Source organism: Cellulomonas sp. B6 (genome assembly GCF_001462455.1).
In the GTDB taxonomy this organism is placed as follows: Bacteria; Actinomycetota; Actinomycetes; order Actinomycetales; family Cellulomonadaceae; genus Cellulomonas.
Map to the genome: position 1 here is coordinate 1 of NZ_LNTD01000125.1, position 41,853 is coordinate 41,853.

General features: G+C 74.8%; 41 protein-coding genes. 16 read left to right on the forward strand and 25 right to left on the reverse strand.

From position 1 onward, the window contains the following. Window positions 1-243: 243 nt before the first annotated feature. A complete protein-coding gene (locus ATM99_RS11590; RefSeq protein WP_223305028.1) occupies window positions 244-1,137 on the forward strand; it encodes a type IV toxin-antitoxin system AbiEi family antitoxin in 894 nt (297 codons plus the stop codon). Between the two features lie 167 nt (window positions 1,138-1,304). Further along, on the forward strand, window positions 1,305-1,664 hold the full coding sequence (locus tag ATM99_RS19350) for a hypothetical protein (RefSeq protein ID WP_062103072.1): 360 nt from the start codon (window positions 1,305-1,307) through the stop codon (window positions 1,662-1,664). A gap of 79 nt (window positions 1,665-1,743) precedes the next feature. Here ATM99_RS19350 and ATM99_RS19925 read toward each other — a convergent pair whose 3' ends face one another. The 5 genes from ATM99_RS19925 to ATM99_RS11615 form a co-directional block, all read right to left on the reverse strand. Then, on the reverse strand, window positions 1,744-2,010 hold the full coding sequence (locus ATM99_RS19925; protein ID WP_369798066.1) for a transposase: 267 nt from the start codon (window positions 2,008-2,010) through the stop codon (window positions 1,744-1,746). 96 nt (window positions 2,011-2,106) lie between these two features. Then, window positions 2,107-2,988 carry a pyruvate formate-lyase-activating protein gene (gene pflA, locus ATM99_RS11600; protein WP_062103099.1) on the reverse strand — a complete coding sequence of 294 codons (882 nt, stop codon included), beginning with the start codon at window positions 2,986-2,988 and terminating at the stop codon, window positions 2,107-2,109. A 91-nt stretch (window positions 2,989-3,079) separates the two neighbouring features. After that, window positions 3,080-5,350 carry a formate C-acetyltransferase gene (gene pflB / locus ATM99_RS11605; protein WP_062103073.1) on the reverse strand — a complete coding sequence of 757 codons (2,271 nt, stop codon included), beginning with the start codon at window positions 5,348-5,350 and terminating at the stop codon, window positions 3,080-3,082. 163 nt (window positions 5,351-5,513) lie between these two features. Beyond that, window positions 5,514-7,391: a 1-deoxy-D-xylulose-5-phosphate synthase gene (gene dxs, locus ATM99_RS11610; RefSeq protein ID WP_062103100.1), complete on the reverse strand. Its 1,878-nt coding sequence runs from the start codon at window positions 7,389-7,391 to the stop codon at window positions 5,514-5,516. 60 nt (window positions 7,392-7,451) lie between these two features. After that, window positions 7,452-8,060 (reverse strand): DUF4126 domain-containing protein, encoded by a 609-nt coding sequence (locus ATM99_RS11615; protein ID WP_062103074.1) that lies wholly within the window; start codon window positions 8,058-8,060, stop codon window positions 7,452-7,454. Window positions 8,061-8,155: 95 nt separating this feature from the next. Between ATM99_RS11615 and ATM99_RS11620 the strand changes: the two genes are divergently transcribed. The 4 genes from ATM99_RS11620 (at window position 8,156) to ATM99_RS11635 (ending at window position 11,988) form a co-directional block, all read left to right on the forward strand. Beyond that, window positions 8,156-9,610, forward strand: a complete 1,455-nt coding sequence (locus ATM99_RS11620; protein WP_062103075.1) for a GuaB1 family IMP dehydrogenase-related protein — start codon at window positions 8,156-8,158, stop codon at window positions 9,608-9,610. Window positions 9,611-9,615: 5 nt separating this feature from the next. Continuing rightward, entirely contained in the window at window positions 9,616-10,317 is a 702-nt protein-coding gene (locus tag ATM99_RS11625; protein WP_062103101.1) for a type 1 glutamine amidotransferase, read from the forward strand. Next, window positions 10,314-11,012: a CoA pyrophosphatase gene (locus ATM99_RS11630; protein WP_062103076.1), complete on the forward strand. Its 699-nt coding sequence runs from the start codon at window positions 10,314-10,316 to the stop codon at window positions 11,010-11,012. The genes ATM99_RS11625 and ATM99_RS11630 overlap by 4 nt, the downstream gene beginning before the upstream one ends. 88 nt (window positions 11,013-11,100) lie before the next feature. Continuing rightward, complete coding sequence (locus ATM99_RS11635; RefSeq protein ID WP_062103102.1) at window positions 11,101-11,988, forward strand: aminoglycoside phosphotransferase family protein; 888 nt, start codon at window positions 11,101-11,103, stop codon at window positions 11,986-11,988. A 101-nt stretch (window positions 11,989-12,089) separates the two neighbouring features. Here ATM99_RS11635 and acnA read toward each other — a convergent pair whose 3' ends face one another. The 4 genes from acnA to ATM99_RS11655 all read right to left on the reverse strand — a co-directional run bounded on the left by acnA (window position 12,090) and on the right by ATM99_RS11655 (window position 16,450). After that, window positions 12,090-14,819 carry an aconitate hydratase AcnA gene (gene acnA, locus ATM99_RS11640; protein WP_062103077.1) on the reverse strand — a complete coding sequence of 910 codons (2,730 nt, stop codon included), beginning with the start codon at window positions 14,817-14,819 and terminating at the stop codon, window positions 12,090-12,092. Between the two features lie 232 nt (window positions 14,820-15,051). Next, window positions 15,052-15,216 carry a hypothetical protein gene (locus ATM99_RS11645; RefSeq protein WP_062103078.1) on the reverse strand — a complete coding sequence of 55 codons (165 nt, stop codon included), beginning with the start codon at window positions 15,214-15,216 and terminating at the stop codon, window positions 15,052-15,054. A 110-nt stretch (window positions 15,217-15,326) separates the two neighbouring features. Next, complete coding sequence (locus ATM99_RS11650; RefSeq protein WP_223305024.1) at window positions 15,327-15,731, reverse strand: ImmA/IrrE family metallo-endopeptidase; 405 nt, start codon at window positions 15,729-15,731, stop codon at window positions 15,327-15,329. Window positions 15,732-15,844: 113 nt separating this feature from the next. Further along, window positions 15,845-16,450: a hypothetical protein gene (locus ATM99_RS11655; RefSeq protein WP_062103080.1), complete on the reverse strand. Its 606-nt coding sequence runs from the start codon at window positions 16,448-16,450 to the stop codon at window positions 15,845-15,847. Between the two features lie 201 nt (window positions 16,451-16,651). Here ATM99_RS11655 and ATM99_RS11660 point away from each other — a divergent pair, with 201 nt between their 5' ends. Further along, the gene (locus ATM99_RS11660) at window positions 16,652-16,918 is read left to right on the forward strand and encodes a helix-turn-helix domain-containing protein (RefSeq protein ID WP_062103081.1); all 267 of its coding nucleotides are present in this window, start codon (window positions 16,652-16,654) and stop codon (window positions 16,916-16,918) included. Continuing rightward, window positions 16,915-17,088: a hypothetical protein gene (locus ATM99_RS19355; protein ID WP_190278826.1), complete on the forward strand. Its 174-nt coding sequence runs from the start codon at window positions 16,915-16,917 to the stop codon at window positions 17,086-17,088. Before ATM99_RS11660 ends, ATM99_RS19355 begins: the two co-directional genes overlap by 4 nt. Window positions 17,089-17,153: 65 nt before the next feature. Here the strand turns inward: ATM99_RS19355 and ATM99_RS11665 are convergent, their stop codons facing one another. Continuing rightward, entirely contained in the window at window positions 17,154-18,416 is a 1,263-nt protein-coding gene (locus ATM99_RS11665) for a class I SAM-dependent RNA methyltransferase (protein WP_062103082.1), read from the reverse strand. Beyond that, entirely contained in the window at window positions 18,406-20,409 is a 2,004-nt protein-coding gene (locus ATM99_RS11670; RefSeq protein ID WP_062103083.1) for an APC family permease, read from the reverse strand. Before ATM99_RS11670 ends, ATM99_RS11665 begins: the two co-directional genes overlap by 11 nt. 118 nt (window positions 20,410-20,527) lie before the next feature. Between ATM99_RS11670 and ATM99_RS11675 the strand changes: the two genes are divergently transcribed. Together ATM99_RS11675 and ATM99_RS11680 are read left to right on the forward strand one after the other, a co-directional pair. Then, window positions 20,528-21,178, forward strand: a complete 651-nt coding sequence (locus tag ATM99_RS11675) for a TrkA family potassium uptake protein (RefSeq protein ID WP_062103103.1) — start codon at window positions 20,528-20,530, stop codon at window positions 21,176-21,178. Continuing rightward, window positions 21,175-21,849: a TrkA family potassium uptake protein gene (locus ATM99_RS11680; RefSeq protein ID WP_062103084.1), complete on the forward strand. Its 675-nt coding sequence runs from the start codon at window positions 21,175-21,177 to the stop codon at window positions 21,847-21,849. The genes ATM99_RS11675 and ATM99_RS11680 overlap by 4 nt, the downstream gene beginning before the upstream one ends. On the opposite strand, the gene ATM99_RS11685 is transcribed toward ATM99_RS11680, so the two are convergent. The 4 genes from ATM99_RS11685 to dut form a co-directional block, all read right to left on the reverse strand. Further along, window positions 21,782-22,546, reverse strand: a complete 765-nt coding sequence (locus ATM99_RS11685) for a DUF3159 domain-containing protein (RefSeq protein ID WP_062103085.1) — start codon at window positions 22,544-22,546, stop codon at window positions 21,782-21,784. The two genes, ATM99_RS11680 and ATM99_RS11685, sit on opposite strands and share 68 nt — an antisense overlap. A 4-nt stretch (window positions 22,547-22,550) precedes the next feature. Then, window positions 22,551-22,919 carry an OB-fold nucleic acid binding domain-containing protein gene (locus tag ATM99_RS11690; RefSeq protein WP_082659646.1) on the reverse strand — a complete coding sequence of 123 codons (369 nt, stop codon included), beginning with the start codon at window positions 22,917-22,919 and terminating at the stop codon, window positions 22,551-22,553. Then, a complete protein-coding gene (locus tag ATM99_RS11695) occupies window positions 22,916-23,632 on the reverse strand; it encodes a DUF3710 domain-containing protein (RefSeq protein WP_062103086.1) in 717 nt (238 codons plus the stop codon). The genes ATM99_RS11690 and ATM99_RS11695 overlap by 4 nt, the downstream gene beginning before the upstream one ends. Window positions 23,633-23,743: 111 nt before the next feature. Beyond that, window positions 23,744-24,250: a dUTP diphosphatase gene (dut, locus tag ATM99_RS11700; protein ID WP_062103087.1), complete on the reverse strand. Its 507-nt coding sequence runs from the start codon at window positions 24,248-24,250 to the stop codon at window positions 23,744-23,746. A 120-nt stretch (window positions 24,251-24,370) separates the two neighbouring features. Between dut and ATM99_RS11705 the strand changes: the two genes are divergently transcribed. After that, window positions 24,371-24,895 carry a DUF3093 domain-containing protein gene (locus tag ATM99_RS11705; RefSeq protein ID WP_062103105.1) on the forward strand — a complete coding sequence of 175 codons (525 nt, stop codon included), beginning with the start codon at window positions 24,371-24,373 and terminating at the stop codon, window positions 24,893-24,895. A 58-nt stretch (window positions 24,896-24,953) separates the two neighbouring features. Here ATM99_RS11705 and ATM99_RS11710 read toward each other — a convergent pair whose 3' ends face one another. The 3 genes from ATM99_RS11710 to ATM99_RS11720 all read right to left on the reverse strand — a co-directional run bounded on the left by ATM99_RS11710 (window position 24,954) and on the right by ATM99_RS11720 (window position 27,015). Next, window positions 24,954-25,253 carry a DUF4193 domain-containing protein gene (locus ATM99_RS11710; RefSeq protein ID WP_029287753.1) on the reverse strand — a complete coding sequence of 100 codons (300 nt, stop codon included), beginning with the start codon at window positions 25,251-25,253 and terminating at the stop codon, window positions 24,954-24,956. Between the two features lie 222 nt (window positions 25,254-25,475). After that, entirely contained in the window at window positions 25,476-26,336 is an 861-nt protein-coding gene (locus tag ATM99_RS11715) for an inositol monophosphatase family protein (RefSeq protein WP_150118271.1), read from the reverse strand. A 40-nt stretch (window positions 26,337-26,376) separates the two neighbouring features. Beyond that, a complete protein-coding gene (locus tag ATM99_RS11720) occupies window positions 26,377-27,015 on the reverse strand; it encodes a trimeric intracellular cation channel family protein (protein WP_062103088.1) in 639 nt (212 codons plus the stop codon). A 109-nt stretch (window positions 27,016-27,124) separates the two neighbouring features. On the opposite strand from ATM99_RS11720, the gene sepH reads away from it, so the two are divergent. Continuing rightward, a complete protein-coding gene (gene sepH / locus ATM99_RS11725) occupies window positions 27,125-28,180 on the forward strand; it encodes a septation protein SepH (RefSeq protein ID WP_062103089.1) in 1,056 nt (351 codons plus the stop codon). 57 nt (window positions 28,181-28,237) lie between these two features. Here sepH and ATM99_RS11730 read toward each other — a convergent pair whose 3' ends face one another. The 4 genes from ATM99_RS11730 to ATM99_RS11745 form a co-directional block, all read right to left on the reverse strand. After that, window positions 28,238-28,891 carry a thymidine kinase gene (locus ATM99_RS11730; protein ID WP_062103090.1) on the reverse strand — a complete coding sequence of 218 codons (654 nt, stop codon included), beginning with the start codon at window positions 28,889-28,891 and terminating at the stop codon, window positions 28,238-28,240. A gap of 16 nt (window positions 28,892-28,907) precedes the next feature. Next, window positions 28,908-30,083 carry a nucleotide pyrophosphatase/phosphodiesterase family protein gene (locus ATM99_RS11735; protein WP_082659650.1) on the reverse strand — a complete coding sequence of 392 codons (1,176 nt, stop codon included), beginning with the start codon at window positions 30,081-30,083 and terminating at the stop codon, window positions 28,908-28,910. Beyond that, the gene (locus ATM99_RS11740) at window positions 30,080-30,652 is read right to left on the reverse strand and encodes a DUF5998 family protein (protein ID WP_062103091.1); all 573 of its coding nucleotides are present in this window, start codon (window positions 30,650-30,652) and stop codon (window positions 30,080-30,082) included. The genes ATM99_RS11735 and ATM99_RS11740 overlap by 4 nt, the downstream gene beginning before the upstream one ends. Window positions 30,653-30,734: 82 nt before the next feature. Beyond that, complete coding sequence (locus ATM99_RS11745) at window positions 30,735-33,515, reverse strand: GNAT family N-acetyltransferase (RefSeq protein ID WP_062103092.1); 2,781 nt, start codon at window positions 33,513-33,515, stop codon at window positions 30,735-30,737. 165 nt (window positions 33,516-33,680) lie between these two features. Here ATM99_RS11745 and ATM99_RS11750 point away from each other — a divergent pair, with 165 nt between their 5' ends. Beyond that, entirely contained in the window at window positions 33,681-36,161 is a 2,481-nt protein-coding gene (locus tag ATM99_RS11750) for a DNA topoisomerase (ATP-hydrolyzing) subunit A (RefSeq protein WP_062103093.1), read from the forward strand. A gap of 96 nt (window positions 36,162-36,257) precedes the next feature. Next, a complete protein-coding gene (locus ATM99_RS11755) occupies window positions 36,258-37,016 on the forward strand; it encodes a hypothetical protein (protein WP_062103094.1) in 759 nt (252 codons plus the stop codon). 36 nt (window positions 37,017-37,052) lie between these two features. Here ATM99_RS11755 and glgA read toward each other — a convergent pair whose 3' ends face one another. Next, window positions 37,053-38,282: a glycogen synthase gene (glgA, locus tag ATM99_RS11760; protein ID WP_062103095.1), complete on the reverse strand. Its 1,230-nt coding sequence runs from the start codon at window positions 38,280-38,282 to the stop codon at window positions 37,053-37,055. A gap of 107 nt (window positions 38,283-38,389) precedes the next feature. Between glgA and ATM99_RS11765 the strand changes: the two genes are divergently transcribed. Together ATM99_RS11765 and serB are read left to right on the forward strand one after the other, a co-directional pair. Continuing rightward, complete coding sequence (locus ATM99_RS11765; RefSeq protein ID WP_062103096.1) at window positions 38,390-39,631, forward strand: glucose-1-phosphate adenylyltransferase; 1,242 nt, start codon at window positions 38,390-38,392, stop codon at window positions 39,629-39,631. A gap of 89 nt (window positions 39,632-39,720) precedes the next feature. Then, on the forward strand, window positions 39,721-40,392 hold the full coding sequence (serB, locus tag ATM99_RS11770) for a phosphoserine phosphatase SerB (protein ID WP_223305026.1): 672 nt from the start codon (window positions 39,721-39,723) through the stop codon (window positions 40,390-40,392). A gap of 53 nt (window positions 40,393-40,445) precedes the next feature. Here serB and ATM99_RS11775 read toward each other — a convergent pair whose 3' ends face one another. Then, window positions 40,446-40,964, reverse strand: a complete 519-nt coding sequence (locus tag ATM99_RS11775) for a histidine phosphatase family protein (RefSeq protein WP_062103097.1) — start codon at window positions 40,962-40,964, stop codon at window positions 40,446-40,448. A gap of 67 nt (window positions 40,965-41,031) precedes the next feature. Then, window positions 41,032-41,799: an enoyl-ACP reductase FabI gene (fabI, locus tag ATM99_RS11780; protein WP_062103098.1), complete on the reverse strand. Its 768-nt coding sequence runs from the start codon at window positions 41,797-41,799 to the stop codon at window positions 41,032-41,034. Between the last annotated feature and the right edge of the window lie 54 nt (window positions 41,800-41,853).

Consider the following 41,853-nt stretch of genomic DNA (forward strand, 5'->3'; position numbering starts at 1 on the left):
CACCCCCACCCCTTCCCGCGAGAGTGCGATCCAGTGACCGCACGGCCGCGGTCCGCCACGCCTTCTCACGAGAGCATGCGATCCCGCTGACCACCGTGAGCACTCCACGCCGTCGTCACCGATGCCCTGAGCCGCCCTCAGGCGCGGTGCCCGACAATGGAGTCCACGACAACGAGCTGCCCGTGCATCTCGCGCCCCGGTGACCGCGACGGTGGTCGGATGCAGGACGCCACCGTGCTCGACATGCGTCACCTCCGTGCCACCGGCACCACCTGGGCCGCCACCCACAGACTCGTCACGTCGGGGCGGTACGTCCAGCTGTTCCGCAGCGTGCTCGTCCGTCGGGACCTGATCGAGGATCCCGACACACGTGCTCGCGCGATCAGCACGGTGCTGCCCCGTGGTGCCGCGGTGTGCCGCGAGACCGCTGCGTGGCTGCACGGCGTGGACACCCGAGCCCCCGGCCTCCACCTCCGGCCACCCCGCCTGCAGTGCATCGTCCCGACGGCCGTGCCTCGCGTCCGACGGCCCGGGCAGCAGTGCTGGACCGGCGCGTTGCCTGTCGACGACGTCACCGTGCTCGGTGGCGTGCCGGCCACGACGGTCGAGCGCACGGCGCTGGACCTGGCCCGGTACGCACCCGGGTACGTCGGCCTCGCAGCGATCGACGCCTTCGCGCACGCGGGCCTCGTCGACCCCGCACGACTCATGCGGCGCGCGCACGAGCTGCCCGGCGCACGCAACATCGCGCGCGCCCGCCGGCTGATCGAGCTCTGCGAACCGCAGACCGAGTCGGCCGGCGAGTCCTGGCTCCGGCTCCGGCTGTTCGAGGCCGGTCTACCGCGGCCCGAGCCGCAGATCTCGATCCGCCACGGCGGCCGCGAGGTCTACCGCCTGGACCTCGGCTACCGCGACGCGCGAGTCGGGGTGGAGTACGACGGCGACGAGCACCACCACCGGACGATGGCGCAGCGACGGGCCGACGAACGCCGGCGGGACGACCTGCGGAGCCGGTTCGGCTGGACGGTGATCGGGGTCCACCGGGGCGACGTGCTCGGGAACCGCAACACGCTCGAGAGAGCCGTCGCCGACCTCCTCCGGCACGACGGGGTCGTGCTGGCACGTCAGCCGTGGTGACCGCCGCGTCTGACGTCACCATCGTCGTCGCCGCGACCCGGACGCGCCCTCACGGGCACGAGGACCACCATGACCGGATCGCACCCTCACGGACACGGGGGCAACGGCGACCTGGGCGGGTCTCCTGGGTCCGCGTCATGGGCCACTGCGGCGGCTAGGTTGCGGACATGGTGAGCGGGAGCGTCCAGGACCACTGCGACTGGTGCTTCGGTGCGTTGACGGACGCGTCCCGCGCGAGGTCGCGTTGGTTGGGCCTCGCGACGGAGGGCACCTGCGCCTGCGCGGGCTGTCTGGCGGCAGGCCGGTACCGAGTGCCGCCCGAGGGGTGGGCCGGGCCCGAGGAGGAGTGGCTGGCCAGAGACCAGTACGTCCTGCACGGCGATGACGTGCGAGCGATCGTCGGCGCACTGAACGAGGTGCTCCACGGCCCGGAGGCGATCGAGGAACGGGAGTTCCAGACGCGCCTGGGCGTCACGCGCCCGGAGGCTCTTGAGACGATGCGTCGCATCGGCGGCGGCCGTCCCTAGAGAACCGCGCATGCCGCTTCCCGACCGTTCTCCACGGACCAGACTGCGCCGGTAGGTCTCGCCAGGGCACGCCGGTCCGCTACCGCCAGATGATCGCCTCGACCACCCGACGATGGTCGGCCAACGGTCGTCCACCCTCGACCGAGGCCGCTGGCATCAATGGCTCGACCCGAGTCCACGCTTCATCGGTCAGCAGACCTGCACGCCACGCCCGCCGGCTGTGACACCCGGTGACCGGCACGGTGAGGAGACGCGCCCTGGATCGAACTCTCACGGAGATGCCAGGGAGAGGACTGGATCGCACTCTCACGGAGGTGCGAGGGAGAGGACTGGATCGCACTCTCACGGAGGTGGGAGGGGTGACTCGATCGCGCTCTCACGAGGGACGGAAGGGGACGCGGATCGCGGGTACGCCGTGGGTGGGTGGTGCGCGCGGGTGGCGTCAGAACGTCGTCAGGCCACGCGCGCGGAAGACGTCGCGGACGGCCTCGGCGTCCTCGCGGGACGGCGGCTCGACGTCGTCGAGCTCGTAGCGCATGCCCAGCTCGGCCCACTTGTCGCGGCCCATCTGGTGGAACGGCAGGACCTCGACGCGCTCGACGGCCTCGCCGAGCGAGGCGACGTAGTCGGCGACGGCGGCGACGTTCTCGGGAGCGTCGGTGAGGCCGGGGACCAGCACGAACCGGATCCACATGCGGGTGCCGCGCGCCGACAGGCGGCGGCCGAAGTCGAGCGTCGGCTGCAGCTCGCGACCGGTGACGCGCTTGTAGGTCTCCGGGTCGCCGGACTTCACGTCCAGCAGCACGAGCGACACGTCGTCGAGCATCTCGTCGGTCGCGTGGGCGCCGAAGAAGCCCGACGTGTCGATCGCGACGGGCACGTCCATCGCGGCCGCGCCGCGGACCAGCCGACGCACGAACGCGGGCTGCATGAGCGGTTCGCCGCCCGAGATGGTGACACCGCCGCCGGTGGCCTTGAAGACCCCGCGGTAGCGCGCGATGCGGGCCAGGAGCTCGTCCGCCGCGACGTCGGTGCCGCGGCGCATCTCCATGGTGTCGGGGTTGTGGCAGTACAGGCACCGCAGCGGGCAGCCCGACAGGAAGATCGTCAGGCGCGTGCCGGGGCCGTCGACCGCGGTCACGAGCTCCCACGAGTGGACCGAGCCGAGCCGGCCCTCGCGGACGGCCGCGAGCCGGTCGGAGCGCTCGGCCTCGGTGGTCTCCAGGCCCGCGGTGCCGTGGCCCTGGGTCCGGGTGTGCGACCCGCCGACCAGCGGGACGCCGAGCGGCACGACGGGTGCGCCGTCCTGCACGGTCGTGGTCATGATGACCTCCACGCTGTCGTCGGGGTGCTACGAGGCTACGGGGGTGGTCCCCCGGCCCGGCGCTGCGCGCGCCGGGCCGGGGGCACGCGGGTCAGACCGCGCCGTGGAACGTGCGCGACAGCACGTCGAGCTGCTGCTCGCGCGTGAGCCGCACGAAGTTCACGGCGTAGCCGGAGACCCGGATGGTGAGCTGCGGGTAGTTCTCCGGGTGCTCCATGGCGTCCAGGAGCGTCTCGCGGTTCAGCACGTTGACGTTCATGTGGTAGCCGGAGGACAGGATGTACGCGTCCAGCAGGCCGACCAGGTTCGTCACCTGCTCGTCCTTCTCGCGGCCGAGGCCCGAGGGGACGATCGACGAGGTCAGCGAGATGCCGTCCTGCGCCTCGGAGTACGGCAGCTTGCCGACCGAGAGCGCCGAGGCGAGCATGCCGTGCGTGTCGCGCCCGTTCATCGGGTTGGCACCCGGGGCGAACGGCTCGCCGGCCTTGCGCCCGTCGGGCGTGGACCCCGTGGCCTTGCCGTAGACGACGTTCGAGGTGATCGTCAGCACCGACTGCGTGTGCAGCGCGTTGCGGTACGTCGGGACGGCGCGGATCTTCTCCATGAAGCGCCGCACGATCCACACCGCGATGTCGTCGGCGCGGTCGTCGTCGTTGCCGTACGTCGGGAAGTCGCCGTCGATCGAGTACTCGGTGATGAGGCCGTCGGCCGTCCGCAGCGCGGTGACCTTGGCGTGCTTGATCGCCGACAGCGCGTCCGCGACGACGGACAGACCGGCGATGCCGCAGGCCATGGTCCGCAGGATCGTGCGGTCGTGCAGCGCCATCTCGATGCGCTCGTACGCGTACTTGTCGTGCATGTAGTGCACGCAGTTCAGCGCGTCGACGTAGGTCTCGGCGAGCCAGTCCATGGTCTTGTCGAACTTCGCCATGACGTCGTCGTAGTCGAGCACCTCGCCCTCGACGGGCGCGGTGACCGGCGCGACCTGCTTGCCGGAGATCTCGTCCCGGCCGCCGTTGATCGAGTACAGCAGCGCCTTGGCGAGGTTGACCCGAGCACCGAAGAACTGCATCTGCTTGCCGACCCGCATCGGGGACACGCAGCACGCGATGGCCGCGTCGTCGCCCCACGAGGCGCGGATGAGCTCGTCGGACTCGTACTGCACGGCCGACGTGTCGATCGACACCTGCGCGCAGTACTTCTTGAAGCCCTCGGGCAGGCGCTCGCTCCAGAACACGGTCATGTTCGGCTCGGGGGCCGGGCCCAGGTTGTACAGCGTATGGAGGTAGCGGAACGAGGTCTTGGTGACGAGCGGACGCCCGTCCTCGCCGATGCCGCCGATGGACTCGGTCACCCAGGTCGGGTCGCCCGAGAACAGGTTGTCGTACTCCGGCGTGCGCAGGAACCGCACGATCCGCAGCTTGATGACGAAGTCGTCGATGATCTCCTGCGCCTGCTCCTCGGTGAGCACGCCGGCCTCGAGGTCGCGCTGCAGGAAGACGTCGAGGAAGGTCGAGGTGCGGCCCAGCGACATCGCCGCGCCGTTCTGCTCCTTCACGGCGGCCAGGTACGCGAAGTACAGCCACTGCACGGCCTCGCGGGCGTTCGTCGCGGGCTCGGAGATGTCGTAGCCGTAGGACTTGGCCATCGCCTTGAGCTCGCCGAGCGCGCGGATCTGCTCCGCGAGCTCCTCGCGGTCGCGGATGACGTCCTCGACCGAGCGCTCCATGTCGAGCGCGGCCTTCTCGAGCTTCTTGGCGGTGATGAGCTGGTCGACGCCGTAGAGCGCGACGCGGCGGTAGTCGCCGATGATGCGGCCGCGACCGTAGGCGTCGGGCAGGCCGGTGATGATGTGCGACGAGCGCGCGGCGCGCACGTTCGGCGGGTACACGTCGAAGACGCCGTCGTTGTGCGTCTTGCGGTACTTGGTGAAGATGTCGATGATCTCCTGCGGCGCCTCGTAGCCGTAGGTCTCCAGCGACGTCTGGACCATGCGCCAGCCGCCGTTGGGCATGATCGCGCGCTTGAGCGGCGCGTCGGTCTGCAGGCCGACGATGACCTCGTTGCCCTCGTCGATGTAGCCGGGCGCGTGCGCCGTGATGGTCGACGGCGTGGTGGCGTCGATGTCGTAGACGCCCTTCTCACGCTCCGCCGGGAACATCGCCGAGAGCTTGTCCCAGATGCCCGTGGTGCGGGCGGTGGGGCCGGCGAGGAAGCTCGAGTCGCCGGTGTACGGCGTGTAGTTCCGCTGGATGAAGTCGCGGACGTCGACGTGGTCCGTCCACGGGCCGGTGACGAAGCCCGTCCAGGCCGCGGGTACGGCGGTGTCGCTGCGGTCGCTGGGTACAGCGGTGATGGACATCTGACTACTCCCTGTGTCGGGGCCGATGACACGACGCTATTCAGCAAATGATGGGATGTCTTGGGACCTCGGTCCTCGCGACGTCAGGGCCCGCCGTGACGCCCGCCACAGGACGCCCGACACCCCCGGGCCGGGGCGTCGGGACGACCTCCGTGCGCGGCGCTCAGCCCGCCGCGTGCAGCGCGGTCAGCACGTCGGCGGCGACGTCGTGCGCACCGAGCCGCAGCTCGCGCACGAGCTCGTCGCGGGTCGCGTGCTGCAGGAACGTCGCGGGGACGCCGAAGGACTGGACGGGCGTCGCGATGCCCGCCTCACGGGCCCGCTGGCCGACCAGCGCCCCGACGCCGCCGTCCACGAGCCCGTCCTCGAGCGTCACGACGTGGTCGTGCTCGTCGACGAGCTTGACGAGCGCCGCGGGCACCGGCAGGGCCCACCGCGGGTCGACGACGCTCACGGCCAGCCCGTGCCCGGCGAGCAGCTCGCCGACCGCGAGCGCGGTCGGCACCATCGCGCCGACGCCGACTACCAGCACGCGACCCGCGTCGCCGTCGTGGCGCGCGAGCACGTCGACGCCGTCGACGTCCTCGAGCACCGGGATCGGGTCCCCCATCGCGCCCTTGGGGTACCGCACGACCGTGGGCGCGTCGTCGACGTCGACGGCCTCGCGCAGCGCGGTGCGCAGCGTCGCCTCGTCGCGCGGCGCGGCGAGCCGCAGGCCCGGCACGATCGAGAGCATCGCCATGTCCCACATGCCGTTGTGGCTCGCCCCGTCGTCGCCGGTGAGGCCGGCGCGGTCGAGCACGAACGTGACGCCCGCACGGTGCATCGCGACGTCCATGAGCACCTGGTCGAACGCGCGGTTGAGGAACGTCGCGTACACCGCGACGACCGGGTGCAGGCCGCCGAACGCCATGCCGGCCGCCGACGTCGCGGCGTGCTGCTCGGCGATCCCGACGTCGAACACGCGCTCAGGGAACTCGGCCGCGAACGGTGCGAGCCCCACGGGCTGGAGCATGGCCGCGGTGATCGCGACGACGTCGCGTCGGCGCCGGCCGATCCGCACGATCTCGTCGGCGAACACGCTGGTCCAGCCGAAGCGGGACGGCGCGAGCGGCAGGCCGGTCTCGGGGTGGATGCGCCCGACCGCGTGGAAGCGGTCGGCGACGTCCTGCTCGGCCGGGGTGTACCCGCGGCCCTTCTCGGTGATGACGTGCACGATCACCGGGCCGCCGAACGCCCGCGCGCTGCGCAGCGCGCGCTCGACCGCCTGCTCGTCGTGCCCGTCGACCGGGCCCACGTACTTCAGGCCGAGGTCCTCGAACATGCCCTGCGGCGCGACGACGTCCTTGATGCCCTTCTTCAGGCCGTGCAGCGCCTCGTACGCGAGCCGCCCGGGCGGGCCCGAGCGGCGCAGCGTCGTCTTGCCCCACGACAGCACGGACTCGTAGCCCTGCGTCGTGCGCAACGAGTCGAGGTGCTGCGCGAGGCCGCCGATCGTCGGCGCGTAGGACCGTCCGTTGTCGTTGACGACGACGACCACCGGGCGGTCGGGGTCGGCCGCGATGTTGTTGAGCGCCTCCCACGCCATGCCGCCCGTGAGCGCGCCGTCGCCGATGACGGCGACCGTGTGGCGGTCGGTCTCGCCGCGGACCTGGCGGGCCTTGGCGATGCCGTCGGCCCACGACAGCGCGGTGGACGCGTGCGAGTTCTCGACGACGTCGTGCTCGGACTCGGCGCGGCTGGGGTACCCCGACAGTCCGTCGCGGCGGCGCAGCGAGGAGAAGTCCTGCCGCCCCGTCAGGAGCTTGTGCACGTACGCCTGGTGGCCCGTGTCAAAGACGATCGCGTCACGCGGCGAGTCGAAGACGCGGTGCAGCGCGATCGACAGCTCGACGACGCCGAGGTTCGGGCCGAGGTGACCGCCGGTGCGCGAGACCTGGTCGACGAGGAACGCGCGGATCTCCGAGGCCAGCTCGTCCACCTCACGCGTCGAGAGCCGACGCAGGTCCTGCGGCGACGAGATGCGCTCGAGCAACCCCACGTGGTCCTCCTCGTCATGCCCGTCGCCGGGCGTCACCCGGCGGGTGCCGGACGTCCCACTCTAGGACCCGGCGACCGGTTCGTCCTGCGCCCCTCCTGCGCGCCGTCCCGCGCGTCGACGTCGCAGGAGCAGCACGACCAGCACGGTCCCCGCCGCGAGGACGACCAGGACGAGCACCGGCAGCAGCACCGCGACGAGGCTGAGTCCGATCGCCGCCCCGTCCTCGACCGTGGACACGACGGGGGCGCCGAGGCCGCCCGTCGCGGCGTTGACGACGGGCCGCACGGTGGCCTTCGTCGCGTGCACGACGAGAGCGACGACCACGCCCGCGACGACCGGCACCCACGGGTTGTCCCGCACCCACGCGGAGCCCTCGAGGTCCTGCGCGGCCGACGTCGCGGCGAACACCACGGCGCCCGACGCGGGTCGGATCACCGTCTGGACGGCGTCGTTCACGGTGTCCACGACCGGCACCTTGTCGAGCACGACGTCGGCGAGCAGCAGCACCGCGCCCACGCCGAGCGCCCAGCCGCTCTCCATCCACGTCAGGCCCGCGGGCAGCACGACCAGGTCGGTGAACCGCGCGAGCAGCGCGACCACCAGGAACGGGATGTACGCGTTGAGGCCCGCGGCGGCCGACAGACCGACCCCGGTGAGGGCGACGAGCATGCGCGCGAGCCTATCCGCCGGGTCCCGGGAACGACCGGACGCACCCCGGCCTCGTCGCACCCGGCCGGTAGGATGCCTCGGAAAGGGGATCACCCATGCGCTTCCTGCCCGGCCACACGGCCGCGTCCGACCTCACCTACGGCGACGTCTTCCTCGTCCCGTCCCGCTCGGAGGTCACGTCCCGCTTCGACGTCGACCTCGCGTCGTCCGACGGCACCGGCACCACGATCCCGGTCGTGGTCGCGAACATGACGGCCGTCGCCGGCCGTCGCATGGCCGAGACCGTCGCGCGCCGCGGCGGCATCGCGGTGCTGCCGCAGGACACGCCCACCGAGGTGGTGCGCAAGGTCGTCGCGTCGGTCAAGCAGCGGCACCCGGTCGTCGAGACCGCGACGGTCGTCGCGCCGGACGACACCGTGCACACCGCGCTGACGCTCATCGCCAAGCGCGCGCACGGCGCGGCGGTCGTCGTCGACGACGGCCGGCCCGTCGGCGTCGTGACCGCGGCGGACTGCGGCGGCGTCGACATGTTCACGCAGGTCGACCAGGTGATGACGCCCCACCCGACCACCGTGGACCTCGCGGTCGTCGAGCAGGGCGGCACGCAGGGCCTGCGCGACGCGTTCGAGCAGCTGCACCGCGAGCGCCGTCGGTTCTCCCCCGTCGTCGACGACGGCCGGCTGGTCGGCGTGCTCACGCGCGTCGGCGCGCTGCGCTCGTCGATCTACACCCCGGCGCTCGACGCGCAGGGCCGCCTGCGCATCGCGGCCGCGGTCGGCATCAACGGCGACGTGCGCGCCAAGGCCGCCGAGCTGCTCGACGCGGGCGTCGACGTGCTCGTCGTCGACACCGCGCACGGACACCAGCGCAAGATGCTCGACGCGCTCGCCGCGGTCCGCTCGCTCGACCCGCAGGTGCCGGTCGTCGCGGGCAACGTCGTGACCGCCGAGGGCGTGCGCGACCTCGTCGCCGCGGGCGCGGACATCGTCAAGGTCGGCGTGGGCCCGGGCGCCATGTGCACGACGCGCATGATGACCGCCGTCGGCCGTCCGCAGTTCTCGGCCGTGCTCGAGTGCGCGTCCGAGGCCCGGCGCCTCGGCAAGCACGTGTGGGCCGACGGCGGCGTGCGGCACCCGCGCGACGTCGCGCTCGCGCTCGCGGCCGGGGCGTCCCAGGTCATGGTCGGGTCGTGGTTCGCGGGCACGCACGAGTCGCCCGGCGACATGCACACCGACGGCGACGGCCGACTGTACAAGGAGAGCTTCGGCATGGCCTCGGCGCGCGCCGTCGCGGCGCGCACGCAGGGCGGGTCGGCGTTCGACCGGGCCCGCAAGGCGCTGTACGAGGAGGGCATCTCGCACTCGCGCATGTACCTCGACCCGCGCCGCCCGGGCGTCGAGGACCTGCTCGACCACATCACGTCCGGTGTGCGGTCGGCCGCGACCTACGTCGGCGCGACCACGCTCGAGGAGCTGCACGAGCGCGCGGTCGTCGGCATCCAGTCCGAGGCCGGCTACGCCGAGGGCCGTCCGCTGCCCGACGGGTGGTGACCGGCGTGCGCCCGGTCCTCGTGCTCACGCACGCCCCGCACGAGGGGCCGGGCGCGGTCGCGCGCGCGCTCGACGTGCCGTACCGCGTCCGCACGGTGCTCGACGACCCCGCACCGCGGCTGCCGCGGCCCGACGAGGTCGCGGGGGTCGTGGTGATGGGCGGCCCGATGGACGCCGACGACGTCGCCGGCCACCCCGGGCTCGCCGCGGAGCGCGCGCTCCTGGCAGCCGCGGTCGACGCCGACGTCCCCGTGCTCGGCGTGTGCCTGGGGCACCAGCTGCTCGCGCTCGCGCTCGGCGCACGCCTGCACCGGCGCACCGCGCGTGAGATCGGCTTCGCGCCCGTGCGGGTCGTCGCCGACGACCCGGTGCTGCGCGGTCTCGGCGCGGCGGGTGCGACGCCGACGGTGCTGCACTGGCACGGCGACGCGGTCGACCTGCCGCCGGGCGCGACGCTGCTCGCCGAGACCGACGCGACGCCCGTGCAGGCGTTCCGCGCGGGCAGCGCGCTCGGGCTGCAGTTCCACCCCGAGCTGGACGCCGCGATGCTCGACCTGTGGCTCGCGACGCCCGACATGGCGGCCGACCTCGAGGACGGCGAGGCCGAGCGGATCCGCGCCGACGGCGCGCGCATCCTGCCGGACCTGGTGCCCGCCGCCGCCGCGACGTTCGCGGCGTTCGCCGCGCAGGTCCGGGCTCGCGCGTGACGTCCGGCGCCGCGGGGGCACGGCCCCCGCGGGACGCTCGCGCCGACCTCGAGCGGGTCGCGCGCGACGGCGTCACCTGGCCGAGCGCACCGTCGCGGCTCGCGCCGGACGGCACGACGACGCGCCGCTCGGCCGTGCTCGTGCTGTTCGGCGCGCTCGACGCCGTGCCCGCCCGCTCCCCCGGCGCGCCGCGCGTGCCGGCCGACCTCGACGTGCTGCTGCAGCGCCGCTCGGCCACGATGTCGCACCACCCCGGTCAGGTCGCGTTCCCCGGGGGCGGCATCGACCCGGGCGACGACGGCCCGGTCGGTGCGGCGCTGCGCGAGGCCGTCGAGGAGACCGGGCTCGAGCCGTCGGGCGTCGACGTGCTGGGGACGCTCGCGGACGTGCCGCTGCCCGTGAGCGACAACCTCGTGACGCCCGTGCTCGCGTGGTGGCGGACGCCGTCGCGGGTCGCCGCGGTCGACCACCGCGAGGCTGTCGACGTGTTCCGGGCTCCCGTCGCCGACCTCGTCGACCCCGCCCGTCGTGGGGTCGTCGTGCACCCCGTCGCCCGCGGTCGCGTCCGCACGCCGGCGTTCGAGCTCGACGGCGGCGTCGTGGTGTGGGGCTTCACCGCGCTCGTGCTGGCCGGTGTGCTCGACGCCGCGGGCTGGTCGGTGCCGTGGGACGCCTCGCGCACGGTCACGCCGTGACGGTCCGGGACCGGCGGACGCGCGCGGGTCACCACGCGCCGGCGCCGACGGTTCGACGGTGGCCGCCGCGGTCTCGTACCGTCGCCGCGTGACCGCCGCCCCGCACCCCAAGATCCAGGTCGACGTCACGGCCGACCTCGCGCGGGCGCTGCTGGCCGACCAGCACCCCGACCTCGTGGACCTCCCGCTGCACGGGCGCGTGTTCGGCTGGGACAACGTGACCTGGCGCCTGGGCGACGCGCTCGCGCTCCGGTTCCCGGTGCGGGACCTGTCCTCGACGCTGGTCGAGCACGAGCAGCGCTGGCTGGCCGTCCTCGCGCCACAGCTGCCCGTGCCGGTGCCCGCCCCGGTGCGCACGGGCCGCCCGGGCCGCGGGTTCCCGTGGTCGTGGAGCGTCGTGCCGTGGCTGACGGGGACGCAGGTCGCTGCGCTGCCCGTCGCGCCGCGCGCCGCGTGGGCGACCGAGCTCGCCGACGCGCTCGCGGCGCTCCACGTGCCGGCGCCCGCGGACGCGCCGCGCAACCCGTACCGGGGCGTGCCGCTCGCCGACCGCGTCGAGACGATGCGTGCGCGCACGACCGACGACCTGCCGCACGTCGCCGCGCTGCGCGCCGCGCTCGACGCGGGCGTCGCCGCCCCGGCGTGGGACCGCCCCGCGGTGTGGGTGCACGGCGACCCGCACCCCGGCAACCTCGTGGCCGACGGCGCGCACCTCACGGGGCTCATCGACTTCGGCGACCTGGGTGCGGGCGATCCGGCGAGCGACCTCGCGACGGCCTGGCTGACGTTCGACGCGGCGGGCCGCGCGGCGTTCGTCGCGCGGACGCAGGAGCTGCGCGCGTGGGACGACGCGACGTGGGCCCGAGCACGCGCCTGGGCCGCTTCCTACGTGGCGGTGCTGCTCGCGCACCCCGACGACTACCCCGTGCTGGCCGAGGTCGGACGGCACACGGCCGCGCAGGTCGCCGCGGGCTGAGCGGCACGCCGGCGCGGCGCGTCGGGACGCACGACGACCGCACGACCACGGCCCGTCGGCTCCTCGCGGAGCCGACGGGCCGTCGGTGGGTGCGGGTCGGGTCAGGCGACCAGCGAGCGCAGCACGTACTGCAGGATGCCGCCGTTGCGGTAGTAGTCCGCCTCGCCGGGGGTGTCGATGCGCACGACCGCGTCGAACGCGACGACCGTGCCGTCGGCCTTGGTCGCCGTGACACGGACCGTGCGCGGCGTGGTGCCCTCGTTGAGCGCGGTGACGCCGGAGATGTCGAACGTCTCGGTGCCGTCGAGGCCGAGCGAGTCGGCCGACTCGCCCTCGGGGAACTGCAGGGGCAGCACACCCATCCCGATGAGGTTGGAGCGGTGGATGCGCTCGAACGACTCGGTGATGACCGCGCGCACCCCCAGCAGGCGCGTGCCCTTGGCCGCCCAGTCGCGCGACGAGCCCGAGCCGTACTCCTTGCCGCCGAGCACGACGAGCGGGACGCCCGCGCCCTGGTAGGCGACCGACGCGTCGTAGATCGTCGTCTGCTCGCCCGTGAGGTGGTTGACGGTGAAGCCGCCCTCGACGCCCGGCACGAGCTGGTTGCGCAGGCGGATGTTGGCGAACGTGCCGCGGATCATGACCTCGTGGTTCCCGCGTCGCGAGCCGTAGGAGTTGAAGTCGCGACGCTCGACCCCGTGCTCGGCGAGGTACTGCCCGGCCGGCGAGTCCGCCTTGATGGACCCGGCGGGGCTGATGTGGTCGGTGGTGACCGAGTCGCCGAGCTTGGCGAGCACGCGCGCGCCGGAGATGTCGGTGACGGGCTCCGGCGTGGCGCCCATGCCCTCGAAGTACGGGGGCTTGCGCACGTACGTCGACTCGCCGTCCCACGCGAACGTGTCGCCCTCGGGCGTGGGCAGCGCGCGCCACCGGTCGTCCCCCGCGAACACGTCGGCGTAGTCCGACTCGAACATCTTGCGGTCGATCGACGCGTCGATCGTGGCCTGCACCTGCTCGGCCGAGGGCCAGATGTCCCGCAGGAACACCGGGTGCCCGTCCTCGGTGCGGCCCAGCGGGTCGGTCTCGAAGTCGAAGTCCATGGTGCCCGCGAGCGCGTACGCGATGACCAACGGCGGCGAGGCGAGGTAGTTCATCTTCACGTCGGGGTTGATGCGCCCCTCGAAGTTCCGGTTGCCCGACAGGACCGCGGCGACCGCGAGGTCGTGCTCCTGCACGGCCTCCGACACCTTCTCGTCGAGCGGGCCGGAGTTGCCGATGCACGTCGCGCAGCCGTACCCGACGAGGTGGAAGCCGAGCTTCTCGAGGTAGGGCCAGAGACCGGCCTTCTCGTAGTAGTTCGTGACGACCTGCGACCCGGGCGCCATCGACGTCTTGACCCACGGGCGGGCGCTCAGGCCCGCCTCGACGGCGTTCTTGGCGAGCAGCGCGGCCGCGAGCATGACCGACGGGTTCGACGTGTTGGTGCACGACGTGATCGACGCGATCGCGACCGCGCCGTGGAAGAGGTCGAACTCGCGCCCCTCCGAGTCGGTCACCGGGTAGCGACGCGCCGCGGTGTCGGTGATCGCCGGCGCGTCGGACGCGGGGAACGACTCGCGCTCGGCCTCGTCGACGCCGTTGAGCACCTCGGGCGCGTACGTCGGCAGGTCGCGCTGGAACTGCTCCTTGGCGCGCGAGAGCTCGATGCGGTCCTGCGGCCGCTTGGGCCCGGCGATCGACGGCACGACCGTCGACAGGTCGAGCTCGAGGTACTCGGAGAACACGGGCTCGCGCGACGGGTCGTGCCACAGGCCCTGCTCCTGCGCGTACGCCTCGACGAGCGCGAGCTGCTCCTCGCTGCGGCCGGTGAGGCGCAGGTAGTCGAGCGTGACCGAGTCGATCGGGAAGATCGCGGCCGTCGAGCCGAACTCGGGGCTCATGTTGCCGATGGTCGCGCGGTTCGCGAGCGGCACGGACGCGACGCCCTCGCCGTAGAACTCGACGAACTTGCCGACCACGCCGTGCTGGCGCAGCATCTGCGTGATCGTCAGGACGACGTCGGTCGCGGTGACGCCCGCGGGGATCTCGCCCGTGAGCTTGAAGCCGACGACGCGCGGGATGAGCATCGACACCGGCTGGCCGAGCATCGCGGCCTCGGCCTCGATGCCACCGACGCCCCAGCCGAGCACGCCCAGGCCGTTGACCATCGTGGTGTGCGAGTCGGTGCCGACGCACGTGTCGGGGTACGCCTTGCCGTCACGCACCATGACGACGCGCGCGAGGTACTCGATGTTGACCTGGTGCACGATGCCGGTGCCCGGGGGGACGACCTTGAAGTCGTCGAACGCGGTCTGGCCCCAGCGCAGGAACTGGTACCGCTCACGGTTGCGCTCGTACTCGAGCTCGACGTTCCGCTCGAACGCGTCACGCCGACCGGCGACGTCGATCTGCACCGAGTGGTCGATCACGAGCTCGGCCGGCGCCAGCGGGTTGATCCGGGACGCGTCGCCGCCGAGGTCCTCGACGGCCTCGCGCATGGTGGCGAGGTCGACCACGCAGGGCACGCCGGTGAAGTCCTGCATGATGACGCGCGCGGGCGTGAACTGGATCTCGGTGTCGGGCTGCGCGTCGGGGTCCCAGCCGGCGAGCGCGCGCACGTGGTCGGCCGTGATGTTGGCGCCGTCCTCGGTGCGCAGCAGGTTCTCGGCGAGGATCTTCAGGCTGTACGGGAGGCGCTCGACGCCGGGCACGGCGGAGAGCCGGTAGATCTCGTACGAGGCGTCACCGACCTCGAGGGTGCCCTTCGATCCGAAGCTGTCGACGCTGCTCACGGGTGCTCCTTCGCTGGCGAGGTGCCGGGCTCGTCTGGGGGTGCCCGGCGGTGGGGGCGGCCTGCGCACCAGCCTAGGCCGGTGCCGCGGCGCGGGTCCCGGCGTCCACCGGGACAACTATCTTGACGTCGAGATACATCGTAGCGCGTCGCCGTCCCGCCGGGCGCACGTCGACACGCCGCGAGGGGCGGGCGTCCACGCCCACCCCTCGCCGCGAGGTCGCCCGGGCGCCTCAGCCCTCGTGCTCGCGCAACGCCTCCTCGGCCTTGCGCTGCGCCTCGACGGCGCGCTCGTGGGCGCGCGGGTCGTAGTCGGGCGTGCCCTGCTTGTGCAGCTCCTGGGTCGCGATGCGCTTGGCCTCCGCCAGCCGGCTCGCGTGGTCCTGCGACTGCGTCATGGTGACCTCCCGGGGACGTGCGCTGGATGGACGCGCCGCACCGCGCGTGCGGCGCCGCACCGCCCACGCTAGGACGTCCGCGCGGGACCCGCGACCGCCCGACCGCGCCGTCACGCGACGCCGTCGTCGGCCGCGGCGAGCAGGGCGCGCTCGGCCGCGTCGAGGCCCGCGAGCCGGTCGAGCACCGTCGGCACGTCGACGCCGAGCTCGTCCGCGAGCTCGCGCGGGTGGCGGGTCCAGCGCCACGCGGCGAGCAGCGCGTCGTCGGGGACGAGGCGCCGCGCGACGAGCGCGCGCACCTCGCGCTCCTGGGCCGGCGTGCAGCCTCCCACGTGCCCGAGCTCGATGTGCGCGAGCTCGTGCGCGAGCGTGCACCGGCGCTGCGCCTGCGACTGGTCGGGGTGCAGCACGACGACCGACCGTCCGTCGGTGAGGCCCAGGAGACCCGGCAGCCGCCGCCACACCAGCCGCACGTGGGGCATGCCACGCAGCCGCCGCCAGGGATGCTCCTCCACGGCGCGACGCTAGCCCGCACGCCGGACGGCGCGCGCCGACCCTCCACAGGTCACCGCACCCCTCGTCGCGCCACGACCCAGGGGCGGACGGCACGGGACGGTCCCGCGGGTGCTCAGTCGACGTCCGGGGGCGTCGGCAGGTCCGGCTCCCCCGGTCGCGCCGCCCACGTCCGGGCGACCTCGTCCCACGTCGCGTCGAGGAGGGCCGCGTCCACGAGGCCCGCGACGTGCTCGGGCGCCGCGCGCAGCACGGCCTCGACCGCGTCGGCCACGGGCAGCACGAGGAACCGGGCGGGCAGCTCGCGCGCGGCGTGGCGTCGCGCGACCTCGTCACGGACGGCCTCGGACAACCGGCCACCTCCCGCGGCGCCCTCGGCGCGCACGAGCGCCCGCGCGACGTCGACGACGGCGCGCCGCGAGCGCGGGCCCAGCGCGTCGACCCCGGCAGGCAGCGCGTCGGCGAGGGGCTCGCGCGGGACGGGCAGCGCCGCGGACGCCATCGCCCGCTCCTCGTCCACGCCCGCGAGCCACGCGAGCGCGCGCACGGTCTCGGCCGAGGGCACGGAGTCGTACCTGCCGGACGCGATCGCCGCGATCGTCGTGTGCACGACCGCGAAGCCGGCCTCCTGCGCCGCGCGAGCGAGCGAGCGCAGCGACTCCCCCGGCCGCCGCTCGCGCGCGAGCGCGACGAGGTCGGCGAGCGTCGTCGGACCCTCCACGGGCGAGCCACCTCCTTCGCCGCGCCACCAGGCGTGACAAGCGACCCGCACATCGTCGCAGATGGGATCGGAGATCCGTGGCGATCCCCCGACAAGCGGCGACGTCAGCGATGCGCTCCGCGCACCTCTGGTGCACACACCACTTGTCAGTGCGCGCCGGGTGCCGCGATGATGGGCCGCTCGACGACAGGGGGAGAGTCGATGCGCGTGAAGGACCCGTCGCTGCTGCGCGAGCGGCGCGTGCGACGGCGGCTCACCCAGCGCGAGCTCGCGTTCCTGGTACGTCGCTCGCAGGCGACCGTGTGGCAGCTGGAGAGCGGACGCCTCCGCACGGTGTCGCCGCAGCTCGCGCGGGCGATCGCCGACCGCCTCGACACACCGTGCTCCGACCTGTTCGAACCGCGACCCGCCCACGACGGTCCCGACGACCCGACCACGCCCGACACCCCCGCAGGAGGCCCCGCATGACCCGACCCGCCGGCGCCCAGCTCGAGTACGACGACGAGGACGAGCCCGTCGTGCACTGGGCGGTCTGCCACGGCTGCGCCTGGGTCGGGCCCGACCGACCCGCACCCGGCGACGCACGGGCCGACGCCGCGGACCACGACGAGAGCGCGCACGGGCGTCAGGTCGGCTGAGGCCCGCCCGCTCGGGCGTGCCGGTGCCGCGCTCGGCCGGCGTCGCGCCACCTGACGGCGGCGCGTCAGCGCGTGAGGACCGCGACCGCCTCGAGGTGGTGCGTCATCGGGAACAGGTCGTGACCCGTCACCTCCAGCCCCGTCCACCCGCGCTCGGCCAGCAGCGCGACGTCGCGGGCGAGGGCCGCCGGGTCGCACGCCACGTAGACGATGCGCTCGGGCCGCAGCGCAGCGACGGCCTCGACGACGCGGCGGCCGGCACCCGTCCGGGGCGGGTCGAGCACCACGACGTCCGCGGCCGCCGCCGGCGGCACCGCGCCGCGGCGGCCCGTCAGGACGTCCGCGACGTCCCCCGCGTGCAGCTCGACCTGCGGACGGTCGTGGGCGTTGCGCCGGGCGTCGCGCACCGCGCGCTCGTCACCCTCGACCGCGACGAGGCGGCCGTCGGTGCCGACGGCGTCGGCCAGCGGGGACGAGAACAGGCCGGCACCCGCGTACAGGTCGAGCACCGTCGCCCCCGCGACGTCGCCGACCGCCTCCAGCACGCGCGACGTCAGCAGGGCCGGTGCGCCGCGGTGCACCTGCCAGAACCCGGCGGCCGCGACCCGGTACTCGTACGTCGCTCCCCCGACCTCGACGCGCTCGCGCACCGCGGCGCGCGCGTTGGGGCGCGGGTCCCGACGGTTCGAGTGCAGGTCGAACGGCGCACCGTCGAGCAGCACCAGGGGCGTGCCGCCGTCGGCCGGAGCCACGGCCTCGATGCGCGAGCCCGCCGGCCAGCGCCGGTCGAACAGGCCCAGCGCGGCGACGTGCTCGCTCGCGAGGGGCATGCCCTCCAGCGGAAGCACGGTGTGCGAGCGGTGGCCCCGCATGCCGGGACGCCCCTCGGCGTCGACGTGCAGGTCGATGCGCGTGCGCCAGCCCAGGCCGCCGCGCTCGTCGTCACCGGGCACGCCGGCCACCGCGGGCGTCAGGTCGACGCGCGCGAGGCGCCTCAGCTGCTCGGCGAGCACCGCCTCCTTCCACGCCCGCTGCGCGGGCAGCGCGACGTGCGCGAGCTCTCCCCCGCCGACGCCGCCCGGGCCGGCGGCGGGCCACGCCGAGGGCACGCGGTCGGGCGACGCGTCGAGCACCTCGACCGCGTCGGCACGCCAGAACTTCGCGTCGGGCGCGGCATCCGTCAGACGGGCACGGACCCGCTCGCCCGGCAGGGTGTGCCGCACGAACACGACGCGTCCCTCGTGCCGGGCGACGCAGTGCCCGCCGTGCGCGACGGGCCCGATCTCGAGGTCGACGGTCGAGCCGGTGCGCAGGTTCTCAGTAGCCACGCGGAACGGTACCCCGGACGGGGTCCTCCAGCCCCGTCTGCCCCTCGGTGGAGGCGAGCTGCCACGGCACCGAGGCCACGACGACACCCGGCGTGAACAGCAGGCGGCTCTTGAGACGCAGCGCGCTCTGGTTGTGCAGCAGCTGCTCCCACCAGTGCCCCACGACGTACTCGGGGATGTAGACCACGACGAGGTCGCGCGGGCTCTCGCGGCGGATCGAGCGGACGTACGTCAGCACGGGGCGCGTGATCTCGCGGAACGGTGAGTCCAGGACGCGCAGCGGCACCGGCAGGTCCGCCGCCTCCCACTGCGCGCGCAGCGCCGCCACGTCGTCCGCGTCGACGCCGACCGTGACGGCCTCGAGGACGCTCGGCCGCGACGCGCGCGCGTACGCGAGCGCACGCATCGTGGGTCGGTGCAGGTGCGAGACCAGCACGACGGCGTGCACGCGGCTCGGCAGCGCGCGCGCCCCCTGCTCGTCGTCCGCGAGCGCGAGCTCGGCGCGCACCCGGCGGTAGTGCTCGTGCACGCCCTGCATCGCGACGAAGACGAGCGCCATCGCGAGGATCGCGATCCACGCGCCGTGCGTGAACTTGGTGAGCAGCACGATCACCAGCACGGTGCCCGTCATGCCCAGGCCGATGGTGTTGATGACGCGCGAACGCCGCATGCGTCCCCGCGCACGGGGTTCGGGCTCGGTCCGCAGCTCGCGGGACCAGTGCCGGACCATGCCGAGCTGCGACAGCGTGAACGACACGAACACGCCGACGATGTACAGCTGGATGAGGCGCGTCACCTGCGCGTCGAACGCCCAGATGAGCGCGATCGCGGCCGCGGCGAGCGTGAGGATCCCGTTGGAGAAGGCGAGCCGGTCGCCGCGCGTGTGCAGCTGGCGCGGCAGGTAGCCGTCCTTGGCGAGGATCGAGCCCAGCACGGGGAACCCGTTGAAGGCCGTGTTCGCGGCGAGCACGAGGATCAGCCCCGTCACCACCGACACGACGACGAACAGCACGTCGACGCCCGAGAACACCGACGCCGCGAGCTGGCTGATGACGGGGTGCTGCTCGTAGCCGTCGCCGACGGGCACGCCGTCGCGCAGCAGCTGCGTCGCGGGGTCGTCGACGAACTTCACCCCCGTCGCCTGCGCGAGCAGCAGGATGGCCAGGATCATCGTGATCGAGATCGACCCGAGCAGCAGCAGCGTCGTCGCCGCGTTGCGGGACTTGGGCTTCTTGAAGGCCGGCACGCCGTTGCTGATGGCCTCGACGCCCGTGAGCGCGGCGCACCCCGAGGCGAACGCGCGCAGCACGAGGAAGCCGCCCGCGAGGCCCATGAGGCCCTGGTCGAACCCCGGTTCCGACGCGACGCCGAACGCCGCGCTCTCGGCCGCGGGCAGCGTGCCCGTGAAGTAGCGCACGGCGCCCACGACGGCGATCGAGCCCATGGCCGCCATGAACAGGTACACCGGGATCGCGAACGCGGAGCCGGACTCCTTGACGCCGCGCAGGTTCACCAGGGTCAGCGCCACGACCAGCCCGATCGCGAACGTCGTCTCGTGGCCGCGCAGCGCCGGGATCGCCGTCGCCGCGTACTGCGCGCCCGAGGAGATCGACACCGCGACGGTCAGCACGTAGTCGACGAGCAGCGCGCTCGCGACCGTGACGCCCGCGCGCGGTCCGAGGTTGACCGACGCGACCTCGTAGTCGCCGCCGCCCGACGGGTAGGCGTGCACGTTCTGCCGGTACGACGCGACGACCGTGAGCAGCACGAGCGCGACCGCGACGCCGACCCACGGCGAGATGGTCAGCGCCGTGAGCCCGGCGAGCGAGAGCGTCAGCAGGATCTCGTCGGGCGCGTACGCCACGGACGAGAGCGCGTCGGACGCGAAGACGGGCAGCGCGATGCGCTTGGGCAGGAGGGTGTGGCCCAACCGGTCGCTGCGGACCGGTCGGCCGAGCACGAGCCGTTTGGCGGCGTCTGCGAGGTCCGACACGAGCAGCGATCGTATGCCCGCGACGCCCCTGCCTCACAGGCCCCGCGTGGGACCTGGCACGACGTGCGCGCGAGCGGCCCCCAGGGGTATAGCGTGACCGGCTGTGCACTTCGTCATCATGGGATGCGGGCGCGTGGGGGCCACCCTCGCGCAGTCGCTGGAGGCCCGCGGCCACTCGGTCGCGGTGATCGACCAGAACCCCGACGCCTTCCGCCGGCTCGACGCGGACTTCCAGGGCAACAAGGTCACGGGCCTCGGCTTCGACCGCGACACCCTGCGCACGGCCGGCATCGAGGACACGTACGCGTTCGCGGCCGTCTCCGACGGCGACAACTCGAACATCCTCGCGGCCCGCGTGGTGCGCGAGACGTTCGGCGTGGAGAACGTCGTGGCCCGCATCTACGACCCGCACCGCGCCGAGATCTACCAGCGGCTGGGCATCCCCACGGTCGCGACCGTGCGGTGGACCTCCGACCAGGTGCTGCGGCGCATGCTTCCCATGGGCACGACCGACGAGTACCGCGACGCCTCGGGGCAGATCCAGCTCGCGCAGGTCGACGTGCACGCCGGCTGGGTCGGGCGCCCGCTGCGCGCCCTGGAGGAGGCCAGCGGCGCGCGCGTCGCGTACGTCACGCGTTACGGCGACGGCGTGCTGCCGACCGCCGGGTCCGTCCTGCAGGAGAGCGACACCGTGCACCTGCTGCTGCGCGTCGACGACGCACCGGCGGTCGAGCGCGTGCTCACCTCGCCCCCGAAGGTGGAGTCATGAGGGTCGTCATCGCCGGCGCCGGGTCCGTCGGCCGGTCCATCGCGCGCGAGCTGCTCGCGCACGACCACGAGGTCACGCTCATCGACCGGCAGCCGTCGGCGATGCGCGTCGCCCAGGTCGCCGAGGCCGACTGGCTGCTGGCCGACGCGTGCGAGCTGCCGACGCTGCGCGAGGTCCGCGCGCACGAGTGCGACGTGATGGTCGCCGCGACCGGCGACGACAAGGCGAACCTCGTCGTGTCGCTGCTCGCCAAGACCGAGTTCGGCGTGCCCCGGACGGTCGCGCGCGTGAACAACCCGAAGAACGAGTGGATGTTCGACGACGCGTGGGGCGTCGACGTCGCGGTGTCGACGCCGCGCATCATGACCGCGATGGTCGAGGAGGCCGTCGCGGTGGGCGACCTCGTGCGGATCTTCACGTTCCACCAGTCGAAGGCGGACATCCTCGAGCTGACGCTGCCCGAGGGCTCGCCGCTCGCCGGCGTGCGCGTCGGTCAGGTCGCGTGGCCCGCGGACACCGTGCTGGCGTGCATCGTGCGCGACGCGCGGCCGATCGCGCCGAGCCCCGACGACACCCTGGAGGGCCGCGACGAGCTGTTGTTCGTCACGGGGCACGAGGCGGACGAGCAGGCTCTCGAGGAGCTCCTGACCCGCGGACCAGCATCCAGCTGAGCCACAGCGTCAGGGCCGTCAGCGGCAGGCCCATCGCGAGCTTCGCGGTGCCCAGCCACACGACCTGGTCCGCCAGGAACAGCGGGAGCTGCACGAGCAGCCGCAGCCCGAACATCGCGACCCACGGCCACGTCGCGAGCGCGTACCGGCGGCGCAACGCGCGGTCGGCACGCCACTCGACGGCTCCCGCCCACGACCCGCCCGCGAGCGGCCCGCGGTTGCTGAGCATCCCGACGACGAGCCCCACGAGCGGCCACCCGACGAGGATCGTCACGAGCGTGCCCACGAGGGACGCGGCGTTGACGATGAGCCCGTAGGCGAAGTAGTCGCCCGCGTCGCCCGTGTTCCAGGCCCACAGCACGCCGACGCCGACGCCGAGGACGCCCGAGAACGCCTGCGTCACGGGCGTGCGCTGCACGAGGCGCGCGACGACCGCGATCGCGGCCGTGGCCGCCGCCGAGATCAGCGCGGGCTGCAGCTGCTGCCCGGACGCGATGTACACGACGACGAACAGCAGGCCGGGCGCCACGGCCTCGACCATGCCGCGCACGCCGCCGAGCGCGTCGACCGCCGAGAACTCGTCGGCCGTGATGGCCCGCAGCCCGCGCGCGCCGCCCTCGTCGGGCGGGACGACGTCGTCGACCGCGTCGAGGACGACCGGCTCGTCGTCGCGGGCGTCGTCGCGCGGTGCGGTCATCGGGTCACTCCCCCGGTCGGGCGCGCAGCTCGTAGCGCGGGTTGAAGATCGTGCGGCGCCCGTCGACCAGGCACACCATGCCGTCGACCTTGAGGCGTCGCCCCGGCTCGATGCCGGCGATGCTGCGCCGGCCGAGCCAGACGAGGTCGAGCGTGCCCGACCCGTCGTACAGCTGCGCCTCGAGCGCCGGCACGCCCTCGCGGGGCCGCAGCGTCACCGAGCGCAGCACGCCGGACACCGAGGCGCGCGCGCGGTGCGGCAGCGCGTCGACCGGGCAGCACCCGGGCACGCTCACCGCGTCCGCACGCTCCTCGTCGGCCTCGATCTCGGCCTGCGAGGCGAGGACCTTGTGCACCCGCTCGCGCAGCGTCATCCGATCTCCGTGATCTCGGGCCCGCGCTCGGGCGGGGCGAAGCGGGGCGCGTCGGGCGCGGGCGGCGGCGTCGCACCACCGGGCAGCTGCAGCGGCAGCAGGTCGCGCGGCGGACGCGCGTCGGTGCCGCGCACCACGACGACCTGACCGAAGAGCTCCTCGAGACGCCCGGCCGCGTCGGGCTCGACCGCGGCCCGTCCGGTCAGCACGCCGCGCAGGAACCAGCGCGGCCCGTCGGTCCCGATGAAGCGCGCGGGTCGGTGGCCCGTGCGCCCCTCCGGCGTGCGGACGGGCAGCCGCGCGAGCAGCTCACGCCCGTAGGGTCCGGGCAGGTCGTCGACCGTCCCGCCCTGCTGCGTGATCGACGCGGCGATCTCCTCGCGGATCTCGTCCCAGATGCCGTCGGTGCGCGGCGCCGCGAACGCCTGCAGCTGCAGCGACGACCCGTCGAGCAGCACCGCGACGGCCGACACGACGTTGGTGGCCTTGTCGACCTCGAGCCGGATCTCCATGCCGTCGACCTGCGGCAGCCGGATCGCTCCGAGGTCGACGCGGGGCAGGTCGGGGTGCGAGGTGTCGACGTCCCACGGGCCGCGCGTCCCCGCGGGCCCGGTGGCAGCGTCGTCGACCTCGTCGACCGTGTCGTCCTGCGGGACGTCGGCGGCGGTGTCGACCGCGGCGTCCTCCTTGGGGCCACGACGGAACAGACCCACGTTCGCTTCCTCCGACCGGCGCCGAGCGCCCTCGTCCTGCAGTCCTTCGACGTCACAACGACCGCGACGTCGACAGTAGTTCCGATCCCGGGCCGGTGGCCCGGCGACACGTCAGGTGCCGGCGCCTGCGCCCGCCCCGGCCCCGGCTCCCGCTCCGGCCCAGCCGCCGCTCGAGCCGAACCCGCCGGCACCGCGCACCGAGCCGGGAAGCTCGCCGACCTCGACGAAGCGCGCTTGCTCGACGCGCTGGACCACCAGCTGCGCGATCCGGTCGCCGCGTCGCAGCTCGAGCGCGTGCTCGCGGTCGGTGTTCAGCAGCGTCACGGCGATCTCGCCGCGGTAGCCGGCGTCGACCGTGCCCGGGGCGTTGACGACGGTCAGACCGTGCCGGGCCGCGAGCCCGGACCGCGGGTGCACGAACGCCGCGTACCCCTCCGGCAGCGCGATCGCGACACCCGTCGGCACCGTCGAGCGCTCGCCCGGGGCGAGGGTCACGTCGATGCGGCTCACGAGGTCGGCGCCCGCGTCACCGGGGTGCGCGTAGGCGGGGGCGGGGAGCTCGGGGTCCAGCAGCTGCAGGAGCACCTGGACGGCGTCGGCGCGGTGGGTCGCGGTCACGGGGGCCGACCTTACCGCGCGCGGACGGGCATCGGTCACGCGCGCCCGGGGCCGACGCAGCACCCGGCCCCGCACGCACCGCGGGCGCCGCGGGCGCGGCGACGATGACATCCTGTGAGCATGCCCTCGACGACGCCCGACCCGGCCACGACCGCCGTCCCGCACGCCCCGTCGCCGCGCACCACGACGGCGCCCACCGGCCCCGGCTTCCGCGAGCGCCTGTGGCTCGGTCCGGTGGGCTGGGGCGGGGTCGTCGCGTTCGCCGTCGTCCTGGGCGTCGCTTTCGTCCCGGTGGACGGGCGTCTCGCGCTCGGCGTCGGGGTCGTGGCGCTGCTGCTCGGGCTCGCGGGCGCCGTGCTCACGGCGCCGCGCGTCGAGGTCGTCGACGGCACGCTGCACGCCGGGGCCGCCCGCATCCCCGTCGCGCTGCTGGCCGAGCCGCGCGCGCTCGACCGGGCGGCGCTGCGCACCGAGCTCGGCCCGGCGCTCGACGCACGCGCGCACGCGTGCCTGCGCGCCTTCATCGGCACGGCGGTCCGGGTCGAGGTGCGCGACCCGCAGGACCCGACGCCCTACTGGATCGTCTCGACCCGACGGCCCGACGCGCTCGTGGCGGCGCTCGGCGGTACGCCGGCGACGTCGTGAACGGCGACGGCCGGCCACCCCCGTGGGGTGACCGGCCGTCGGTGTCGTCAGGGCGGCGTCAGGCCGCGCACTCCGAGCACACGGGCTGACCGTTGCGCTCGTAGGCGAGCTGGCTGCGGTGGTGCACCAGGAAGCACGACGAGCACGTGAACTCGTCGGCCTGTCGGGGCAGGACGCGGACGGAGAGCTCCTCGCCGGACAGGTCGGCGCCGGGGAGCTCGAACCCCTCGGCCGCCTCCGTCTCGTCCTCGTCCACCACGCCCGAGTTCTTGTCGGAGCGCCGGGCCTGGAGCTCCTGGAGCGAGTCCTCGCTCAGGTCCTCCTCGGTCTTGCGCGGGGCGTCGTAGTCGGTTGCCATGTGTGAGCGTCACACTCCGTCTTCTGCAGCAGTGTCGTGGTACGCGGGGTCAATGCGCCGCGGCCGTGATTTGTTCCCCCCGCGCGGACGGATTGTGCCCCACCGCGGGCCCGGATGCGAACACGGACATCCGCCCATGTGGTCGAACCCGGCGAACCCGTACGGAACCGCCCTCGTCGTCGCAGGCCACGGCGTCGTGGACCGCACCGTAGCGGCCCGATCTCACCCGGCCTCGAGGTCCGCGCCGGACGGCGCGTCGGGGGCGTCGGCGTCGAGCTCCTCGAGCAGCACGCCGAGCTCGGCGACGCGCTCGGCGGCACCGGCGACGGTCATGGCACCACCGGCCGGGCGGCCGCGCAGCCCGCGCACGACCCCGCCGGCCTCCTGCACGACCAGCGACGCCGCGGCGAGGTCCCACGGCTGCAGGCCACGCTCGTAGTACAGGTCGAGGCGCCCGGTCGCGACCTGGCACAGGTCGATCGCGGCGGCCCCGATGCGCCGCACGTCGCGCACCTGCGGCAGGAGCGACGCGAGCACGCGCGCCTGGGCCCGCCGACGCTCGGCGACGTAGCCGAAGCCCGTGCCGACCAGGCAGCGGTCGAGCGGCGGCGCCGCGGCGACGCGCAGGGGGCGGCCGTCGAGCCACGCGCCGTGCCCGCGGGCCGCGGTCCACGTCTCGCCCGACGCCGGCGCGTGCACGCACCCGGCGAGCACCGTCCACGCCGCGGGATCCGGCTCCCCGACGACCGCGGCGACGCTCACCGCGTACGCCGGCAGCCCGTAGAGGTAGTTGACGGTGCCGTCGATCGGGTCGACGACCCACGTCACGCCCGACGTCCCGCCCGTGCTGCCGCCCTCCTCGCCGAGCACCGCGTCGTGCGGGCGCAGCCGCGCGAGCTCGCGCCGCACGAGCTCCTCGCTCGCGAGGTCCATCGCGGTGACGACGTCGACCGCGCTCGACTTGGTCGCGGCGACGCCGACCGTCTCGGGCCGCCCGTCGTGCACGAGCCGGCCCGCGGCGCGCGCGACCTCCTCGGCGACGGCGACGAGCTCGGTCACGGACGGGTCGGTCGAGGCGCTCACCCGACCATTGTCCCGCAGCGCTGCCGCGCGAGGGGCGGGCCTAGCGGCCGGAGCCCGCCGCACGCCACGGGCCCGGGGCGTTGAGGTGGAACCTCAGCGCGAGGACGCGCAGCGCGAACACGCCGACGGCGACGGCAGACAGGCCGACCGCGCCGGCCCAGCCGACCTTCCACAGCGCGACGGTCGCGCACGCACCGAGCAGCGCGGGCACGGCGTACAGCTGGCGGTGGTGCAGCACGACGGGCACCTCACCGGTCAGCAGGTCGCGCAGGATCCCGCCGCCGACCCCGGTCAGCACGCCGACGACGACCGCGGCCAGCGCCGTCGTGCCGTGCTCGAGCCCCTTGACCGTGCCGACCACCGCGAAGAGCGCGAGCGCGCCCGCGTCCATGACGACGATGACGCGCCGCGCGCGCTCGAGGCGCGGGTGCCCGAAGTACATGACCAGGCCACCCGCGAGCGCGGCGGCCATGAGGCGCACGTCGCTGATGCCCACGGGCGGCACCGCCCCGATGAGCAGGTCGCGCAGGACGCCGCCGCCCAGCCCCGTCGCCCACGCCAGCACGACGACCCCGAAGACGTCGAACTGCTTGCGGACGGCGGCGAGCGCGCCCGACATGGCGGCCACGAAGACGCCGACGACCTCCAGGACCGGTTCGACCGGCAGCTCGGGCAGCACGACGCCATCCTCCCGCACGTGACGACGACCTCACGGCGCACCGGGGCGGGGTGCACGCGTTCCGGGCAGATCGGTGGCAGGCTCCTGCGTGGACAGCCGGGGAGGTCGTATGGGTGAGCTGGAGCTGGTCGGACTCCACGAGGACGGGGAGCACCTCGTCCTGGTCGCGGCCGACGGGCAGCGCTTCCGCGTGCGCATCGACGACCTGCTGCGCGCGGCGGTGCGCCGCGACCGGCCGCAGCTCGAGCAGCTGCGCGCCGAGCAGGCGGGGTCGCTGAGCCCGCGCGAGATCCAGTCGCGCATCCGCGCCGGGGCCACCGCGCAGGAGGTCGCCGACGCGGCGGGCGTGCCCGTCGAGGCGGTGCGCCGCTACGAGGGCCCGGTGCTCGCCGAGCGCGAGTACGTCGCCGAGCAGGCCCGTGCGACGCGCGTCGGCCGGGACTCGGGCGCGCCGCTGCTGGGCGAGCTCGTGACCGACCGGCTCGCGGCCCGCGGCGTCGACGTCGCGTCGTTGTCGTGGGACGCCGCTCGCGAGGGCACGGGCCCGTGGACCGTCGTCGCGCGGTTCGTCGTCTCGGAGGAGCCGCGCGAGGCCCGCTGGTCGTTCGACGCGGTGCGGCGCACGGTCGTCGCCGACGAGGACGAGGCGCGCTGGCTGTCGGAGACCGAGATCGACGAGCCCGCGGCGCGGCGCCACCTCGCGGCCGTGCGCGACGTCGTCTTCGACCTCGACACGATGAACGAGCAGGCCGCCCCCGAGCCCGAGCCCACCCACGTGCTGCTCGACGAGCTGCGCCAGCGCCGCGGCGTGCGGCAGCCGCTCGAGCTCGACGGCGACGACGAGGAGTTCGAGGGGTTCGGGCCGCAGCACGCGTTCGACTTCTCCCCCGGCGGGCCCGGCGACGTCGCGGACGAGCCCACGGCGCACGAGCGCGACGTGCCGGGCGCCCACCCCGTGGACGCCGACCCCGCGCGCGAGGCCGTGGTCCTGACGCCGCCCCGCGGCGAGCGCACCCCGGCGCCGGTCACGGCGGCCGTGCCGGACGCGACGCCGCAGGACACGGGTGCCGACGAGCGCCCCGCGGCCCCCGAGCGGCGGTCCCGACGCACCCGCGCGAAGGTGCCGAGCTGGGACGAGATCGTCTTCGGCGCCAAGCCGGAGTGACGCCGGCGCGGTGACGCCGGCGGGCGGACGACGCCGGGCTGACGACCGGACGCGGGGTCAGCCCTCGTCGTCCTCGAACAGCGTCTGCCCCGTCGGCACGGTCGCGCGGGCGACGCGCGCCGTCATCCGCCGCACGTGGTGACGGCGGCACAGCACCTCGTACGCGACCTCGTCGACGCCGGCGGCGACGTCGCCGACGACCACCTGGTCGCCCTCGACGACCATGACCCCGTCGACCGTGCGTGCGTTGTGCGTCGCGCGGGCGCCGCACCAGCACAGCGCGCGCACCTGCAGCACCTCGACGCGGTCCGCGAGCTCCACGAGCCGCGCCGACCCGGGGAACAGCCGCGCACGGAAGTCGGTCGTGATGCCGAACGCGTAGGCGTCGACCGCGAGCTCGTCGACGACCCGGGCCAGCTGCTCGACCTGCTCGGCGGTGTAGAACTGCGCCTCGTCGGCCACGAGGTAGTCGACCGCGCGGCCGCGCGTGCGTCGTGTGACGACCTCGGCCCAGAAGTCCGTGGTGTCGTCGACCTCGTCGGCGCGCTGCTGCAGGCCCAGCCGCGAGGAGATGACGGCGCTGCCCGCGCGGTCGTGCCGCGTGAACAGCACGCCGTCGCGGCCGCGCGCGGCGTGGTTGTGGTGCATCTGCAGCGCGAGCGTCGACTTGCCGCAGTCCATCGTCCCCGAGAAGAACACCAGCTCGGCCATCAGCGTCTCCCCCGGGTCACCGGTGCACCAGCAGCGGCACGAGCATCTCGCGTGCGGTCATCGAGCCGTGCACGCCCGGCAGCGCGATCGACGCCGCGGTCTGGGTGCGCGAGTCCACGACGGTCGCGGCGCCCCGCATCGCGACGACCACGTCGCCCACCACGGGCAGCACGCGCGGCTCGACGGGTCCGAACCAGCCGGCCGCGACCGCCTCGTCGCGCGTGCGCACCACGGCGTCGTCGCCCAGGGCGTCGCGCCACCGCAGCGCCACCTCGGCGGGGTCCGCACCGGGCGTCACGTGCAGGTGCAGCGCGCGCGGCTCGCCGCCCGTCACGGCGACCTGGGCACCGAGCACGGGGTCGGTCGCGACGTCGCGGCGCCGCGCGGGGTCGACGTCGACCATGCCGTGGTCGGCGGTGACGACGAGCAGCGTGTCGCGCGGCAGCGACCGCGCGAGGCGGGCCAGCTCGCCGTCGAGCTCGGTCAGCGCCTCGCCCCACTGCCAGGACCCCCACCCGTGGTGGTGACCGGTCTTGTCGACGTCGTGCCAGTACAGGTACGCCAGGCCGGGCTCGCGCAGCGCGCGCAGCACGCCGTCGACCCGCTGCGTGAGCGACTCGGCGGGCGCGTACGTGGCTCCGCGCAGCGCGGCGCCCGTCAGCCCCGAGCCCTGGAACCGCGCGGGCCCGACGCTCGTGACGGCCACGCCCGCGGCCGCGAGCCGCTCGAGGACCGTCGGGTGGGGCTGCCACTGCCCGGCCGGCGGCATGTCCGTCCACGACACGAGGTTGCCGAGCCGGCCGGTCGACGGGACCCGCACGGTGTAGCCGAGCATCGCCGTGGTTCCCGGCCCGCGACCCGTGCCGAAGGCCGCGACGGCCGTCGCGGTGGTCGACGGGAACGTCGTGACCAGCGGCGCGGACCCCGCGAGCAGCGAGCGCAGGAACGGCGCGTGGCCGCCGCGCTCGGCGAGGTTGAGGTGCCCCAGACCGTCGACGAGCACGACGCACACGCGCCGGGCGTCCGGCAGGCCGAGCAGCGCGCGGGCCGCCGCACCGTCCGGCACGTCGACGCCGAGCGCGTCGGCGAGCGCCGGCAGGACGTGCGTCAGCGACCGGTCCGTGCCGCCGGGCGGGACCGGGTCGAGCAGGTCGTCGGGCGCCGGCAGCGCGGGGCCGGTCGCGGCGCTCACCGGCGCGTCGACGCCGCCGAGAGCGTCCGCCCGAAGGCCATCGCGGCGAGCACGGCGTCGCGGCCCTCGGCGGCGACGCTCACCCGCACCACGACGTCGTCGGGCGTGATCGAGCCGGACATGCCGTGGTCGGCGTCGCACTGCGGGTCGCCGCACGTCGCGGGCTCGAGGTCGACGCGCGACACCGCGCCCCACCCGATCGCGAGCGTCAGCTCGGCCGCGCCGTCGCCCGCGCGGTGCTCCTGCGGGTTCGGCACGACGTGCGTGAACGCCACCGAGCGCAGCTCGCCGAGCGGCACGGCCTCGGTGGTGGCCTGCGCGCTGGACGACGGGTGCTCGGAGTCCGCCGGGTGGTCGTCCACGTGCGCGACGACGAGCCGGGTCGGGGTCAGCGCGAGGACGGTGACGTGGCGGCGCACCTCGGCGCCGTCGAACGTGGTCTCGGGGTGGACCAGGTGGGCCACGACGCCCTCGTCCGCGAGCGCGAGCTCGAGGACCTCGGCGACCAGCTCCGGGTAGTAGCCGGCGCGGTCCAGGTCGTGACGCAACGTGGTGGAGAGAGCGGGCACCCGACCATCCTCCCACCCCCGCGCACGGTGGCGGGAACGCGCGCGCAGGCGCGCGGGACGACCGCCGTCGCGCGCACCCACCTCAGGCCCGTGCGAGCCGGCGGGCGGCGTCCGCGCGGTCCGCGGGGGCGACCGTGGCGTGCGCGCCGAGCACCGCGGCGCCGGTCGGCGAGACGACGACCGGGTTGAGCTCGAGCGAGCGCAGGTCGGGCAGCGCGTCGGCCAGCACCGACACGCGCGCGACGACGTCCTCGAGCGCGGCGACGTCGAGCGCCGGCAGGCCGCGGTAGCCGAACAGCCGGGGCGCGGCCCGGGGCGTGCGGACCAGCTCCGCGACGTCGACGTCCGTCAGGGGCGGCACCGCGTACGCGACGTCGCCGAGCAGGTCCGCCGCGTCGCCCGCGACGCCGAGGCTGAGCAGCGGGCCGAACAGCGGGTCCTCGGCCGACCGCACCACGCACGCCACGCCGTGCGGCGCCATCGCCTGCACCTCGATGGGCGGCACGTCCGGGCCGGGGTCGTGGTCGGCCGCGAGCGCGAGGATCCCGGCGACGTCGGCGCGGAGCTCGGCCTCGTCGGCCACGTCGAGCCGCACGCCCCCGAGGTCGGCGCGGTGACGCAGCGCGGGGACGGTCGTCTTGACCGCGACGGGCCACCCGAGCCCCTGGGCGGCCGCGACCGCCTCGTCGGCGTCGTGCACCCGGATCGAGGGCCACACGTGCACGCCGACCGTCGCGAGCAGCTCCGCGGTCCGCGCGGCGTCGAGCGGCACGGGTGCGCCGTCGGTGGCGCCGGAGTCCGCGAGCGCGCGTGCGACGAGCCGGCGCGCCGCGCGCAGGTCCACGCCGCCGGGGTGCACCGTCGTGCCGCGGTCGACGGCCCGCCAGGCCGCGTAGCGCGCGGCGTGCCCGAGCGCGAGGACCGCGTCCTCGGGGGCCGCGTACGCGGGGACGGTGCGCACGCGGCCCTCGGGGTCGGTCGCGGCGAGCTCGGCGGTCAGGCCGTGCAGGTCGAACATGCACGCCACCGTCGTGCGGCCGGTGCGCGCGGCGGCGCGCGCGACCTCGCGCGGCAGCACGGGGTCGGGCACGCCGAGCGTCGGGACGCGCACGGCCACGACGACGTCGACCTCGGGGTCCCCGTAGACCCGCTCGACCGCGTCGCGCACCTCGTCGGCGCGCGCGTCCTCGGCGATGCGCTCGACCCGCCCGGTGACGACGAGCCCGGCGGCGGCGGCGGCCTCGGCGACGAGCGCCGCGACACCGGTCGAGCTCGCGAGGACCGCGACGCGTCTGCCGCGCGGCAGCGGCTGGTGCGCGAGCAGCTGCACGACGTCGAGCATCTGGTGGACGTTCTCGACGCGCACGACGCCGGACTGGCGCAGCACCTCCTCGAACGTGCGACGCGGCGCCCGGGTGGGGCGCACCGCGTGCCCCGGCGGCGCGACGTGTCCCGTGCGCCCGGCGGTGACGACCACGACCGGCTTGTGCGACGCGAGCCGGCGTGCCACGCGCGTGAACTTGCGCGGGTTGCCGATGGACTCGAGGTAGAGCGCGACGACGTCGGTGCCCTCGTCCTCGCCCCAGAACTGCATGACGTCGTTGCCCGACACGTCGGCCCGGTGGCCCGCGGACACGAGCTGCGCGAGGCCCAGGCCTCGGCGCTCGACCGCCGCGAGCAGCGTCACCGCGAACGGTGCGGACTGGCAGAACAGCCCGATGCGCCCGACCCGCGGCGGCGTCGCGGCGAGCGACGCGTCGAGCGTCGTGCCGTCGTGCGTCGCGAGCAGCCCGAACGACGACGGCCCGACGAGCCGCATCCCGGCTCCGTGGGCGACGCCCAGCAGCAGGCGCTGCCGCGCGAGCCCCTCGGGACCGGCCTCGGCGAACCCGCCCGAGAGCAGCACGAGCCCGCGCACGCCCAGCGCACCGAGCCGGCGCGCGGTGTCGAGCACCTGCGCGGCGGGCAGCGCGACGACCGCGAGCTCGACGGGCCCGGGCACGTCGTCGACGCGGTGGTGTCGGTGCACGCCGTCGTCCCCGAGCCCCTCGCCGTGGCCGACGCCCACCGCGTGCACGGTGATCGTGCCGGCGCGGGCCGCGGCGACGAGTCCCTCGACGACGCGCTCGGCCTGCCGGGCCGCGAGCGGACGCTCGGGCTCGGGCCCGGGACCGACCACGACGACGCTGCGCGCCGTGAGCAGCGCACGCATCGACCGCGCCTCCGCGCGGTGCTCGCGGTCGGCCGCGACGGCCAGCGAGCGGTCGGTGGGGTCGATGCCGAACGTGACCTGCACGACGCCGTCCTCGGTCCGCCGTCGGACCTCGTAGCCGGCCTCGCTGAACACCGAGAGCATGCGGCCGTTCTGCGGCAGCACCTCGGCGACGAACCGGCGCACGCCGCGCTCGCGCGCCGCGGCGGCGAGGTGCTCGAGCAGCACTGAGGCCAGCCCCTTGCCCTGGTGCGCGTCGGCGATGTTGAACGCGACCTCGGCGGTCTCGGGCTCCACCACGTCGTAGCGCGCGACGCCGATGATGCGCTCGGGCTCGTCGGTGCCGGGTGCGCCCGTGACCGCGACGAGGGCCACGCGGTCGACGTGGTCGACCCGCACGAGCCGGTCGAGGTCGCGGTCGGAGAGCCGCTCGAGCGGTGCGAAGAACCGCAGGTACGTCGAGCGCTCGGACTGCCCGACGTGGAAGGCCTGCAGCGCGTCCGCGTCGTCCGGGCGCAGGGGACGCAGGCGGGTCGTGGAGCCGTCGGTCAGGACGACGTCCGCCTCCCAGCCCGCGGGGTAGGGTGCCGCTCCGGCGGCCCCCTCGTCCGCCGGGCCCAGGTGCCCGTTCCCGGGGTCGACGTCGGCCATGTCCGCCAGGCTAGCGGCGCGGCTGCGCCGATGACTCCCCCGGCACGGGGAGAATGCACCGCAGGGGGCGTCCGCCGTGCCGACGGCCGCCCCGTCAGCCGCCACCGCACCGCCGTCCCCGCACCGCCGTCACCCGCACCGCAGCACCGAGGAGCACATCAGCCCATGGCGCGTCGTCCCGCGACCCCCGACCTGCCGCCCGAGGACCTGGTCGAGAAGATCGTCGACGTCGACGTCGCGACCGAGATGGAGGGCTCGTTCCTCGAGTACGCCTACTCGGTCATCTACTCGCGCGCGCTGCCCGACGCGCGCGACGGCCTCAAGCCCGTGCAGCGGCGCATCGTCTACCAGATGGCCGACATGGGCCTGCGGCCCGAGCGCCCCTACGTGAAGTCGGCGCGCGTGGTCGGCGAGGTCATGGGCAAGCTGCACCCGCACGGGGACTCGGCGATCTACGACGCGATGGTGCGGCTCGCGCAGCCGTTCTCGCTGCGGCTGCCCCTGGTCGACGGCCACGGCAACTTCGGCTCGCTGGACGACGGCCCGGCGGCCTCGCGCTACACCGAGGCGCGCATGGCACCGGCCGCGGTCGCGATGACGCAGGGGCTCGACGAGGACGTCGTCGACTTCGTGCCCAACTACGACAACAAGCTCCAGCAGCCGGGCGTGCTGCCGGCGGCGATCCCGAACCTGCTGGTCAACGGCACGTCGGGCATCGCGGTCGGCATGGCGACGAACATGGCGCCGCACAACCTCGTCGAGGTCGTCGCGGCCGCACGGCACCTCGTGCTGCACCCCGACGCGACGCTCGAGGACCTGCTGCGGTTCGTGCCCGGGCCGGACCTGCCGACGGGCGGCAAGATCGTCGGCCTCGACGGCGTGCGCGACGCGTACCGCACGGGCCGCGGCGCGTTCCGCACGCGGGCGACCGCGCGCGTCGAGAACGTCACGCCGCGCCGCAAGGGCATCGTCGTCACCGAGCTGCCGTACATGGTCGGGCCCGAGAAGGTCATCGAGAAGATCAAGGAGGGCGTGCAGAACAAGAAGCTCTCCGGGATCGCCGACGCGGTCGACCTCACGGACCGGCAGCACGGCCTGCGGCTGGTCATCGAGGTCAAGACCGGGTTCCACCCCGAGGCCGTCCTCGAGCAGCTCTACCGGTACACGCCGCTGGAGGACTCGTTCTCCATCAACAACGTCGCGCTGGTCGACGGCCAGCCGCGCACGCTCGGCCTGGTCGACCTGCTGCGCGTGTGGGTCGACCACCGCATCGACGTCGTCCGCCGCCGCACGTCGTTCCGCCTGGCGAAGCGCCAGGAGCGGCTGCACCTCGTCGAGGGCCTGCTGATCGCGATCCTCGACATCGACGAGGTCATCCAGGTCATCCGCACCTCGGACGACGCCGAGACGGCGCGCACGCGCCTGCGCTCGGTGTTCGACCTGTCCGAGCCGCAGGCCGAGTACATCCTCGAGCTGCGGCTGCGCCGCCTGACGCGGTTCTCCCGCCTCGAGCTCGAGCGCGAGCGCGACGAGCTGGTCGAGGAGATCGCCCGGCTGCAGGCGATCCTCGGCGACGACGCGCTGCTGCGCACGGTCGTCTCGGACGAGATGGCCGAGGTCGCCGCGACGTACGGTACGCCGCGCCGCACGGTGCTGCTCGAGCACGCGGGCGGCACGGGCCTCGCGGGCGCCGCGGGCGCGCCGACGTCCGCGAAGGCCGCCGCGGCGCCGCTGGAGATCCCCGACACGCCGTGCTGGGCGCTGCTGTCGGCGACGGGCCTGGTGGCGCGCACCGCCGAGGACGTCGAACCCGTGCGCGGCGACGGCACGGTCCGCAGCCGCCACGACGTGGTCGCCTCGGCGATCGCGACGACCGCGCGCGCCGAGGTCGGCGCGCTGACGAACCGCGGCCGCGTCGTGCGGCTGTCGGTGCTGGAGCTGCCGACCATGCCCCCGACCGACGGTCCGCCGTCGCTGTCGGGCGGGCTGCCCGTCGGCGAGGCGGTCGCGCTCGAGACCGGCGAGCGGGTGCTCGCGCTCGTGCCGCTCGGCGCCGACGCGCCCCCGGTGGCCCTCGCGACCGTGCAGGGCGTCGTCAAGCGCGTCACGCCGGGCGACGTGCCCGCCAACCGCGACACGTGGGAGGCGATCGGCCTGCGCGACGGCGACGAGGTCGTCGCGGCGGCCCTGGCGCGCGACGAGGACGAGCTCGTGCTCGTGTCCTCGGACTCCTCGCTGCTGCACTTCCCCGCGTCCCAGGTGCGCCCGCAGGGCCGCGCGGCCGGCGGCATGGCCGGCATCAACCTCGCGGCCGGGGCGCGCGTCGTCGAGTTCGCCGTCGTGCGCCCCGAGGACGACGCGGTGGTCGTGACCGTCTCGGGCACGTCGAGCGCGCTGCCCGGCACGCAGGCCGGGGCCGCCAAGGTGACGCCGTTCTCCGCCTACCCCGGCAAGGGCCGCGCGACGGGCGGCGTCCGCTCGCACCGGTTCCTCAAGGGCGAGGACGCGCTGATCCTCGCGCACGTCGGCCCCGCACCCGCGCGCGCGACCGGTGCGGGCGGGCAGCCCGTCGACCTGCCGCCGCTCGACGAGCGCCGCGACGGGTCGGGCGTGCCGCTGTCGGCCCCCGTGCACGCGATCGGCTGAGCGGGGAGCGCCGCAGCCGGCCCGCGGCGGGCCCGGCGGGGGCGGACCGGGTCGGGCCGGTTCGGAGCACGCCGCGGCACGACCTACCGTGGTGCCGTGGCTGCCTCGCTCGACCTGCCCCGCTCCGTCCTGCTCGCGCTGTGGCTCACGGCCCCCGGCTCCCGGGACGGCGCGCTGGCCGCTGTCCAGCACGACGACGAGCCGCACGCCGTGACGTCGGACGGCGAGACCCTCGCGCTCGACGCGTGGCTGACGTGGCTGGGCTCCCCCGTCGACGAGGTCGCGGTCCTGCTGCCCGTGCCCGGCGAGCCCGTCGCGGCGCCGCCCGAGGTCTCGGGCGCCGCCGTCGAGGCCGGCGAGTGCGTGCTGCTGCGCGCCGGCGCGCGCTCGCTCGCGCTCGTGCCGGAGGTCGAGCGGTTCGGCTCCGACCTCGAGCCCGGCCACCTCGTGACGTGGCAGGCCTCCCCCGTGCCGGACTGGCGCACCGCCGTGTGGGCACAGGTCGGCACGCTCGAGGACGCCGAGCGGGACCTGCGGCAGGGTCTGCTGACCGCGACCGAGGCGCTCGTGCAGCTCGGCGTCGACCGGTGGCGGCCCGACGCGGCCGACGACATCGCGCTCGTGCGCGACGGCGCGTTCCCCGCGGGCCGCCTGCCGGGCGGGGTCGCGGGCCAGCGCGTGCGCGTGCTGTCGAGCGCCGCGCGGCTGCGCGCGATCGTCGCGCTCGCGACGCAGGACGACGGCGGTGCCGTCAACCTGTGGCAGGCCGACCAGCGGTCCACCGCGCTGCGCGAGGTCGACCGCGTGGCGCGCCGCGCGATGGCGGCCGCCGCGACGCAGCTGCGCCGCGGCTGACACCGGCCCCGGCCCGCGGCGGCCCGTCCGCGCGCCTCAGCGCTCCAGCACGCCGCGGTAGACCTCGAGCGTCCGCTCGCCGATCGCGTGCCACGAGAAGTGGTCCTCGACGCGGCGACGCGCCGCCACGCCCCACGCCGCGGCACGCTCCGGGTCGGACACGGCCTCGACCAACGCCGCGCCGAGGTCGGCGACGAACCGGTCCGGGTCGACGGGCGTGCCGGTGCCGTCCTGGACCTGCTCGATCGGCACGAGCCAGCCGGTCACACCGTCGTCGACGACCTCGGGGATGCCGCCCGTGGCGGTGCCCACGACCGGCAGGCCCACGGCCATGGCCTCGAGGTTGACGATGCCGAGCGGCTCGTACACCGACGGGCACGCGAAGACCGTGCCGTGCGCGAGCACGGCGACCAGCGCGTCGCGCGGCAGCATCGCGTCGATCCACACCACGCCCGTGCGGCGCGTGCGCAGGTCCTCGACGAGGCCCGTGACCTCGGCGAGGATCTCGGGCGTGTCGGGCGCACCGGCGCACAGCACGACCTGCACGTCCGCCGGCAGCGCCTCGACAGCGCGCAGCAGGTACGGCAGTCCCTTCTGCCGCGTGATGCGGCCCACGAACACCACCGCCGGCCGGTCGGGGTCGATGCCCAGGCGCTCCACGACGGTGCGCGCGTTCGCGACGTCGTCGTCCGCCGTCGGGCGGCGCCAGCCGTCGAGGTCGATCCCGTTGTGCACGACGTGCACGCGCGCGGGGTCGACCGCCGGGTACGAGCGCAGGATGTCGGCGCGCATGCCGCCGCTGACGGCGATGATCGCCGCGGCCGACTCGTAGGCGGTGCGCTCGACCCAGGACGACAGCGCGTACCCGCCGCCGAGCTGCTCGGCCTTCCACGGGCGCAGCGGCTCGAGGCTGTGCGCGGTCAGGACGTGCGGCACGCCGTGCAGCAGCGACGCGAGGTGCCCGGCGAGGTTGGCGTACCAGGTGTGGGAGTGGACGAGGTCGGTCGCCGGGCCGTCGTCGTCGACGCGGCCGATGCCGTCGACGATCGCGAGGTCGACGCCCATCGTCGCGAGCGCCGGGTTGGCCCCCGCGAGGCCCCCCGGCACGCCGTAGCCGTACGTGCCCGGCTCGGCCACGGGCTCGTCGAAGCAGTGCACGCGCACGTCGACGTGCTCGCGCAGCACCGCGGTCAGGCCCGCCACGTGGACGCCCGCGCCCCCGTACACGTGCGGCGGGTACTCGCGGGTCAGCAGGTCGACGCGCACCTTTTCCTCCCGTCGTGACCGGCGCACCGCCGGTCTCCAGGCGACACGCTAGCGCCCGGCGGCGCGGTGACCTCGCCCGGGACGCCTCGCGGGCCTAGGTTGAGCACATGCCAGCGCCGCGTGTCCTCGCCATCGTCCTCGCCGGAGGGGAGGGCAAGCGGCTCATGCCGCTCACCGCGCACCGCGCGAAGCCCGCGGTCCCCTTCGGCGGCATCTACCGCCTCGTCGACTTCGCCCTGTCGAACGTCATCAACTCGCGGTACCTGCACGTCATCGTCCTCACGCAGTACAAGTCGCACTCGCTCGACCGGCACGTGTCCAAGACGTGGCGCATGTCGTCGCTGCTCGGCAACTACGTGGCTGCCGTGCCCGCGCAGCAGCGCGTCGGCAAGCACTGGTACCTCGGCTCGGCCGACGCGATCTACCAGTGCCTCAACATCATCGACGACGAGCGCCCCGACATCGTGGTCGTGGTCGGCGCCGACCACGTCTACCGCATGGACTTCTCCCAGATGGTCGACGCGCACATCGAGTCGGGCGCCGAGCTCACGGTCGCGGGCATCCGCCAGCCCATCGAGATGGCCGACCAGTTCGGCGTCATCGAGACCGACCCGTCGGACCCCTCACGCATCGCGCGCTTCCGCGAGAAGCCGGTGGACCCGGCGCCGGTGCCGGGCTCGCCGACCGAGATCCTCGCGTCGATGGGCAACTACGTCGCGAACGCCGACGCGCTCGTGCGGGCCGTCACGGTCGACGCCGAGGACGTGAACTCGCGCCACGACATGGGCGGCGACATCGTGCCGTGGTTCGTCGAGCGCGGCACCGCCGGCGTGTACGACTTCATCCGCAACGACGTGCCGGGATCCACCGACCGCGACCGCGACTACTGGCGCGACGTCGGGACGATCGACTCGTACTTCGACGCCAACCACGACCTCATCTCGGTCGAGCCGGTGTTCAACCTCTACAACGACGCGTGGCCGCTGTTCACGGGCTACACGGGCCTGCCGCCCGCGAAGTTCGTGCACGCGGGCGCGGGGCGCCTGGGGCACGCGGCCGACTCGATCGTCTCCCCCGGCGTCGTCGTGTCGGGCGCGACCGTGTCGGGCTCGGTGCTGTCCCCCGGCATCCGGCTGCACTCGTGGGCGCAGGTCACCGACTCGGTACTCATGGACGGCGTGCAGGTCGAGCGGTACGCGCAGATCCACCGCGCGATCCTCGACAAGAACGTCATCGTGCCCGAGCGGGCGCGCGTCGGGCTGGACCACGACCACGACCGCGCGCGGGGCTTCACGGTCACCGACAGCGGCATCACCGTGGTGCCCAAGGGCACGATCATCACCGACTGAGGCACCACCGGCGCCGACGTCGTCGCGGCGTCCGCACACCCTGCGGACGCCGCGACGGCGTCGCGCCGCACGCCGCTAACCTGCCGGGCGTGGACACCCGCCCCGCCGAGCCCGCCGAGCCCGCCGACACCCGACGCCTCGTCGTGATGGACGTCGACTCGACCCTCATCACCGGTGAGGTCGTCGAGATGCTCGCGGCCCGCGCCGGGGCGCTCGAGCGGGTCGCCGCGATCACGGAACGCGCCATGCGCGGAGAGATCGACTTCGCCCGGTCGCTGCACGAGCGTGTCGCGACGCTCGCGGGCCTGCCGGTGTCGGTGTTCGACGACGTGCTGGCCGAGGCCGAGCTGACGCCCGGCGCCCGCGAGCTGGTGGCCGAGCTCCGAGCCCGTGACTGGCCCGTCGGGCTCGTCTCGGGCGGCTTCCTCGAGGTCGTCGCACCGCTCGCGGACAGCCTCGGCATCGACCTCGTGCACGCCAACCGGCTCGAGGTCCGCGACGGCGTGCTCACGGGCCGCGTGGACGGGCCCGTGGTCGACCGCGCCGCGAAGGCGACGACGCTCGCGGACTACGCGCGGCGCACCGGTGTCCCGATGGCGCGCACGATCGCGATCGGCGACGGCGCGAACGACCTGGACATGCTCGCGGCCGCCGGCACCGGCATCGCGTTCAACGCCAAGCCCGTGCTCGCGGCGTCCGCCGACGCCGTCGTGCGGGACCGGCTCGACGCCGTGCTCGAGCTCGACGTCTTCCGGGTCTGACGCCGGCCGGCCCGGCGCTCGGCACCGCCGGCACGCGCCACGACGCGACCGTCTCAGGGCGTGCGGACCACCACGAGCCGCGCCGCACCGAGGTCGAGCGCGTCCCACGTCCCGTCGAACTCCAGCAGGCTCCACGTCGCGGTCGGGACGCCGGGCCGCACGCGCGCGACCGCGCCGCCGTCCGAGCCCGGCCCGGCGAGCGCGTCGGCGAGCTGCGAGACCGTCGGCTCGTGCCCGACGACGAGGACCGTGCTCGCCTCCTGCGGCAGGCCGCGCACCAGCGCGAGCACGTCGCCGGCGCCGGCGTCGTAGAGCGCGTCGACGACGGTCAGCTCGGCGTCCGGCGCACCGGACGCCGCGAGCGGTGTCCGGACCAGGTCCCACGTCTGCCGCGTGCGCAGCGCCGACGAGCACAGCACGTGCGTCGGGGCGAGACCGGCCTCGGCGAGCGCCGCGCCGACCGCGCTGGCCTGCCGGCGTCCCGCCAGCGCGAGCGGGCGGTCGTGGTCGACGACGGCACCGGCGGGCTCGGCCTTGGCGTGCCGCAGGATGACGAGGTGGTGGGTGCTCACGTGCCCAGGGTCGCAGACGCCCCGCGGCGCGTCAGGCCGCTACGCGCCCGGGACGACGCGACGTACGTCACTGCCCCATCGCGTGCACGCCGCCGTCGACGTGCACGATCTCGCCCGTGGTGGCGGGGAACCAGTCCGACAGCAGCGCGGCGACCGTGCGCGCCGTCGGCTCGGGGTCGGTGACGTCCCAGCCGAGCGGGGCACGGTCCGGCCAACCGCCCTCCATCGACTCGAAGCCGGGGATCGACTTGGCGGCCGTCGTGCGGATGGGGCCGGCGGAGACCAGGTTGACGCGCACGCCCTGCGGGCCCAGGTCACGGGCCAGGTAGCGCGCGGTCGACTCGAACGCGGCCTTGGCGACACCCATCCAGTCGTAGACGGGCCACGCGTAGCGCGCGTCGAACGTCAGACCGACCAGGCCCGACCCGCGCGTGAGCAGCGGCAGCGAAGCCACGGCGAGCGCCTTGAGGGAGTACGCGGACACGTGCACCGCCGTCGCGACGTCCTCCCACTCGCCGGCCAGGAAGTTGCCGCCCATGACCGACTGCGGGGCGAAGCCGATGGAGTGCACGACGCCGTCGAGGTGGTCGGCGTGCTCGCGCACGCGGTCCGCGAGCGCCGCGAGGTCGTCCGCGTTCGTCACGTCGAGCTCGACGACCGGTGCGGGCTGCGGCAGGCGGCGCGAGATCGCCTGCGTGAGCCGCAGCTGACGACCGAACGACGTGAGGATCACCTGCGCGCCCTGCTCCTGCGCGAGCCGCGCGACGTGGAACGCGATCGATCCGTCGGTGAGGACGCCGGTGACGAGCAGCGTCTTGCCCTCGAGGAGTGCCATGGTGTGCCTTTCGCGGTCACGGTCCGCCGCGCGGGGCGGGCGGTGGTACAGGAG

Coding starts and splice junctions, on each gene's coding strand:
- fabI (WP_062103098.1), bottom strand. CDS start 41,799: ATGGCACTCCTCGAGGGCAAGACGCTGCTCGTCACCGGCGTCCTCACC.
- ATM99_RS11680 (WP_062103084.1), top strand. CDS start 21,175: ATGAGGGTCGTCATCGCCGGCGCCGGGTCCGTCGGCCGGTCCATCGCG.
- ATM99_RS11765 (WP_062103096.1), top strand. CDS start 38,390: ATGCCAGCGCCGCGTGTCCTCGCCATCGTCCTCGCCGGAGGGGAGGGC.
- ATM99_RS11685 (WP_062103085.1), bottom strand. CDS start 22,546: ATGACCGCACCGCGCGACGACGCCCGCGACGACGAGCCGGTCGTCCTC.
- ATM99_RS19355 (WP_190278826.1), top strand. CDS start 16,915: ATGACCCGACCCGCCGGCGCCCAGCTCGAGTACGACGACGAGGACGAG.
- pflA (WP_062103099.1), bottom strand. CDS start 2,988: ATGACCACGACCGTGCAGGACGGCGCACCCGTCGTGCCGCTCGGCGTC.
- ATM99_RS11705 (WP_062103105.1), top strand. CDS start 24,371: ATGCCCTCGACGACGCCCGACCCGGCCACGACCGCCGTCCCGCACGCC.
- ATM99_RS11675 (WP_062103103.1), top strand. CDS start 20,528: ATGGGATGCGGGCGCGTGGGGGCCACCCTCGCGCAGTCGCTGGAGGCC.
- ATM99_RS11690 (WP_082659646.1), bottom strand. CDS start 22,919: ATGACGCTGCGCGAGCGGGTGCACAAGGTCCTCGCCTCGCAGGCCGAG.
- ATM99_RS11750 (WP_062103093.1), top strand. CDS start 33,681: ATGGCGCGTCGTCCCGCGACCCCCGACCTGCCGCCCGAGGACCTGGTC.
- ATM99_RS11730 (WP_062103090.1), bottom strand. CDS start 28,891: ATGGCCGAGCTGGTGTTCTTCTCGGGGACGATGGACTGCGGCAAGTCG.
- ATM99_RS11660 (WP_062103081.1), top strand. CDS start 16,652: ATGCGCGTGAAGGACCCGTCGCTGCTGCGCGAGCGGCGCGTGCGACGG.
- ATM99_RS11645 (WP_062103078.1), bottom strand. CDS start 15,216: ATGACGCAGTCGCAGGACCACGCGAGCCGGCTGGCGGAGGCCAAGCGC.
- ATM99_RS11615 (WP_062103074.1), bottom strand. CDS start 8,060: ATGCTCGTCGCCCTCACCGGGGTCGGTCTGTCGGCCGCCGCGGGCCTC.
- ATM99_RS11590 (WP_223305028.1), top strand. CDS start 244: ATGCGTCACCTCCGTGCCACCGGCACCACCTGGGCCGCCACCCACAGA.
- sepH (WP_062103089.1), top strand. CDS start 27,125: ATGGGTGAGCTGGAGCTGGTCGGACTCCACGAGGACGGGGAGCACCTC.
- ATM99_RS11620 (WP_062103075.1), top strand. CDS start 8,156: ATGCGCTTCCTGCCCGGCCACACGGCCGCGTCCGACCTCACCTACGGC.
- ATM99_RS11745 (WP_062103092.1), bottom strand. CDS start 33,515: ATGGCCGACGTCGACCCCGGGAACGGGCACCTGGGCCCGGCGGACGAG.
- pflB (WP_062103073.1), bottom strand. CDS start 5,350: ATGTCCATCACCGCTGTACCCAGCGACCGCAGCGACACCGCCGTACCC.
- ATM99_RS19350 (WP_062103072.1), top strand. CDS start 1,305: ATGGTGAGCGGGAGCGTCCAGGACCACTGCGACTGGTGCTTCGGTGCG.
- ATM99_RS11710 (WP_029287753.1), bottom strand. CDS start 25,253: ATGGCAACCGACTACGACGCCCCGCGCAAGACCGAGGAGGACCTGAGC.